The sequence below is a fragment of the Corynebacterium riegelii genome (assembly GCF_001263755.1).
Taxonomy (GTDB): Bacteria; Actinomycetota; Actinomycetes; order Mycobacteriales; family Mycobacteriaceae; genus Corynebacterium; species Corynebacterium riegelii.
Window position 1 is genome coordinate 1,402,210 of the sequence record NZ_CP012342.1, and the last position, 57,275, is coordinate 1,459,484.

Genomic DNA, 57,275 nt, shown 5'->3' on the forward strand with positions numbered 1-57,275 from the left:
GCGGCGACAAGCACGACGACGTGATAGCCCACCGACCCGATGAACCAGGGTCTGGAGCCGCGTTCACGGATGAGCGTCTTCACGTAGGGCACAGTGCCGACGAAGTACGCCAGGTACACGGCAAATGCGGCCCACGCCTCCGTATCCAGGCCTCCTCCGGCCCAGGCGGCCACCGGCAGGATGAGGCAGGCCGCTACGACAGTGGAGACGCCCGACAACAGCGATCTCGGACGCCGCTTCCATGCCTCGAACACGGCTATGGCCACCAATGGCGCAAACGCCGGGACCCACATGAGAAGCCGCCAGTCGAAGATCAGCGTTATCACGCCCGCGACGGCGGCGAGCGACCCGTAGACCAGGACTGGAGGCCGGTTGCGTTCGCGGAAGCGCGAGCGGATCCAGACGCTGCCGGCGAAAAACGTGAAATAGCCGAGCCACCAGGTCAGCAACAGGGGAATCGCAGTCCACGACGGCGCCAGGATGACACCAGTAATAGCGGGGACGGTGACCATGAACCAGGCGCCGTGTTGGTCGGGCACCCAACCGGGTGAGCGTCGGCGTGTGCGGGGGTTGCGCGGCACGCTACGCTGCGCCTGGCTCTTCGACATGGTTTCACCCTACTGATGCGAATCCGTGATGGGCAATTGGCGTGGTCTTTTCCGTGCCGCACGCGGAGATCCGCTTGCCTCGATCGTGGGGTTCGAATCCCTCCCGGATCCTGGCTACCGCTTCCTTCTGATGCGGAGGCAAGCCGTGACGCAGTTCTGGAGCAGATCAACACCTACAGCCCCGACGCCGTGGTGTGCATCGGCTTCCCGTTGGGACACACTCGAGCGCAGTGGATCATTCCGCACGGTGGCATGATGACCGTTGATAGCGTCAAACCAGCGCGTTCTTGCAGACTACTCCTGAGTCGCCGCTGCGCGATTCCTGTAGCTCGTGCGACCGGAGGACTAGGAACGCTACCGCCTGCCTGCGGCCCAACAGGCCACGCAGCCCCGATCCATCGTCGAGTCATGATCTCCTGACCGCTTCGGTCACTCGTTGCCGCCGAACTGCCGCAGAGCGCAAAACTCGTCGGCAGCCGGACAGTCCAACAGTCGTTCTCTCAACCCGTGGATGCCCACTTGTCACGGATGCGGCTATCGCGCCCACAGCCGGGCATACGCCTGCGACGAAGCCAGCAAATCCTCGTGTATCCCCGCCGCGGCCACGCGTCCGCCATCGAGCATGACGACCTGATCGGCAGCGGCCACCGTGTGTTCCTGATGTGCGATCACCAGCACTGTCGCCGACCCGGCAAGTTCGCGAATTGCCTCCTGCACAGCGACGGCGGCGGACGCGTCGAGCGATGAAGTCCCCTCATCCACCAGCAGCACCGGCGCCCGCTTCAACACGGCGCGGGCCACCGAAACGCGCTGCCGTTCGCCACCCGGTTCCGCAACCGAGGTCGAGGACCCGGGCCGGCGCATCCGGCCCGGGGTCCAGCGCACGGAGCTTCCGGTACACGGCGGCGGCGTCCATCGGTTCGCGCGCATAGCGGCTTAGGAACCTCGGCTGGACCTTGTCCTCGTAGGCCGCGAGGAGCCTGCGGTTGTTCTGGACGATCTGGGCGATCGACTTCATCTGGTTCTGTCTCCGGGTGTGTGGGCCGCGTCCACGCGGCGGTTTCGGGTTAGATGCTCGGATTCGCGGGCCGTCATGCAGACTCCCCCGGCCTCGTTTTCACGGCGATGCCCCACGCCGCGAGCACGGCGATGCCTAAGAACCAGGCCGCGCAGACCACCAGACCCGCAGCCCCGGTGCCGTTGACGGCCTCGCCGGCCGCGGATACGGGGGTGTGCCCGGCGATTCCGCGCAGGAGGGGACGGAAGTGGTCGGCGGGCATCAGCACCGTGTTGACGAACATCGCAACGATGATTAACGGGATGAGGGCCACGGAACCCTGGGGGCTGGTGATGGAGAACGCGATGTACGTGCCGGTGCATGCGGCCGCCGCGGCAACCATCGCGCCGGTCACCGCGATCCTCCACCACCAGGACACCTCCGGTGGGCCGTCGGAAAGCAAGGCGGCCACCGCCGCGACGACGGCCGTCATCGCCATGATCCGGATGAACTCGGCAATGATCCGTGCGGCCGGCACGGCCGCGTACGGCGCCGGCATGGTGATCAACCGCTCGTGGAAGCCATTGCTGCGTTCAACGAACACGGTGGATGATCCCGTGATGGCCAGGATGAACGCCCACGCCGTCACGACCAGGATGACCGCGTTCCGGAGTTCGAACTCTCCGGTGAGCTGCCTGACCAGGCCACCGAACATGCGGTTGACGATGAACAGGTACACGAGCGGAGCAATGAACGTCATGAACCAGAAGTCGGGGCGCCGCAGCCAAATGTGGGCGATGCGCCGCAGATGCACGAAGATGGCGCCAATCATGATTCGCTCCTCGAGGTGAACCGGCGGATGAACAGGACGATTCCGGCGACCGCCGCGACACCGAGCCACAGGGCGGCCTCTTCCCCGGCACTATCCGGGAAGGCATCCGGGGACGCCGCCCTAATCACCTCGATCACCGGCGAAAAAGGCATGTGACGTACGACGTCGCGAAGGGAGCCGTCCAAAGCGGTCGCCGGAATGAACGCAGTGGAGAACATGAGCAGCAGCATTTCCAGCGCCTGGATCGATGAGGCCGTCGACACCGGGGCGGGCACCATCAGGATCACCCCGTCCGTGACCAGGGACAGGACCGCCGCGGCGAGCAGCGACCACAGGACAGTCCACGCGACGTCACCGACAGCCATGTCGAGGCCGCAGGCCCACGCGACGACCAGCAGCGCCGCGATCGACGCGGACATCCGCAGCACATCGGTGGCGAGCCTGCCGGCGACATAGCCGCCTGTGGCCCCGGGCAACACGCGCACGCGGTCAACGAGCCCGGATTCGACGTCCTGTCCCACCGCCATCGCCGACGCCGCGGCAGTGAACATCGCCGCCTGGAACAGGCAGCCGCCGAGCACGAAACGCAGGTACCCGAAGCCGGATTGCCCCGCCGAGTACCCAAACACCGCGTACAGGCACAGCAGGAAGAGGGGCGGAACTACGAACATGGAGATCAGCGACGCGGTGTTGCGTCGCAACAGCAGCAGATCCCGACGGAGAAACGCCGCGACCGACGTCGCACTCATCGCGCCGCACCCCCTGCGTTCATCGATATGAACACCTCGTTGAGGGTGGGCGGCGACACGCTCAGCGAATCCGGCGACGCTTCCGAGGCCTCCATCGCCTGCGCCACCGCCTCGAGGACCCGCGGTCCGGGGTCGACGTCGAGGGACACCGACTTCCCCGCGACGCGGGCGCCGTCTAGGCACGTTCCCCCGAGGCAGCGGGCGAACGCCTCCGCCTCGGCGGCGGTGGCGAAGGACACGCGGAGCACGTGCGACCCGAAGGCGCGGCGCAATTCCTCCGGCGTTCCGCTGGCGACGATGCGGCGATCCTTGAGCAGATGGACGTGGTCTGCCAGCGCCTCCGCCTCTTCCAGGTACTGGGTGGTCAGCACCAGGGTCATTCCGTCGTCGCGCAGTTGCCGGATGAAGCCCCACAGCTCTTCGCGGCTGACCGGGTCCAGCCCCGTCGTGGGTTCGTCGAGGAACAGCAGCCTGGGCACGACGCACAGCGACGCGGCGATGTCGAGGCGGCGCCGCATGCCACCCGAATAGGCCGACGCCAGCGTCGAGGCACTGTCTGCGAGCGAGAATTGCGCGAGCAGTTCCGTCGCGCGGGCGGCCGCGGCGGCGCGGTCGAGTCCGCGCAGCCGCCCGAAGAACTCCAGGTTCTCCCGGCCGGTGAGGTTCTCGTCGATCGCCGCGAATTGGCCGGTGGTGGCAATGTCAGCGCGCACGCCCGCCGGGTCCTCTTTCACGTCGCGCGAGAAGATGCTCACCTCGCCGGAGTCGGCGGTGATGAGCGTCGACAGGATTCGGATGAGGGTGGTCTTGCCTGCACCGTTGTGGCCGAGGAATGACACGATCGCCCCGGTGGGCACGGTGAAACTCACGCCGTCGAGCACATGCTTGCGCATCCGGGCACCGCGCTTTCCCTTGCGCCCGCCGTCCGGCGGGGCACCTGCCCCGCCTTCGGGCGGGGTGCCCGCTTTGCCCGCAATCGGGTAGCTCTTCGTGAGGTCGCGGACGACGATCGCCGCACCTCGTTCAGCTTGATCCGTCATCGTTTCCCCTTTTCTTTGGTATCGCAGTGGGCCGCTGTCGGCAGCGGCCCCGTGGTCGGGTTGTCATGTGGCACCTCGATATGGATGCCCGCATCGCGGGCGAAGGCGAGGACCGGTTCGAGGAGCCGGGGGTGGCCGACGAGATCCCGGCACCCCGGCGCGACCGGCTTCCCCGCGACCGCCACAACGGTGGCGGCAGCAATCGCCGCGGTCATTTTGTAGGAACCCGGGCCGGTCGCCCGGACGACGGTCGTCTCGGCCGCCGGCCCCGCATCGCCCGCGCCGGCGGAGGACAGTGCGACGACCAGCTCGGCGGGTTGCGGAGTGCCCTTCGCCCGCGCCTTCCGCGATGTCACGGCCGCCCCGAGACGGGCGAGCAGACCGGAGACAACGGGCATCGAGTACAGTCTCGACGTGCGGATTTTCTCCACCGACTCATCGGGGAGGGCATCGAAGGCGACGTGGTAGGAATATCCACGGATCGAGGGGCACACCTCGCGTACGACGTCGATGTCCGGGCATTCGTAGCTGATTCCGCTTTGCGACGACACCGGGTTGCGCCGCACCTCGACGATGGTGCCGCCGAGCATCGTGCGGTATCCGCCGCGGATAGTCCGGAACATCGACTCGACCGACGCGGCCCCGGATTCCTGGTCGGCGCCAATTCGCAGATCGACCCGCACATCGCGGACCTCTTCGGCCCCCGCAGCGCGGGCCCCGAGCATCAACAGGGCCGTCGACAAGCCCGGGCACAGGCCGAACCCGGTGAGCACGGGAACCCCCTCCCGCCGAGCATCCCCGTCGAGGGCCATGATCGCGCGGCGGGCGTCGATCGAATCGTTGACGTCGATGTACCCGGTGCCTGAGTCGATGCAAGCACGGGCGAGTGAGTCTGCATGCACCTCGAACGGGCCGGTGCAGTTGACCACCCAATCGTGTTTGCGGAAGACCCTGCAGATCTCGTTGTGGCCGGCGGCGATCCTCAGCGGGAAGTGCCGCCCCGGGCCATCGTCCGGTTTCTGCCGGGAAGTGTAGGCCAGCTCAATCCCATCGACGACGCCGAGCATCCCCCGGACGAGCCGTCCGTTGACGCCGGTACCTCCGGCCACCAGCACTTTCACGGGTTCGCCCGCGTCGCGGTCCCGTGCTTCCCCGCCGTTTCGTCGGTCAGTCATGTTCCATTTCGTTTCCCCGGTCCCGCGACCGGTCGATTCCTTCGGACGACGGGTCCGCTGCCCTGTCGTCCGTTTCCGGCGCCTGGCGCCGGCGTTCGATGTACTCCCCGATGAGGGCCCCGGTCAGCGCGGCATCCTCTCCGAGGACGAACGAATAGTGGTTTCCCGCGACGCCGGCGACGCAGAGGTCATCGACGAGGTGGTCCCGCCACTGGTCGTGGTTGTGAGCCTCGCCGTCATCGGGGAGAACGAACAACGCCTCCCTCACCCGACCCTCGGGCCGGTACCGGGTGCGGGCATCGATGAGCGAGCGCAGCGAGTTGAACTCCGTCGCCGTCACCCGGTCGCCGGAAAGCCCAAGGTCCTCCAGGAGCGTCGGTGCGACTGCTGCGGCCAGGGCACGCAGACGGGCCCCCCGTTCCCCGTCGGTCTCATCGACCCCGTCGAACTCCGCCCAGAGGCGGGCAACCGGCGTTCCGTGCGGGAGATCGGCGATCGAGGGCGCCACCCGGGACAGCAGCCCCTTTTCGGATTCCGCGCCGAAATCCCCGACGTCGACCGCGATCCCCGGAGCCAGGCTGTCGAGAAACACCAGCGCGGGATCAAGATCGGCCCCCTTTTTCGTCTCATCGGCCTTGTCCCGAAGCACGTCGCTGATGGTCCGGATCGTGTTCATTGGTACCTCTTTCGGTTGTCGGCGCCATGCCGGTGCCGGGCGGACCGGGCCCGCATGGCGTGACCCGGAGGATGTGTCTGAAGGGTTGAAAGGGTGAAGCAACTGGGTGGGGCGCGTCTCCGCACAAGCTCGGAAACGCTCGCGGGCCCGAGACCCGCCGGTTCCGGGCGTCCGTCAAGTCACTGCGGACACCAGGGCGGCGACGAAGGCCGCGGCGGACGCTGCGGCCGCGAATCCGTCACGCACTCGCCAGGGGTGATCGGTGCGGAAGGTGCGCCGCGGATGGCGGCCGAAGTTGCGCATCGCCAGGGTCAAGGACAGCTTTTCGGCGCAGCGCACGGCGCTGACGAACAAGGGAAAGGCGATGCGCGCGGGCGTCGTCGCGCGAATGAAGCCGGAGCGGAAAGACTGCCCCGGTCGCATCGAGCGCAATCTAATCGCCCATGTCAGATGGGGGATTTCGCTGCGCAGGAACGCCGCGATGCTCACCCCGGAAATCGCTATGGTGCACCATGTGTAGGGCACCCGGAAGCGTTGCACCATGGCGTCGAAAAGCTCCTCGACGCGCATGCACGCGGAGACCAGGACCGTCCCCGCGAACACGGCCGTCAGCAGCAGTCCGTGATGGATGCCGTGGCGGACGGCCTCCGCCGGATCCCCACCGCCGTAGAACTCGGAGCGCCACCCGAGCAGGCCGAAGAACACCCCGATCAACAGGACGAGGAGGACCTTCCCTGCCGTCGCCCGAACGTCGCGCTCCGCGATTGCAGCGAGTGCGAGGAACGCGACCCCCGTCAGCGCGAGAACGGCGTCTCCGCCGGAGAGCAGCCCGGCGACGAGGACGAGCATCACCGCCGCGACGATCGTGATGGCGTTCAACCCCGCGCGCCTCCGAGCGGCGGATTCACCGGTCCAGGGGCTTTCGTCCCCGGACGTCCGTGCGCCGGCCGCGGGCAGTGCGCGATCCCGCCGGGACGACTCCGGGGCAGCCGGCACGTCGGCCGCGGGACCGGACCAGGCGACCTTCCCTTCGGCGACGATGCTCGCCCGATCCGCCCACGTTCGCGCGACACGGCGATCGTGGCACGTGAACACAACGGTTCCGTCGGCCCCGGCGTATTCCGCCAGCGCATCCAGCACGATGCGCGCGCTCGGCGAATCCAGGTGCGCCAACGGCTCGTCGAGAAGCAGCAAACGGCGATTGGCCGCCACCGCCAGGAAGATGCCCAACCGTCTTTTCTGTCCGCCCGACAGGACGAACGGCGAGACGGGGTCAAGTGCCCGGGGGAACAGGGCTTCCCGCAGTTTCCGCAGGTCATCGGTGCCGAGTGGCCCGTGCGGGTCCGTGCCGGCCAGCGCGGAGTCGATTTCCGCGGCGACGGTCGCGCGGGTGAACTGGTGCTCGGGGTTCTGGAACGCCCACGACGCGAAGGCGTCGGGGACGCGCCAGGCGGACGCGCCGTCGATCCGGAGGTCCGCTCCCGCCTTCATCTGGCCCGACAGCACCGCCAGCAAGGTGGACTTACCGGCTCCGTTGGCGCCGACTAGGGCATGAATCTCGCCCCGTTCCAGTGTCAGATCGGCCCCGTTCAGGATCTTCTCCCCGCCTCGGGCCACGTGGGTTCCGGTCAAGGCCAGCAGTGGAACGGCATCCGCCTCCGATTCCGGATCGGTGCCATTCCCGGCCCTCCGGGACTTTCGCCGCCGGTCCGGACCGGGACGGTCCGGTGCCCCCGTGCCCTGCGTACTGGCGTCCGGCGTTCCGGCGGTCGCGGCCGTCGTCGCAATGCCCTTCACCGCGATGCTATCCGGCGCTCCGTGGGCGGCGACGCTCCCGTCCGCATCGAGGATCGTCACCGTGTCGACCCACCCGTCGAACGGGCGGAGGTCGTGCTCGATGAGCAGGATGACGCGCCCCGGGGCCCGCAAGTCACGGATGGCGGCGAACAGCGACCGGCGACCGTCCTCGTCGACGTGGGCCGCGGGCTCGTCGAAGATCATGACCTCCGGCGCCCTGGCCACCGCACCGGCGATGGCCATCCGCTGGCGTTGCCCGCCCGACAAAGCCCACGGATCCTTCTCTGCGAGCTCTGACAGCCCGAGCTCCGCTAGGGCCTCGGCTGATCGCTTGGCGACGATGCCGGCTTCCACGAGGGAAAACTCGAGGGCCATGGACACGTCATCGACGACTCGGAGCGTGAGCACCTGCGTCGCCGGGTCTTGCCCGACGAAGGTGACCCGGTCCCGGTCCACGGGGCATTCGGTGCCGTCGGCATCGACGATGTGCACGGATCCGGCATGGTCGATGGGGATGTGCGAGGGTATCAGTCCAGCGATGAGGTGGGCCAGGCTCGTCTTTCCGCATCCCACGGGTCCCGTGATGGCGTTGATCGTGCCGAAATCGAAGGAGAGGTCCACCATGTCGGGTGCCCATCGCCCATCGGCGTGCCGCACTCCCGCGCCACTGACCCGCAACCGGGCCGGGGCCGTCCCGCGTGTCGCACCGGCGCACGCGGGTGCTCCGCCGGTCATCGGGTGACCCCGCGGCTGCGGAGCCCCTTTGCGACGGCAAAGCCCAGGACCAAAAACACCAGGCTCGATGCCAAGGCTACGGCGAAGCTGATCAGGGCCATGGGCGTGTTCGGCGAGTCGACGCCGACGGCACGCGGGGCCATCGTTCCCATCAGCGCGGAGAATAACATCGCCGACGCCACGAACTGGGGACGCGTCCACCGCCGGTACAGGGTGACCATGAATGGAAGCTCGATGAGCAATCCTTCCATGATCAGCGCCCCGATCGCGGCGACGCCGAACGGGGTGGTCGCCGCGGACACGACGCCCATGGCAAGGCACGCGATGAGGCTCGCGCCAGGCTTACGGACGACGATGAGGGGAACGACGCACGGCAGGAACCACAACCCGAGCGTCGCCGCGACGAGATAAACGTGGGCGATGCCGGCGAACACCTGCAGGTAGGTCAGGGGCACGACGATGAGAGACCCCGCGACGCCGATCGCGGCGGCGACGAGCATGTCGCGGGTGGATGGTCGGCCACCCACTGCGACCGGTGCGACGTGTACCAACCGCCCGTCGTCCGTCTGCGACGCCACCGCGTCGCCGTCGCCCGTCCCGTCCGGGCCCGCGTCCCCGACTCCCCCTCCGGAGAGGGGTTCTCTGGTCGATCCACGTTTTCTGTTCATCGTCGCCGCCTCGCTTCCGTTGCCGATTCCCGATCGGGACCATAACTTGAAACAGTATTAGGTTAGGCAATCCTTATCAACTTATGCCAGACTCGAATTATTGACTTTGCCCCCGTCCCATTACGTTGTTAGCAGTTCCACCCCAGGGCACCGAAGATTCATAGGCCGTCCACCCGATTGGGCGGGTTATGTTTATTTCCGTTCCCTCCGTTCGCAAGAACAGTGGAACTAGTCGCTGGCTTCGGTATGGCTTATTCCTGTCCCTGTCTGAAAATGATCCGGGGGGTGATGTCGCCGAAGACAGTGACATACTCAAACTGCTAATAGGAACCTGACCCAGCCCAGGCGGTATGAGGTCTCACAGTAATGTGGATGCCAGTGCAAGTATGTCCGACCAACCCCAGCGATGAAGCATAAATAATCCAACTTCTCATTCATCGCTAGGAGGCACACACCCATGGCCTATGACTTCGTCATTGGCGTGGACGTCGGCAAATACTTCCACCACGCCTGCGTCCTCGATCCCCAAGGCAGACGCGCGTCAAGGTCAGGCCGACGCGATGGGCGCGAGCCTCGACATCGTGATCAGCTCTGACATGGGCAAGGGCGGCGCCATGGTCAACGGCCAGCCAGCTCTCGACGACGGCATGGGGGCACAAGTGTGGGCAGTCATGGATGACGGCGCCATGGAATCGGCTGGAGTCATCGGCCAAGAACCCCACGACGACGTGTGGATGCCGCTGCCCGGTGGAACTGCTTCAGTCCTCGTCACCGAGGAAGTCGCCGCCGGCGCGGCGCAACCCACCGGCACGGTGCTGGCCAACGTGACGCTCTAGTGCCGGCTGCCTCCCTTGGCGCGCTTCAGGCCATTCGCGTTCTAAAAATCACAAAGCCCCGACCCAAAGTGGATGAGGCGAGGTGGCAGGCCTAGCGTTAGTCCTATGACGTTGCCAAAGTTCGGTCCCGCTTGGGCCGGTGCTTTAATGGGAACCTCGATTGCGTCGAGTTTGACTGGGTTACATGGATTTCATGTAGCCCAGCTCGTGTTTGCGCTCATCGCGGCGGGACTCCTTGTTGTGTTCACGGTCGGCGTGCGCAATGAGCCGCCGCGGCACCAGAACATGGCGGCGTGGGGCATGTACGCGATGGGGCTGCTCGCGTGCGGCTCGGCGTGGACGGCACTCACGGGCAACGATGCGTTTCAGCTGTTCAGCTGGTGGGTCGGTGCGCCACTGGCCATCATCGTGTGCTTGTGGCAACTCTGGGGTTTGCGGAAGCAGTCCGAGCACTACACCGAGCCCGCGTTCCCGTGGGGCTTGGCGCTCGTGTCCCCGATGGTCGCTGCGACATCCGGCGGGCAGCTGGCCACCCATCACGGCGAGTTTTATCACTACGCGGGTGAGCTGTGCTTCTTCCTCACGTTCTTCACCGCGATCCCACTCTTCCTCTACTGCTACTGGTCCCGCACGCGCCCACGTGGCGCCGCCGCGGGTACAGCGTGGATTCCCCTCGGTGTTGTCGGCCAGTCGACGGCAGCATCGACATTGCTTTTCGACGCCCACCTGTACGGCCTCATCATGTTCACCCTCGGCGCACCGTGTGTCCTCTACGCCATGTACTGCTTCTACGAGGCTGTCCTCCACTGGGCGCCCTACGGCCCTGGTTGGTGGAGCTCTACCTTCCCCGTGGGCACCCTGTGCTTGGGTGCTTGGGACGAAGGCTGGCACACACTTTCCTTGGCGCTCCTCGTGCTCTTGCTCCTCCACTGGGGTGTCTGCGCGGTGCGCTTTGGCTCCTGGGAACTAAGCCAATCTGGCGCTAGATGAACTAGCTATCCGCGCTTCTCCGATGCCGTCGTCGTGGCGGTCCACGACTCGGCATAGGGGCCGCCCTTCGCCAGCAATTCATCGTGCGTGCCCCGTTCTGCGACCGTCCCGTCCTCCGAAAGCACGACGATGAGGTCGGCATCGCGGATGGTGTGCAGGCGATGGGCGACGACGATCACAGTGTGATCGCCGCGCAACGCCTCAATCGTGCCGACGATCGCCCGCTCAGTGGCCGCATCCAGCGAGGACGTCGGCTCGTCGAGAAGCACCACCGGGGAATCCTTCAGAAGCGCCCGGGCGATGGCGAGGCGCTGCCGCTCACCTCCCGACAGCAGCGTCCCCTCCTCCCCCACCGGGGTATCCCACCCGGAAGGCAGCAGCTCCACGATGCGGTCCACCCCGGAACGCCGGGCAGCCTCGCGCAAGCGGTCCTCGTCACCGGGCCTGGAACCGAATCCGGGGTCGGCGAAGACCACGTTGTCCCGCACGGACGCGTCGAAAAGAAACGTCTCCTGGAACACCGGGGTCACCAGCGAGTTCACGCCGTCGGTGCCGATCCGAGGCAAGGGCACCCCGCCGATGAGGATCTCCCCCGAGTCCGGATCATGAAAACGCGACAGCAGCCGCATGACCGTCGTTTTGCCCGCCCCCGACGGTCCCACTACGGCAACCAGCGCTCCCTGAGGTGCACGGAAGCTGACGTCGTCGAGAACCTTCTTATCTCCGTACCCGAAGCTCACACCGCGGAACTCCACGTCATGCCCGTCGGGCAGCTCCGGTGCGGCAGGTTCAGGAAGGGCGGGGATTGCCCGCAGGTCACGCAACGCAGCCAACGTGTTGCGGCCCGCACCGAAACCGCCGGACAACGCTCCCGCCGTGGTGATCGGTCCGGTGAACTGGACGAGCACGATGAGCATCGGCGCCAAATGCGCCGGCGCCATCCCGCCCGTCGCGGCGACTGCCACGGCGACGATCACCGCCGCTGTGAACACCGCATGGACGACCGAACCCAACCGTCCGATGGCCGCCCCCTGCGTCGACGTCGCCTTCGCGAACGCATCGTGCTGGGCCTGGATAGCCTCATCCACCATCGCGTCCGCCGCCGAACCGTCGCCCGCGGCGCGAATCGCCTGCTGGCCACGGGTGAACTCGATCAGCCTGCTGGAGACGGCAGCGACGGCCTCAGCATGCGCTTCGTCCGACTCCCCGCCGACCCGGCCAATGGCCCGGTAGGCGAAGAAGAGCACCGGCGCCGACGCGACAAGAACCAAACCGACGCGCCAATCCACCGCCAGAATTCCGAAGGCGATGACGGTCGGCGTAACCACCGCGGCGATGACGGGCCGCAGGATCACGTGCGGCACGGACGCCGCGAACGCGATACCCGACGACGCCATCTCCGAAAAGCGGCCGGCCGTGGACTTGGTGACGTACCCGAGTGGCAACGTCAGCACGCGTTCGCCCAGGGAACGCAGCAGGGACGACAGCACCGCTGCGGAATTCGCTCTGCCGACTGTCCCCGCGGCGAGGGACAGCACCGCATGGGCGGCCGCGAGGCCGGCGATGACGCCGGTGAAACGCCACGCCGTCGCATCATCTCCCTCGGCCAGAGCCGACAGCAGCGGCAGCAGCGCGACGAACGCCGCTCCTTGGGCCAGCGCGGCAAGCGTGGCCAACGCAATGAGCCACACCAGCGTCATTCTCGAGCGCCGATCCGTCATCGACCACAAGTCTCGAATCATCGGTTCCCCGCCTTTTCATCGTCTGATTCAGCGCCCCGCGGGGCGGATGGTTCGTCGTCGAGCGTGAACGCGCGCCACAAATCCCGGTAGCGGCCACCGCTCGCGAGCAACTCGTCGTGAGTACCCGCCTCCGCGACCGCTCCCCCATCGAGAACGAGGATGCGGTCGGCGTTGCGGATCGTGCTCAACCTGTGCGCGATCACAATCACCGTCCGCGAACGGGCCAAACGCTCGATTGCGGACTGGATGAGGGCCTCGGAAGCCGGATCCGCGTAAGCGGTTGCCTCGTCGAAGATGAGCACCGGCGCGTCCGTGACGATCGACCTCGCGATGGCTACGCGCTGCGCCTCACCACCGGAAAAGGTCACATCGACGTTGACCACCGAATCCAGGCGCTTCGGCAGCGCCGCGATGACCGCATCGAGGTTCGCGAGCTTCGCGGCCGCCATGATTTCGTCGTCGGTGGCGTCTCTCCTGGCCAGCCGGATGTTCTCCCGCAACGGCAGCGTGAACAACTGCGGATCTTGGAACACCACCGACACCGAGCGGTGCACGTCGCGCACGGCGATGTCGCGAAGATCGACGCCGCCCAGCAGCACCGAGCCTTCAACAGGGTCGTGGAAACGCGCCAACAGCCGAGCGACGGTAGACTTTCCGGAACCGGAGGACCCCACCAGCGCAGTGAGGGTCCCTGGTTCGAACGTCGCGGACATCCCGTCGAGGACCCGCGGCCCATCACCGTAGGAGAAGACCAGGTTCCGGACCTCGAGCGCGCCTCCGCGCGCGGGCACCGGATCGGCGGGCTCGGCGATCGGCGGCGTGCTCAGCACCTCCGCGATGGACTTCAGGGCAGCGATCCCCGCGATGATGGGTTCGGAGTTCATGGCCACCCGCACGATCGCCGCGGAGAGTCCAAGGCTGAGAACCAGCCCGGCGACGAGACCCTCCGGTATGCCGCCCGCGGCGTCCCTCAGAGCGAGGCCGGCCCCGCACACTACTGCGAGAACTGTGGTCGGGGACGTCACCACGTCGATGAGCCCGAGATAAATGTTCGACTGCCGGGACCAGGCGGACCACGCGCGGACGAACGACAACGCCGCGGCATCGTAGCGACCCGCGCCCTGGTTAGCGCGCCCGAAGGACTTCATCACCGGGATACCGCGTACCAGCTCGATGACTGCGGCCGTCACTCCTTCGGAGGCTCGCTCGTAGTCGCGCTGAAGACCGGCTCCGCGCGAAATCATCACGCCCATCAGGGCGAAGGTGACCAGCACCGGGACGACCGCCACCACCGCGATCCGCCAATCCACCATGACGAGCGCGATGAGGGAAAGCAGGGGAACCAGCACCGCCACCACGGTCTCACCGACGGTGTGGCCCATGAGCTGGTGGACAGCCGCGACGTCCTTCTCAACTGACTCGATGATTCCCGACGAGCGCCGGGCATCCAGCCAGCCCAGCGGCAACTTCCGGATTTGGGCGACCAGCCGGCGCCGGAGGTGGAGCTGCAGGTCATTATCCGCCCGGTGCGAGAGCATGCCGGCGGCGCCGTCCGCGGCCATGCGCACCGTTGCGGCGACGACGATGACAGCCACGGCCAACCACGTCCGATGCTCCGGAGCCTCCGGGTACGTCATCGCGATGTCGATGATGCCGACCAGCGAAGCGACGGTAGCCACCGACGACAGGACGGATAACGCGACCACCGCACGCATCCGGGTCCGAATCGGGGCGAGCAGCGACCACGGGCCTACGGTCCCGTCCACGGCGCTCACTTGCCCGCCTCCCCGATCGCGCTTTTCTTCGTGAGAGTGCGGAAGTACACCATGCCGACGTGTGAGGCTCCGCCCAGTTTCAACCCGTTGGCTTCGGCGAACGTCTGCGCGTAAGCGATGCCGCTATCGGCGAGCAGCCCTTCGACGGCGGCGGCATCCATCGGTTCACTCGCATAGCGGCTGAGGAACCTCGGCTGGACGATCTGGGCAATCGACTTCATCTGGTTCTGTCTCCGGGTGTGTGGGCCGCGTCCACGCGGCGTTTTCGGGTTAGGTGCTCGGGGTTCGTCAGTCACAAGCGGCGCTGTGTTGCCCTCTCAGAAGATAGCAATCATTCTCAAGTTAGGTTAGCCTCACCTGTAATACGCATCAAGCCTCGTCTCGTGCATTTGATGGACATTGCTGAAACCGAGATCGCGCAAAACCAGGCTTAAGGGACATTTCGTGTGGATAAACCGATACGGATTCCCGGGTCAGCCTGGGATAATGCCGTGATCTTGATTTTGAATCGGTTCCAACAGCCCAATCGGTGAAATCAACACCGGATAGTCCTAGGTCTGTGATAGGGGGACTGCGGCTGGTGCGGTAAGGCCAATTCCTATGGCTAATAGGAATCGGCCGTCGTGTGACGTGTGCGGCCACGGACTGGTTAAGAACGGCAAAACCGCGGCAGGAACCCGGGCCCGGCCCCACAAACCTGTTGGAAGGCGGCATCAACAAGCAGCTCAAAGACCTAGCAGGAAACCATCGCGGCATGTTCGATGAGCATCAGCGCATCACCATGGACTGGTGGCTCTACGTCCATACCGAAGACCCGGTAGCGCCACTGGAGTTAGCAAAGCAACAAGACTTCGGACGCCAAGGATAAAAAGCAGCACGCACCGCCTGGGCGAAAGAACAACTCAAACGACGCGGCCACCCAGACTGACGACCAGCCACATACGACACCCACATCGACAACGAATGGAACCCCAGCTTAAGCATCAGAAAAGGCTGGGCAGGACGCCCCTAAATCCACACGAAATGTCCCTTAACCCCAAAACCAACACACCATTGGGCTCCGGGTTTAAGCAGAAGAAAAGACCCCTACCAGCGTTTCCACTGGTAGGGGTCTTATTTTAGTAGCGGGGGCAGGATTCGAACCTACGACCTCTGGGTTATGAGCCCAGCGAGCTACCGAGCTGCTCCACCCCGCGACGGGTGAGATATTCATTTCACCTGCTGCCGTAATCGGCAACGTGGACTACTATACGTCCACCGCCGCGGGGCACCAAATCCGCTGGCTAAGGCGCGATAAGGCGGGTCAGCCTTGACGCCTTAGCGGGTCAGGTCCTGGTACTCCTTGACCGCGCGATCCAGCTGGTCCAGTGCGCGGCCGTATTCCTCGAAGGAACCGTCGCGGGCACTCTCAAGCTGGCGCAGTGCGTTGTTGAGGTTGTTCATTGCCTCATCGACGTTCTCAGCGCCGCCGGCTGCCTGCTCAGCCGGACGCTCCTCGCCCTCATTCTCCGGGGTGGAAGGCGTGTTGGCTTCAGCGTTCTCATCCACAACCTCGATCTCCTGGGCGGCAGCCGAGTTGATGCCAACCTGGCTCAGCGCCTGGGAGATGGTCGGCGCGTAGCCAACCTGGCCACGGTAGAACACCAGCACGCGCAGCAACTTCGGGAACGCAGACTCTTGGTCCTTACGCTGCGAGTAGATCGGCTCAACGTAGAGGATCTCGCCGCCACCCACCGGCAAGGTGAGCAGGTTGCCGTTCTTCAGATCGTTGGAGCCCTCCCACAGGGTGCGGTCACGCGCCACCTGGTCAGAAGACATCAGCGCGTCCTGCGCCTGCTTCGGACCCTGGGTTTGCGTATTCGTTGGCAGGACGCGGACCGTGATCTTGCCGTAGTTCTCCGGGTCAGAAGACACCGACATGTGGGCCGAGAGGAACTCACGGTTCAGGCCACGGTACGGGGTGATCAGCTGGAAGGACGGCGCGCCTGTCTCAGGGTCAGATGCCACGATGTAGTACGGCGGCTGGTCCAGCTGGTCGCGGCCTTCCGGTGCGGTCGGGTCATTAGGTACGGACCAGAACGCGTCGTTGTTAAAGAACACGCCCGGGTCATCCACGTGGTAGCGCGCCAAGAGCTGGCGCTGCACCTTGAACAGATCCTCTGGGTAACGCAGGTGATCACGCAGCGTGTCAGTGATCTCGCTAGCCGGGTTCACCGTGTTCGGGAAGACACCCATCCAGGCCTGCAGCACCGGATCAGACTCGTCGAACGCGTAGAGCTCAACCGTACCGTCGTAGGCATCCACCGTCGCCTTGACGGAGTTGCGGATGTAGCCCAAGTCATTGTTAATCACACGCTGCGTGGTGCCGTCCGGGTTCAGCGCATCCACCGTCGCACCGGTCAGCGATTGACGCGTGGAGTACGGCAGGCGGCTCAGCGTGGTGTAGCCGTCCACGATCCACTTCACGCGGCCATCAATAACCGCAGGGTACGTCTTGGAATCCGTGGTCAGCCACGGTGCGACCTTCTCCACACGCTGGCGCGGATCACGGTCGTACAGAATCTTGGACTGGCCGCCAACACGGTCAGACAGCAGCAGGTTCAGCTCCTGGTACTTCACCGCATACGCGACACGGTTGATCCAGTTACCAACATTCACGCCACCCTCACCGGTGTAGGTGTAGGTGGTGGTATCGGTGTCATACTCCACCGGGCCCTGGCCGTTGTCGCCCACAATGGCGTAATCCAGGCCGTCCTGCGCAGAAGCGATCACCGGACCGTAGTAAATACGCGGCTCATCTACGCGAATACCCAGCTCCTCAGCCTCGTCGTTTTCGCGAGCCTTCTCATTGGTCTGCAGATCAGACACCGTGAAGATGGGCAGGCCACCACGGGTGGAACCTGCGTCCTGTGCAGCCTCATCAACCGTGTTCGCCTGCGCGGCAATAAAGCCGTTGCCGTGGGTGTACACGGTGTGGCGGTTAATCCAGTCACGCTGGTTTTCAGAAAGCGAGTTCGGGTTGAGCTCGCGCGCAGCGACCACGAAGTCGCGCATCTCGCCGTCCATCTCATAGCGGTCCATGGCCAGCTGCTCCGGGAAGCCGTAGAAGTTACGCAGCTGCTGGTTCTGGGTAAACGTCGGCGAAATGATGTCCGGGTCAAGCAGACGGATGTTAGAAATCGTCGCCGCATCACTTGCCACCTCAGCATTCGAGGTAGTGGACTGGCCCCAGTTTTCCTCGTACGTCACCGTCTCATCAGTAAGCCCGTACGCGAAGCGGGTGGCCTCAATATTGCGGCCGATGTACTCGTACTCCTTGGCCTGGCGGTTCGGCTTCACGCTGAACTGCTCAAGCAGTGCCGGCCACACGTTGCCCACAACCAGGGAGCTCACCAGCATCAGCACCGTGCCAAGCACCGGGATGCGCAGGTCCTTGTACACAACGGAGGCGAAGAACGCCACGGCAACCAGCACCGCGATAATCGTCAGGATGATCTTGGCCGGCAGCATCGCGTTGACGGAGGTATAGGACGCACCCGTGAAAATGTCGTTGCGTGCGTACAGCAGCTGGTAGCGCTCAAGCCAGTAGCTGGCCGCCTTCAGCAGCATCCACAGTCCGGCGGTCACCGCCAGCTGGATGCGTGCAGCCTTGGACACACCACCGGTAGCGCCGGTGAGGTTGCTGGCAATGCGGATACCACCCAACAGGTAGTGGGTTACAGCACCGATCAAAAACGCCACGACAAGCAGCATGGACAGGATGTCCACCAGCGCAGTTATTGCCGGCAGCTGGAATGCGTAGAAGCCAAGGTCACGCCCAAACTGTGCGTCATTGACCCCGAAACTTTCACCGTTGAGCGCCAGAAGCAGCGTGCGCCACAGGCCCTGGCCAGCAAGACCGGCAAACAGTGCGACGACCAGCGGCACCCACACCAGGATGGAGCGGATACCCTGCTCAAGCTGTGCGCGGTACTTCGCGTTCGGCGCAAACGGGTCACTGTCCAGACCAGGCCGGCCCTTCCACGCAATGCGCGCGGCGAAGAAGGCTATTGCCCCACCGATGGCCGCGAAGACTACGAAGAGGACCACCCTGGCCAGGACCATCTTGTTAAAGACGGAGCGGAAGTCCAGTTCACCGAACCATAAAAAGTCGGTGTACAGGCCTACCAGCATTGGTAGGACAATGAGGATGACGCCAAGGACGCTTACCGCGGTCCATAACCCCCGGTTCGGCTTATTGGCGCTTGGTCTTGGCGGGTTGACGCGGGTAGTCAATCCTTCTCCTTTTATCGCGGCTGCAAACTTCTAAGTAGGCTTCTAGCCTAAATAGTCCAACGCAAAAAACGTTAGAAGGGTTCCCAAGGCATGCAACAGCAGGCGCTGAATAAGGCGATGATGGAGGCCGTCGAGTTCGTCCACGCGGAAGGATGGGACGCGCCGCCAACCCTGTTTGGCCTGGTACCTAGTGAACTTTTGGTTGATCAGCTGGAGGAACTCGACCGGGCAGATAACTCACCACTGACGCTTGTTGTGCAAACCCTGCCGGATCACATCCAGCCGGGTTCTGAGGAACTCGCCGACTACGTTGCCCGCGTTGCCTGGCCGCATGAGGTTGAAGGTGTGATCCTGGCCCAGGAGATCATCTTCCGCGATTCTTCCTCCGAGGACCCCTCCCCGCGCCCGGCACGGCTGTTTTCGGGGGCTCTGCGTGATAGAGATATCGTGCAAACGCTCCTCCAGCTTCGCCCCACCGAGGAGGAGTTGGAAGCGGGCGGATTGTTCGCGCAAGACAAGATTGAGCTGCGCGGGGGGCCGGATGTGGCGCCGACGGTGATTGCCGCGCTGCAATATAGCCTGACGCATGACCCGGATGAGCTGGCATAAAATGAGCCGTAACATGAGAACTGTGCTGAAACGACACCTGACCATTCCCGCTACCGCGGCTGCTGTTGCATTGACGCTGAGCGCCTGTGGCAACGACGCCGAGGACCCGGAGCCTGCTTCTTCGACGACGAGCGCTGCCTCATCTTCGGCATCTACGACGACCACGGCGCCGACAACAACGTCTCCAACGGAATCTGCAACGTCGTCCGCAACAACCTCGGCAACAGCGTCGGCTTCGGCGTCGGCGTCTTCGTCGACAAGCAAGAGCACTGCAACCAGTGCCACTTCGACGGCGAAGGAAGAAAACTCCACCTTGGATGAGGTTGCGGAGCATTTTGCAACCCTGGCGCCGGCGTCATTTTTCGCCCAGCTGGATGAGTGCACCGAAGGCGGCTTCGACGGTGCGTATAACTGCAGCGGCCGTGAAATTGGCCAGTTCCAGTTCTTTGACTCTGAGTCGAAGGCTGCTTCCACCACCCAGCTGCTGACGCAGTTGCGCTCCTCACGTGTGGTGGAGGACGAAAATGACCGCATTGTTGGCTGGTCGGTGCTGGCTAACTCCGCGATTATCACCGTGGTGGACAACAACACCGGCCAGGTGATGCAGCAGCTGATCTCCACCGACGATGTGGATCCGCGCACCCGCATCTACGAGCTTGGGCTTGCGCAGCAGACCGGGGAAGTCTCCACTCCGGGCACGACTACCGCAACCAAGTCAGCAGAGGCTGAGACTGAAGCCGAGGCCGAGGAGACGGCCTCGAACTAGCGGCTAGTTCGCCTCGCAGGTAGGCACGTCGCGGCCAGCGGCGAAATCATCAAGCGCCTTCACCGCATCATCAAGCGTGGCCACCTTGGCCACCACCATCTCGCCGGAATCGACCCGGCTGGCTTCTGCGCAGTTACCCGCGGGAGCCAGGAAGAGTTCCACTCCCCCATCGCGCGCACCGGCGAGCTTGTGCGTAATGCCACCGATCGGGCCGACCTGGCCTTCCTCGTTGATCGTGCCAGTGCCCGCCACGGTGCGGCCGTGTGTGAGCTCACCCGGGGAAAGCTTGTCAATTACGGCAAGCGCAAAAATCATCCCGGCGCTCGGGCCGCCAACGTCGTTGAGGTTGTAGGTCACTTCCACACCGTCGCCTGGCTCAGAGGTCATCAAAATCCCCAGCATGGCCACGTCTTTTTCATGCGGGTTTTCACCCAGCGTGACATCTACGGTGTGCTCTTCGGCGCCAGCTCCTTCACCGCGCATCACGGTTACCGCAACATCGTCGCCAGGTTTGAGCGCGCGCACCAGCTCCTGGACCTCGCCCGGCTTGGTTACGGCCTGGCCGTTGATGGCAGTAATGGTGTCTTCGGCCTCCAACTTGCCGTGGGCTGCGGCACCGTCGACCACCTCATGGATAACCACGCGCGTGGGCCTGCCCAAGTAGTTCATCGCCGCAACCGTGGCGGAGGCCTCAGAGGCCACAAACGCCCGAGTGTTGTACTCCTTGACTTCCTCCGGGCTTAAATCACGCGGCATGACCTGCTCTACGGGCACAATCGTGTCATCCGTAGTAATCCACCGGTTCAGGGTCTGCAGCAGCGTCATGTTCGTACGCACAGACACCGTGGTCATGTTTAAGGTGCCGGAGGTTTGGTCGGTCTCGGCACCGTCGATACGCACGACAGGCTCCCCTGCAACCTCCCCGAGTGTGTCAAACATCGGGCCCGGGCCCTGGGCAGCAAACGGCACGGTAAGGGAAATATCGGTGCCCGGGATGTGGTCAACCGTTAATAAACCCATCAGCACCGCAACCGGCACCGCACCCCATGCGATGGCGGCGCGGCGAGTATTGCGCGGATCCGGCGATTCGGGCTTACGCGCAGGCGGCTGCTGAGAAGGCTCCGGCGAGGGATGTACAACAGTTGTCACGGCCGATAAGCATAGACCAAAGCCGAAGCTAGAAAATTTTTCTGCATATGACCTGCGTCGTAACAACGTGTGGCACATGTCGGTAGTGTGGGCGGGTATGAGTAACGGATTTGGTTTCTCCTTCCCCAACGACAACAACGGTGATGACCACAGTGGTGATAACCGCAACGGGGACAACGACCGCGGCGCAGGCGGCGGCAACTCCGACCCGTTCGCATCATTCGGCTTTAGTTTCCAACCCGGCGCAGGCTTCGGCGGTGCCGGCGGCGCTGGCGGTTTAGGCGACATTTTGAACCAGTTCGGCCAGATGCTTTCCGGCATGGGCAGCTCCATGAACGCCCAAAACGATGCCGACGCAGTGAACTTTGAGCTGGCAGGCCGCATGGCGCGCCAGCGCCTGGGCAGCGCCAAGGACGCTTCGGCAGGTGATGCGAAGGCGGTAGAGGAATCCGTCAAGCTTGCAGATCTCTGGCTGGATGAGGCCACCACCCTTCCCGCCTCCGGCGCACAGGCGCAGGCGTGGAACGCGCAAACCTGGATTGCGGAGACCATGCCGATGTGGAAGCGCCTGGTTAACCCGGTGGCCGACCATATGAACCGCGCCCAGCTGGCAACCATGCCGGAAGAGGTCCGCGAGATGATGGGCCCGATGTCTGCCATGATGCGCCAGATGAACTCCATGCAGATGGGCATGAAGCTGGGCCACGCACTCGGTGACTTGGCGCAGCAGGCGCTCACCGGCACTGACTTCGGTCTGCCGGTAGCTCCCAGCAACGTCGCGGCGATCTTGCCGGGCAACGTGAGCGAGATTGCCAAGGGCCTTGAGGTACCTGGCCAGGAGGTCATTGTCTACATCGCCGCACGTGAGGCAGCGCGCCAGCGCCTGTTCAAGCACGTGCCGTGGCTGGTTGAGCGCATTGTATCCGCCGTTGAGGAGTACGCCGCAGGCCTAGAGATTGACACTTCCCACCTTGAAGAGGTCGCACGCGGGCTGAACTTGGAGTCTGGCGACCCGCAGTCTATCCAGGAAGCCCTGCAGAACCTTGAGGGCGAAGACCTAGCGCCGCGTGTGGGCTCGCGCAACGCCGCGGCCACTTCGCGCCTAGAGACCCTGCTGGCGCTGGTTGAGGGCTGGGTGGACGTTGTGGTCAACGAGGCACTGGAGGGTCGTATCCCTTCCGCCCCGCAGCTTGCAGAGGCCTGGGCGCGCCGCCGCGCAACCGGCGGTTCTGCGGAGCAGGCGTTTGCCAACGTTGTGGGTATTGAGCTGGCTGCGCCGAAGGTCCGTGAGGCTGCTGAGCTGTGGCGTCGTGCGGAAAACGCGGTTGGTGTTCAGCGCCGTGACGCTGTGTGGGACCACCCGGACTTCCTGCCCACCGCCGAGCACCTGGACAACCCCGCAGCGTTCATTGACATGCTTCTGGACGATCAACCGGACACCGACTTCGACGCCGAGTTTGCCAAGATGGAAGAAGAACTGCGCAAGCAGGGCTCCGAAGATCCGGAGGATCCGGAAAAGGGCGAAGAGGACTAGACGAAGCGCTGCAGCGCTTCCAAGTAGCCTTTCGCACGCTCGGCGTGCGGCGCACGATTCGCCCACGCCCAGAACTCTTTCGTGTGCCCGCTGATGAAAGTGTGCGTGAGTTCGTGGATGATGACGGCGTCGATGACGTACGTTGGGGCGTCGATTAGCCTACTGCTCAACCGGATATCCCCCGTGGACACGGTGCAGGAGCCCCAGCGCGTGGTCTGATTATCCACCCACCTAATGGAGCCGATCCGCGCGCGGCCCTCCAGGACCTGCTGGTTGAGCTCTTCCGCCCGGCGCGCCAGCTGCTCATCCGAGCGCGGGTTGCGGGCGGATTTTCGCTGGAGTTTTGCCAGCATCTCTGCAACAACCTCGGACTCTTGCGCCTTGCTCATGCGTGCCGGGATGCGGATGACCGCCACCCCGTTTTCCATCCGGGCTTGCACCGTGCGGGTGCGTTTGGCGGAGCGAATCACGGTGTACGGGATGTCTGCCATGACTTCGCATTGTAGGATGGTGCGAAATACACATCGGGGGGTGTCTTTCATGGTGTCAACGAGCCAGCGTGTTGGCAGGTTTTCAAATGTGCGGCTTGCGCCGGGGGTTAGTGTGTTTCTACGTGCGCAAAACCTCATCCAGTTCGGGCTGGACGCCACGCGCACGGGTGTGATTGAAACACCCTTTGCCAAGGAGCTTTCCTTGCTTATCGACGCTGCGGTCACCCCCACCCCACTGCACCACCTGACGCGTGCGTTTACGGCCTATGTGGGCGCGAATGCTGCGGAGAGCATGGTGGCGGATCTGGTGTCCTTTCGTATTTTGGTACCGGCAGATCCGGTGCCGGTGATCCTGCTGGGCAACTCGCCGCTGGCGAAGCAGCTATCGCGGGTGCTGCGCGGGTGTGGTGTTGAGGTGCGCTCGCCGATGCGCAACACCACCGAGCAGCGGTTTGTGGGGCGGGCGGATCCGTGGGTGCCGGTGGTTGCCGTGGACAAGCTGGCAGAAGCTGAGGCGGTAGCGCGGATGACCAAGCGCCGCGTGGGTGCCACCGTGCCGGTGAACCTGGTGGACTCGCAGGTGTTTGTCGGCCCCTTGTTTGACGGCGAGGACTCGGCCTGTCTTGCGTGTACCGCCCGGCACTTTTCGGATGTGGACGACGGGTGGGCCATTGCATTACGGCACTTCCCCACCGGACCACACTCCCCCGACCATGTTGTCTTAAGCGCTGGCGCTGCGGCGGCTGCGGCCTATATCCGCCGCGTGGCAGGTGTTGCGCAGCCCCCTGGTGTTTCCATGGCTGCGCCGGTGGCTGGTGAGCTGCACGTGGTTGACCCTTTTGCCACAACGTTTTTGAAGCGCAAAACGGTGCTGCCGCACCCGCGGTGTGAAGTGTGCGGTTAGGGTTTGACCCAGTTTTGTTCCGCGAAGGCAAGCGCTGCCTCGATGTTCTTTTTGCGCAGGCCGTTTTCCAGTTCTGGCTTTGGAATGCCGGTGTCCACGCGGTAGCCCACCACGCCCCAGCCGTTGTTGAGGTTCAGATCAACAATGGCCCGGTACCCAACTCCCGCAAGCTTGCGACCGCGGATTTGCAGCCAGTTCGGATCCGGCAAACGGAACTCCTCAGTCACGGCCTCTGTCAGCGTGCCGTCCGGCTGCAGGATGAGCACCGGGGCTGTGTAGTAGTGATCATCCGAGCCCTCGCTGAAGCGCACGACGCGCTTGTGCATCAGCTCCCCAATGAGCGCTGGCCGGTACTCAACCCACCCGTTTTCCCACGCGGTACGCAGCCGCGTTGTTCGCCCCAAGTTTCCTCGCAGGACCAAAATCCCGACAACGATGAACACCACCGCAGCTGCGCCGTTGATCAGGCTGGCAATGGGAATCCCGTCGATGGTGCCCTCCGCACCGGGGAACAAAATGGTGATAAACAGCGTGTGCACCACAGCGAAAAACAACGCCATCACGCCCATGGCGGTGAGGATGCCGCCTACCATCATCATGCTGAAACTCGATCGGCCAATGGGTGGCCCGGAGCTGTTGATGGCCTCGCGCATGCCGCTGCGATCCATATGCGTATTGCGCTGCTGATCGTTTTCCTTCATGGACTTCGGCGCTAGGGCTTCATCACTTTCGGAGGAAAACTTCAACGGCGTTCGCGGCAGTGGCACTGGCAGTGACGGCGGCGTTGGCAGTGACGGCGGCATTGGCGGTGGTGCGTGCGTCATGGCCGCCAGCATAAAAGGTTCTAGCTGTACTCGCTCAAGATCTCCAACACCTGAGGCCCGTACGCCTCCACCTTGACAGGGCCCACACCTGGCACATCCAGCAGGCTGGACACGTCCTGCGGCATGGCTTCCGCGATGGCAATCAACGTGGCGTCTGAAAACACCATGTAGGCCGGGTGGCCGGCTTCACGCGAGACGTCTAAACGCCAGCTCTTCAGCGCGGTGAAAAGGTCTTCGTTGTAGGAAGGTTCGCAGTCCACGTGGCGCCCCAACGCCTTATCCGCCGGGGTGTCCAAGAAGTTGTTGCACACCCGGCAACGACGGTTGCGCTTCAGCCGCTGCGGGGAGCGCTCCACCTCAAGCTCAGGCACAAGACCGTCCAAGAAGCGTGAGCGGGTGCGTGACTTCCTTCCGCCCTCCTGACGCGAGAGGGACCACGACATGTGCAGGTGCTCACGCGCACGCGTAATGCCCACGTAGAACAGCCGGCGTTCCTCTTCAATCTGCTCATCGCCCGCCTTAATCGCGTGAGAGATAGGCAAGGTGTTTTCCACCAGGCCGACGAGGAAGACCGCGTCCCACTCCAGGCCCTTCGCGGCGTGCAGGCTGGCAAGGGTCACACCATCCACGGCCGGTGGCTGCTTCGCCTCGGCGCGCTGGCGCAAAGAGCGCAGCACACCAGCCAGGTCATCGGCCTCCTTAGAGTTCACAATCTCTTCGATCAGGTCCACCAGCGCACGCAGTGCTTGCCAACGCTCACGCGCCTGCGCACCCTCCGGCTCCTTCGGGGTCAGACCAAGCGGGGCGAACGCCGCACGCGCCACCTGCACCGGGTCATCAGGCAGGTCGCTGCGGTTTGCGGCGCGCGCCAACTGGTGGATGGCCTCGCGGACCTCACCGCGGTTAAAGAAGCCTTCACCACCACGGACCTGGTACAAAATGCCCACGTCAGCCAATGCCGCTTCAAAGGCCGCGGACTGGGAGTTGATGCGATACAGCACCGCGATTTCGCGGGCCGGCACACCGTCATCCAGCAGGCGGCGGATTGCGGCGGCTACCTCGCGGGCCTCCGTCGGCTCATCATCAAACGCCGAATACGTCGGCTCAGGGCCAGGCTCGCGCATACCAATCAGCTCAAGACGAGTACCCGCTGCGCGTCCTGTGGCCTTGCCAATCACCGTGTTCGCCAGATCCGTGATCTGCGGGGTGGAACGATAGTCACGCTGCAACTTCACCACCGTGGCGTGCTCATAGGTACGCGAGAAATTCAGCAGAAAATCCGGAGTCGCGCCGGTAAAGGAGTAGATGGTCTGGTTGGCATCGCCCACCACCGTCAGATCATCGCGCTGGCCCAGCCAGCCCTCCAGCACACGCTGCTGCAACGGGGTCACGTCCTGGTACTCATCCACCACAAAAGACTGGTACTGGGCGCGGAACTGCTCCGCCACCGCAGGCGCGTTCTCTAGCGCTGCGGCGACGTGCAACAGCAGGTCATCGAAATCCAACAGCATGCCCTCAGGGCTGGTCTTCTGCTCCTCATAGTGGCGATACACATCCGCCACCTTCTGCGCCTCCGTCGGCGCCGTGCGGCCCAAGGAACCAATGCGCTGGACATAATCCTCATGCCCAATCACATTCGCCTTGGCCCACTCGATCTCCCCCATCAGATCGCGCACCATTTCCTTGCCGGTATCCAAGCCCACGGCACGCGCCGCGCGCGCCACAAGCGGGTACTTGTTATCCAGCACTTTCCACGGAAGATCGGCCGCAATCTGCGGCCAGAAATACGCCAGTTGCCGCAGTGCCGCGGAGTGAAAGGTTCGCGCCTGCACCCCGCCAATCCCCATCTGGCGAAGGCGGTCACGCATCTCACCTGCCGCGCGCTGCGTAAACGTCACCGCCAGCACCCGCTGCGGGCTGACCATGCCCTGATCAATCAGATTGGCAATGCGATACGTAATCGTGCGCGTCTTACCCGTACCCGCACCCGCCAGGATGCACACCGGCCCGCGTGGGGCGGTTGCCGCCACCCGCTGGTCCTCATCCAACAAGCTCAAATCAATAGCCACTAGAAATCACTTCCCCCAACATCCCCAAACACAACATCATCAAAACCTTTATCCACCCAGCGCGTGATCAGCGTGCGCGAAATGCTGCCCTGCGGAGGCATCGGCAAATCACTCACCTCGTTCCGGCTCGCCCACACCATGCGGCGCAGCTCCCCGTCCGTTTCACCTGGTGTTACCGTTTCATCAACCCGGCTGACAAAACCCAACATCAGCGCTCCTGACAGCGGCCACGGCTGGGAACCAACGTACGCCACCTGGTTTACCGTGTAGCCGGTCTCCTCACGAACCTCGCGCACCCAGGCCGCCTCGATCGTCTCACCCGGATCCACATAGCCCGCCACACTGGTGAAGTAGCCAGGGCGGCGTGCGTTTTCCACCATCAGGATCTTCTGATCATCGGCGCTGGTGACAATGCCGATCACGCTCGGGTCAATACGCGGAAACACTACGTTGCCGTGCTCGCTTTCCGCCTGCGTACCTTGAGGGTTCCACGTCAACGGCGTGCCGTCCGTGGGGTGCACACGCATGCGCTCCTGGGCATTCAGCAGCGCGATCGCACGAGCAATCAGCGGGTCATCAGCGTGCGTGCGCGCGTCACCGGCAAGCTGGGCGTCTTGGGCGAGCTCTTTCAGCTCACTCACGCTTGTGCCATGAATACGCGTGGCAACAATGTCCTGGGAAAGCCGGATCGTGGGACCGGTGGTGGGGGCGCTGGGGAGGGGCGCCGTTTGGGCGTCGACAAGCAGAAAAGCCCTGCTGTCATCCACCAACAAGTACTTAGTCATCAGCCTGCTCAACAGGCTTGGTCATGCGCACATACAGGATGCGATCGCCCGGCTCCACCGCCTCCGCCTCAGGCGCATCAATACGGTACAGCTCACCCGAGCGCACCACGCCAAGCACAATGTCAGCCAAGTGACGCGGGTTCGCACCCACCTCATCATCCGCCGTAGGACGCTCAGCCACCGCAAACCCCTCATCCGGGCTCAGCAGATCCTCCATCATCTCCACCACCGGCGGAGTCACCGTAGCCAACCCAAGCAACCGCCCCGTAGTTTCCGCAGAAACCACCACAGAATCCGCACCCGACTGCATCAGCAGATGCTGGTTCTCACTCTCACGGGCACTAGCCACAATCATCGCGCTCGGCGCAAGCTCACGCACCGACAACGTCACCAACACCGCCGTGTCATCCGAACTCGGCGCAACCACCACGGAACGCGCACGGCTCACACCAGCAATCCGCAGCACACCCGACTTCGTCGCGTCCCCATGCACCGTGACCAGGCCGCGGTTTTCCGCCTGCGACAAACTCACCGCATCCGTATCCACCACCACAATGCTGGAAGGGGCAGCGCCACCTGCCAGCAACGCATCAATCGCGGAACGGCCCTTCGTGCCGTAGCCAATGACAATGGTGTGATTGCGCACGGATTGCCTCCACTGTTGAATCTGAAGCGTCTTGCGGGAATCCTCCGTCAGCACCGACAACGTGGTACCGACCAGAAGCATAAGAAACGCCACTCTCGCCGGGGTGATCAGGAAAATATTGACCAGACGCGCCCCCTGCGTCACCGGCGTAATGTCACCATATCCGGTGGTAGACAGCGACACCGCCGAGTAGTACAACGCGTCAATGTACGTTAAGGGCTCGGAGTACCCATCCCGGTCAATGTAAACCAGCGTTGCCACCAACACCATGAGCAGCATCGCGTAGGCGAAACGCCGCGCGATCAAAGACCACGGCGTGATCGGCGTGGAGCGCGGAATAGTGATGATCTCAGTGAGCGTATGCACCGGCATGTCACTGACATCAGTGCCCGAGCGGAAACGATCGCCCCACGCGCTCATATACGGCAGTCTCACTCGCGCCTCCCTTCCGCTGTGCTGGTTCTGGTTAATTCACCGCAAGACACTGTAGTCCACTCCTCGGCTTCCTCCGGCGCGATCAGCGCTGCCAGTTCGTCCGCGCCCGGAAGGTCGCGTGGAGCGAAGTCCTCGCCGGTGCGCACGTAGAAGAACATTGCGCGTACCGGCTTGTCATCACCGGCGATCCTGCGCCACGCTTCCGTGTACACCGCCAACTGCAGCTTCGCCGCCTCCATGTCCGCGTGCGTGGGCTTCATGCCGGTCTTCCAGTCCACGACGGTCCAGCCTTCATCGTCTTCAAAGACGGCGTCGATACGCCCGCGCACCACCACATCACCCAAGGCGAGCTCGAAGGCGCGCTCCACAAACGCCGGGGTGCGGCTGGCCCAATGGCTCTGCTCAAAGGAGCTCTTGAGCTGCTCAAGCACGGCGGCGTCGACCTCCTCTTGCTCACTGCCCGGCAGCTCATTTTCATCCAGCAGTGGGCGTGCCCCGAAGAACTCCTCCAGCCACTCGTGGAACGCCGTGCCGCGCTTAGCGTACGTGTTCGGCTTAAACGGCACCGGCCTGCGCGCACGGCGAGCAAACTGGGCGGGGTCAGCGCGAAGCGCCACCACATCAGACGCCGTCAGCTCACCGGGCAACACCACCGGGACCTCGGCGCGCTGCAGCGCCTCGTGCTCTTCAATCAGCGCGGTGACGTCGCGCTCCCACTGTGTGAAGCGGGGATCTGCGCAGCTCACTTCCGGCATGGATTCGCGTGCGTCTGCCACCGCTTGGCCTGCCGCGATGGTCTCTGGCGAAGGCACGAAATCCGGCCACTGGCCCACACGTTCATCGCTGTTCGTGTTGCCTGTGCTGCCTGTACTGTCAGTGTCCTCGGCTTCCGCGCCGTCCCACCAGGTGACCACGCACTGCTCATCCACCTGCTCACGCATCTGCGCAAAATACTCATAGGGCGCGGAGCGCGACGCGGTGACATACAGGTTGCGGGCGGAACGGGTCACGGCAACATAAAACAGTCGCGCCGCTTCCTCGGCTTCGCGCCCGCGGACAAACTTCACCCACTGCTTGGCGGCCTTCTCAAACTGGGAGCGGGTTTCCACCTCCGCAAACTCCGGAGTGATCTCAGCATCTGCAAACGTGTCGTCTTGCAGGAGTTTGATCTGGCCCAAAAACGTGCCGGCTTTTGCGCCGTAGGTGCCGGCATCCGCGTGCAGTACCGCCACGGTGTCCCACTCCAGGCCTTTCGCCTTATGGGCGGTGAGCAGCTGCACACGGTCGGTCTTCACACTCACGTTGCCGGGTTCCAGCCCGTCTTCCAACGAACGTGCCAGCTCAAAGTAGTCCAGCAGTCCGTCCAGACTAGAACCCGGGTACTTCGCCACCTCATCCAGCAAGCGATCCAGGTGGGCAGCACGGGTGACGCTGTCACGGGCAAGAACTTCGGTGCGGATGTTAAAGACACTCATGATGTCTGCAAACAGGTCCGCCAAACGCTTGCCCAAACTGTGCGTGCGCAGCCAGCGCAGCTTCGTGCTGAGGTCCTTCAGGCGCGCCAAGCCTTCTTCCGAGTAGCGTTCCGGCTCACCCAGATCAGCCACCGCGTCCGCCAACCCGGCAGAGCGCTCAGAGCGCGCCATGACTTCGGCGGCACGATCCACGAGGTCTTCCAGTTCGCGCTGCAGGCGCTCCTCTGCAGTCATCTCGCCGGCGGGTTCTTCGGCACGCTCGGTGGTATCGGGGTCTTGGCCCCGCTCGCGTGCCCGAAGATTCTCAGCACGAGCGGCAAGCGCGTGAAGATCCGCCAGGCCAAGGCCCACGGCGCGCCCGCCAAGTACCCGCAGCGCGGCCGCCGAATCCCCGGGCCGCACCAGCATGGTGGCAATGGCCACGGTGTCCGCTACCTCGGGTACGGCCAGCAGACCCGCAACGCCCACAATTTCGTAGGGCACGCCACGCGCTTCCAGCGCCTCTGCCATGGCTGCGGTGTGGCGGTTTTTACGCACCAGCACGGCCACCTTGAACGCTTCACCCGTTGATTGCGATGTTTGCCACAGCTGCTGCAGCTCATCAGCAACGTAGGTGACCTCTTCATCCTCAGTGTTGAAGTAGCCCAGCTGCACCCGGCCCGCGTCAGCGCCCTCGCGCGGTTGCAACGGTTCCACGGCGCGGTCTTTACCAGTACCCAAAATCTCATCAGAGACCCCATTGGCCAGCTCCAACACCTCAGGTGGGTTGCGCCAGGAGGTGGTCAGCTGCTTCTTCGGTGCAGGCGAGCCGTCAGCCTGCGGGAAGTCTGCAACAAACGCCGCCAGGTTCGCCGCGGTTGCGCCACGCCAGGTGTAGATCGCCTGCATGGGATCGCCCACCGCGGTCACGGTCAGCCCTGGATCCTGGTTCTTACCAAACAGGCTGGTCAGCAACACGCGTTGGGCGTGCGAGGTGTCCTGGTACTCATCCAGCATGACCACCCTGAAACGCCTACGCTGACTCTCGCCCACCTGCGCGTGATCACGCGCCATGGCGGCCGCCACAGACATTTGCTCATTAAACGTCACCAGACCGCGACGGCGTAGTTCCGCCTGCAGCTCAGCAGCCAGCGGCAAATATGCTGCGCGCTCCTGCTGGATGGCGCGCCACTTGGTCATATCCGCCGAGTACTCACCCTTGGTGCGCTTGCTGCCGGTGAGTTCTTCGGTTTCCTTCAAGAAAATTGACGCGTTTTCCGCAACGTCTTTGGGATCCGCCAGCTCATTGCCCATGGAGGTAACCAGCCCCAGCAGGTTTTCCACAACGGAGTTGATTTTGCGGTTTGACCCGTTTTCAGCCAAAAGCCTGCCGGAATAGTTCGCCACCACGTCTGTGGCCACGGCGTGCAGCTCCGCATCTGTAATCAGGCGCGCGTCCGGCTCCACCGGCACCAAAAGTCCGTACTCCCGGATCAGGTCCCCTGCGTACGAGTCATATGTGGACACCGTCGGCGCGATCACCTCAAGCGCCTTGCCCAGCTCCCCGGTAGGGTCCAGGCGCGCAACCAGCGCGCTGTCTTCAGCCAGGGTGGCCAGCCGGTCACGGATACGCTTGTCCAGCTCGCGCGCCGCCTTACGCGTAAACGTCAGGCCCAGCACCTGATCAGGGCGCACAAACCCGTTGGCCACCAGCCACACCACGCGTGCAGCCATGGTCTCCGTCTTGCCGGCACCCGCACCGGCCACCACGAGCAGCGGCCCCGGGGCCGCGCCAATCACGTCCGCCTGCTGCGGCGTGGGCGGGAACTTCTGCTTCAGCGCTGCCGACAGCGTCTTTGGCGGCATCACAATCTTTGGATACGTCACATTAGACATCTGCAATCACCATTCCTTCCGGCTGCACCGGGCACAGCGAACGCACCTGGCAGTACTCACACCCCGATCCAGTAGTAGCAGTCAGTACCGGGCCCGCCATCGCCTCCGGCAACGGGCGAATACACTGCGCAAACTCCGCCAGTTCCTCAGGCGATTTCGCTGACTGTTCACGAGTACCAACGGCTTTTGTTGTAGACCCCGGGTAGACCAGTACAGCACTGCCAATCTGCATGCCGTCACCGCGCGCGTCCCGGATCTCTTCACCGCGCAACTCACCTTGAGTGAGCGCCAGCTGATACGCCAGCAGCTGCTTGTTGTCTTCCGTCTCTTTTTGGCTAGGCATGTTGGCCCCGCTCTTCAGATCCACGATGCGGACCAAGCCGCCTTCATCAGCCTCAAGCCGGTCTACGCGCCCGCGAATCCGCAGCCCGGTTTCCGCGTCCACGGTCACATCCACATTGGCCTCCACCGCCAGCAGCTCATGGCGGGCTTGCGCGGCCACCACCCACGTATCAATACGGTCCAGCAGGCGGGCAAAATCTGCCAGGTCACGTTCGTTTTTCCACGCAGGTCCGTCCTGCATTTCTTCCCTTGCCGCCATCACCGCCGCGCGCGCTTTCGCCGCTTCCATCCCGCGGCCCAGCGCCTCAAAATAGGCGTGGGCAAGGGAGCCGTGAATCATGCTCATCGTCTCGTCCAACCCCACCATGCGCTCCAGCACCTCACGCATGGGGCATTCCAGGAGTTTCTCAATCCTCGACGGCGACAGCGCCGTTCGTTGCTGCAGGGCTTCGCTTGTCGACGCCCCACGCAACCCCCACCACTGCCCCTCCCCAGCCCCACTCACGCCAGCGTTATCCAGGCGCGCCAACTGCCGCGCCGCCTGCTCGCGGGAAACCGCATCAACTTCCAGGTCTGTCAGCACACGCCGAAGCTGCGCAATGACTTCGTCTTTGGCCAGCACCTGCACCGTATCCGAGTCAGCCTCGATGGGGTCCACGTTGAAGGTGGTGCAGAACTCTTCAATAAAGCGCGAGGGGGTGACCACCTCGTCGCTGTCCTGGTCATCCACCGCGGTGACCAAAAGGTGGTTCGTTGCACGCGTGGTGGCCACGTGGAACAGCCGACGCTCCTCCACCAACCGCTCCGAGGCATGCGAAACCGGCACCGCTGGGTCCACGCCCGCATCCAGCAGGTCAATCAAGTCTTCCTGGCGAAACATCGTGCCGGTCTCACCCAGCGAGGGCCAGGAATGCTCGTGCACACCTGCCACGATCACGCGCCCAAACTCTCTGCCCGCCGCACCGTGGGCGGTAACCAAATGGACCGCGTCAGGTTTAGCGGTCCGCCTATCACGCACGCCGGTGGGGAGTTCCTGCTGCGCGATGTATTCAATGAAAGACGCAACCCCTGCGGTTGGGCGCCGCTCCGTGAAGTCACCGGCCGCGTCAAAGAGCGCCATCGCCGCATCCAGGTCACGGTCTGCCTGCGAACCGGTTGCACCACCGCGCAAGGCTGCTGCCATCAGGCGATCCGACAAACCCGTTGCCGCCCAGAGTGCCCACAGCACTTCCTCCACGCTGCCGTTGACTGCAAGTGCCGCACGGCCGGCCTCCAGCACGGAGCGCATACGCGTCAAAATCGCTACCTCGCGCGTTGTCAGCACGCCCTCAAAGTCCGGCAGTTCCTCATCCGTAGCCAGAAGGCGGTGCAGCACCGCCTCCGCATGTTCCTCCGGCGCAAAACGACGCAAACCACGCAGCAGCCTGCGCAGCGTCACCGGGTCCGCACCGCCAACCGGGCCAAGCAGAAGGTCGCGCCACTGCGTAGCTTGAAGCTCACTCTCCAGCGCCTCCAAGCCAAGCAGGAGTGAGACAACAATGCGTTGCTCCGACAGCACCACATCTGTGGGATCCAGCATCACCGGCACGCCCGCCGCCAGCATGCTGCGGCGAATCGGCTCAATCATTGGCGTGGAGCGCACCACCACCGCCATGGAGGAAAACGGCTCACCCTGTTCAAAGTGCGCGCGCCGAATCGTGTCCACCAAGGTGGCGTGGTGCGTTTGCTCCTCCGGTGCAATCACCACCTGGCGCTGCGGGTTGCGCCGCGTCGCACCTAAGTCAATCACCTGGTGATCCAACCCGCTCATGGTGGCAAAGAAGCGTGGGGATGCACCGCGGAACCGAAAGACCGCCTGCTCCCCATCACCACCAACCACGCCAAGTGTGGCGCGCTGCAACAGGTGCGAAATCAACTCGGCGGAGGCCGGGGCGAGATGCTGCGCGTCATCCACAATCACCGCATCCCACGTCTCCGTGATCTCGCCTGCCCTCATGCCCGCCAGCACCTCAGCCACCAGCTCTGAGGCCGAGTAACGCAGCGCACCGGTAAGTCGCATCACCTGCTGGTACTCAAGTAAGAACTCCCCGGAAGCAGACCAGATCGGAATGTTGTGATCCCTACCCAAACGCCGCAGATCATCCGGACCCAAACCGCGCTCAACGGCACGCAGCAAGAAGTCGCGCAGCTGCCGGGCAAAGCCCACCATCGGCAACGCAGGGCGCAGCTCCTCCGGCCAAGACCCCGTACCGTCTTGCGCATTACCAATCAACAGCTGGCGGATCATCGCATCCTGCTCAGCACCAGAGATCAGCCGGATCTCTTTTTCCGTCCGCTGGCGAAGCAGCGCAAACGCCAAGGAGTGCACGGAGCGCACCAGCGGCTCATCCACCACAAAACCTGTAGCCGCGAGGCGCTCCGAGAGCTCTGCACGCAGACGAGCACCGGACTCCTTCGAAGAAGCAATCACCAACACCCGTCCGCGGGCCACGGCCTCCACAGCGGTATCTACAAGAAAACTAGAAACGCCTGCACCCGCGTCTCCCGTGACCTTCCACAGACCTTCCTTGGGCAGATCAACTGGCCACGTACGTGGCGTGGTGTCAGTTGGGCGCGATACAAGGTATGCGCGGGGTGTAACCGGTGAGCTCATAGCCACCATCGTTACACACTAGGGACACACGATTTGCCCAACTCTTCGAAAATCAGGACCTATGTTCGAATGCGGGGTGGTGAGCTGGCGAAACTCCCACGCCTTTGCAAGCAGCTGACGCAGGTTTGGAATGTGCGCCCAACGATCAATCACGCGCGCATCAACCGCATTCGCAATCAAACCATCCACCATCACAATCGCCGCCGTATACCCACGCGGACGCAGCTCAGCCGACGGCGTCAACGCCGCAACCGCCGGCGGGGCGTAACCATCAAACAAGCAGCGGCGCAGCAGGTCCAGATCCGCCACAACGTACTCGCCGCCAAAATCCTGCTCTTCGCCCGCCCACACAGCGCGGTCAATCTCACGCCAAGAGCCTTCCACAGGTTCGGTGGTGGGTGCGGGGGTGGTGGACAACGCAGCGTCGATAAGCAGGGAAGCCCCCACGACCTCATCAACGCGCGCGGCGGGCTGGCCCTCAACAAACTCCGAAGCTACGAAACCTCCAACCACAAAGCGGCCATCAGTTGCCCGCACAGCACGCGAAAACCGCAAGCCCAGACTGGATTCGGCCCGCTCACGGACCTTGGCAGACCACACGGCAGCATCCTGCGCAGGAGCAACCACAACCCGGCCAAAACGCACGCCACCATCCCACACGTCAGAGGTGGCTACGCCTTCCTCGTCGTCAAGCTGGAAAGCGCGCAACACATGCTCAGGAATCCGCATCACGCCCCCTTAGAGCACCGCCGGGCGCGGGTACGGCCACGGGTTATACCGGCACGTATCGTTGTTATCTTCGTAGACCTCACCCGGGTCAAAGCTGCGCAACTGCGAATTGTTCAGGCTCAAGGTCTGCTGCATCATGATCGGCGCCAACGCCCCATCAGCCGGGCACTGCTCATGGCGCGCAAAGCCCAACGCGTGGCCAACCTCATGGTTGATCACGTACTGGCGGTACGAACCAAGATCGCCCTCAAACGGAGCCGCGCCGCGCACCCAACGCGACTCATTGATCACCACCGTGTCCTCACCAGTAATGCGGGTGCGGCAGCTGGTCTCCAAACCAAGCTCACCACCACACAGCTCACGCGTGGTGTTCACAGAAGCTAGGCGGATACGCAGCGTCGGGTTATCCTCCGGCGCAACGTGCTCAAGCCTGAAACGCGGGTCATTCGTCCAACTACGCGGGTCAAGCAGCGTGGAATCCACCATCGCAGACACCGCATCCGGCCCGCCGTAAAGCGCAGTGTCAATGCCCTCTTCAACCTCAACCACATAGCGCACCGTCAGCTCCTCACCAACGCCGCCAGCGGCACCCGGCTGACCAATGACAAAGAAGTTGCCAGTGCCAGACTCCGTAAACGGCCCACCCGGCGGCAAGTGATTGACGTCTAGTACGGCCTCCGGCATCTCCGCCGGCTCTCGCTGCGCCCAGCCGTCATGTTCGTGGGCGCCGTGCTCCCCGTTTGTGGCATCACCGTCTTGTGCCGCAACCTCATCAGTACCCGCGGCAGTGACCACACCAGCATCCGGGTTCTGCACCATGTTGATCAGCACAAACACCGTAATCACAGACAGCACAGGGATGGCGTACGCACGCCATCCGTACTCACGGGCAAAACGCACCCACCAGCCCTCAGCAGCCTGGTCGCGCTCCGGACGCTCATGGCGTGCGCGACGCTTGGCGCGCTCTTTTGGCTCGGGCTCCCACTCGTCGAGTTCATCAAAAATGAAGTCGTCAAAATCGTCCCAGGCGTCATCATTATCCATGCCGCCCTCGTGGGTTCCTCGCTGGTGCCGTGTGGTCATATGCAGTTAATTTAGCGCATGAACCCCACGGTATGAGTTGCCGCCGAGCCCCGCTCGACGTACGCAATGCGATCAGTACGAATCAGGTAGCTACGCCCCTTCTCATCCTCCACCGTGATAGTCGGCGTGCCCGCCTCAATAGCGCTCTGAATCTTCGCAACAACTTCCTCGCCGCCTTCCGGCAGGCGGATGGTCAGTTCACGGGAAATGTCTGCAAGACCAATCTTGATATCCATAGCGGCCATTGTAACGGCCCGCCACACACCGCCTGCTTGCTGATACCAGCGCGGGCTAGACTAAGGCGCGTGGCTACAGACGCGTCTTTACAAAACAGTCCTGTCAAACAACCACCCACCTTTACGGAACTAGGGGTGGCCGCCGAAATTATTGACGCACTGGCAGAGCTGGGCATCACCTCTTCCTTCTCCATCCAGGAGCTGGCAATCCCCATTGCCCTGGATGGCCGTGACATCATCGGCCAGGCCCGCACCGGCATGGGCAAAACCTACGGCTTTGGCATCCCGCTGTTGGACAGGGTCTTTGACGACGCTGACGTGGCCGAACTCGACGGCACCCCACGCGCGCTCGTTGTAGTTCCCACCCGTGAGCTTGCCGTGCAGGTAGGCGAAGACTTGGAGCGTGCCGCTAAATACACGCCGGTGCGCATTGCCACGATCTACGGCGGGCGCCCCTACGAGGAACAGATTGAGGCGCTGCAGCGCGGCGTTGACGTGATCGTAGGTACCCCGGGCCGCCTGATTGACCTGCACCAGCGCGGGGATCTCCGCCTGGACCAAGTGGCGATCCTGGTGCTCGATGAGGCCGACGAGATGCTGGACATGGGCTTCCTTCCCGACATTGAGAAGCTCTGGGCGGCGGTGCCCGCCAAACTGCAGACCATGCTGTTCTCCGCCACCATGCCAGGCCCGATCTTGGCGCTAGCACGCTCCAAAATGAACAACCCGCTGCACATCCGCGCCGAAGCGGAAGACGCCTCTGCCACCCACGCCAGCACCAACCAAGTGGTGTTTTTCTCCCACCGCATGGACAAGCCCGAGGTGGTCGCCCGCATCCTGCAGGCCAACGGCCGCGGCCGTACCATCATCTTCGCCCGCACCAAGCGCAGCGCCGCCGAGGTGGCCGAAGACCTGGCCAAGCGCGGCTTTTCCGCCGGCGCCGTCCACGGTGACCTTGGGCAATCAGCCCGCCAACGCTCCTTGGACGCGTTTCGTGCAGGCGACGTGGACATCCTGGTGGCAACTGACGTGGCGGCTCGCGGCATTGACGTTGATGACGTCACGCATGTGATCAACTACCAAACCCCGGATGACCCGATGACGTATGTCCACCGCATTGGCCGCACGGGCCGCGCCGGTAACTCCGGCACCGCAGTGACCTTGGTTGGTTTTGATGAGGCGCACAAGTGGGAGCTGATCAACACCGAGCTGGACTTGGATAACCCCACCCCACCAGAGTGGTTTTCCACCTCCCCGGAGCTTGCGCAGGCGCTGGATATCCCGGACTCAGCTTCGGCCACGGTGGGGCCTCCGCGTAAAGTGCACGGGGCACGTCCGGCACGCCTGGATCGCAGCGCTCATGCACGATCCCGTTCCGGCAGCCGATCACGTTCTAGTTCCCGTTCTAGTTCCCGTTCCCGAGGAGGCCGACGCCGGTGACAAAGCCACTGCGCCGCACACGCGGAGATTTAATCGCTACTGCGGTCATTGCCGCGATTGCTGTGGTGCTGCTTGCCATCGCGTATTTCACGGCCCCGATCCGTGCGGCTGATTTGCAGTCTGCGCCGGAGGAGCTGGAAAACGAGGGCCGTTTAGCCACCGCTCCCACCAAGCTTGAGGAGCTGTTTCGGCTGCCTGATCACTCCCCTGAGCTGCAGCCGGTTGTGGTCAACGGGTTGATCATTACGTATTACAACGGCACGGTGACGGCAACAACGTCTTCGGGTGAGACGGCGTGGACGTACCACCGTCCGAATGAGCTCTGCGTGCTGGGTCAGGCGTGGGGCAAGGTTGTTGCCGCTTACAAGGACAACGCTGGCTGCGGCGACGTGGTGGCTATTGAGGCCCTGACCGGTAAGTACGCCGGTACGCGTTCTGCGATCGCGCCGACGGATGTGACGTCCGTTGTGTCGAATGACCGTGTTGGTTACGTCAGTTCCACGCGTGCGGAGCTGTGGCGTTCAGACATGGTGCGCACGGTGGAGTATGGCGCGGTTGAGGCGCCGCAGGAGCCGGATATGCAGCCGAATCAGTGCCAGATCACCTCGGCGTTGACTCGCACGGAGCTGTTTGCGGTGACTGAGATTTGCGCTGATGGCGCCTACTTGCGTTTGCAGAACGCTACTCCGGAGGATTCCCGTAAGCCGGAGATTTACTCCAGCCAGGAGATTGCAGAAAACGCCTATTTGGTCGCTGTTTCCCAGGACGCGGCGGCGGTGTATGACCCGGATACGCACGAGATCCGCGCCTATGACAAGGAGGGCAACCAGCTCAGCGCATCAACGGTGCCGGCGTTGGAGAGCCCTTTGACTATCGACGGCAGCACGCACATGCTTCCCGTCGCCGACCTGCCCCACCACATGACCTATTTTGAGGACGATTACCTGGTGTTGATGGAGCCGGCGAAGCTGACCGCTACTGGTGTGTTCCAGGGCGCGTTGGGCACCGGTTTCGCCGCGGGTGATCGCCTGCTGTACGCCTCTTCAGGCGGGGTTGCCGTGGTGGATTGGGACAGTAACACGGTTGAAGACATCATCCCCGTTGACCGCGGTGATTACTTCGGCCCCGTCTTCATTAACTCTGCCGGGGCAACGGTGGTGGAAAAGCGCGGCGATGAGGTCGTGGTGCTGGCCGCGAGCTAGTTTGCTTACTAGTTTGCTTGCCTGCGCTCCGTTTTCCCTGCATACCGCTCCTCCAGCATCTGCCTAGTCGTTGGATGCCACAGGCTTGCCAAGACAAACACCGCGGTAGCTAAGGTGGCCACGGCCATGCCCGGTACGCCCCCGCGGAACATGTAGATGGCCACGCCCACCAGGATGCACTCCACCAGCATCAGCGCGCCCATGGCGCGCGGGGTGCCGCGCAGCGTAGAGATAGCAATCCACGCGATGTAGCCAAACACAATGGCAAGAAACAGTGCAGTGCCAAGGTTGACGTAGTTGGCGGCTGCGGTCTCTGACTCCAAGACGGTCTGGTGGTCATCAAACTGATCAATCAGCAGCGTGATGATGTAGGCAAACACGGCAACACATTGCACAAGTGCTACTACCGCGCCATAACGCAAAAAGGAAGGAACTGGTCTATTCACAGCCATGCAGTGTATCCCGCCTGTGGCACAACACTGTGACACAACATGTTGCACACGCTGACCGATTTGACCCGCAACATCGTTATGTGCAGCCCATAACGGCGCCATTTCCCCATGTCACAGAGGTAACGATAATGAGCTAGCTCACAAAATTGGGGGTGGGACCTACACGAAAACTGCACAGTGAATATGACTTCTGTCACTTTTTCGCATTTACCTCTAGCGAGAATTTGGCAATCGTGTCATTATTCTCAAGTAGCAAAAACAACGGGCTGGTTACACAGCCCTTAACCCTCAGCCACCACAGGGTTAACGCCAGGTTAAGCCGGTAGACGGGTCTCGGATCATCCGAGTAACACCGCCCGGATCCCTGGAATCAAACTTCGTTTGCAACATCCCAAGCAATTGGGGTTGAAGTGGTGCGCACTAAATGAAGTACAACGACGACACGAATTGGAGTTTTCATCATGGATTGGCGCCACGAAGCAATCTGCCGCGACGAGGATCCGGAACTGTTCTTCCCGGTTGGCAACTCTGGCCCGGCATTGGCCCAGATCGCCGAAGCAAAGATGGTCTGCAACCGCTGCCCGGTTACCTCTCAGTGCCTGAAGTGGGCACTTGAGACTGGCCAGGATGCTGGCGTGTGGGGCGGCCTGAGCGAGGAGGAGCGCCGTGCGCTCAAGCGTCGCAACAAGGCTCGTGCCCGCAAGCGCGCAGCCGTAGCTGTCTAAGACACAGCCGACCAAGCTCGCCGGGGTCAATTTCTTTCCCCTCTATACAAGGCGATACAGTTACACCTGAATTTCCCGTATTGACACATAAGGAGGCCCCACATGAGCAAGCGTGGTCGTAAGCGCAAGGACCGTCGCAAGAAGGGCGCAAACCACGGCAAGCGCCCCAACGCATAAGTTGACGCCTGCGTAGTAACGCAAAACAACACCGCCCCGCTCCCCTGGTTTCAAGGGATGCGGGGCGGTGTTTCATCTCCCCCGGGAACTAAATGCAGCTACCTACATGCAGCTACTTAGCGATTTTTCGCTTGGTAGCCGGGTGTAGGTAGCTGCAAACGCGTTTGGGAGCACGCAGGTTAAGCCCGCCACCCGCTCCTACCGGTAGCGCACCTCGGTCACGCGCACCGTCGTAACAGAGGTAATAGACGTAATAATGCGCTGGCGCAGCGGTTCGGGTGCTTGGGCGTGCCCACAGCATTCCCGAAGCCGCCCGCGTACTGCCTGCTCGGATTCGAGGCGGCTAAAGCACTCAGGGCAGGACTCGATGGTGGCGCGGATTTCGTCGGCGCGGGCACGAGACGTCGAAGGATCGAAAAGCTCACACAGAAGCGATGTCAGCCGTGCGTCGCTGCAATCACCGCAGGTGCAGTTGCTGTCGGTAGCCATTTACTTCTCCTCCAGTCCGATGCCTTGCTCGTGTGCTACATCCTTCAACATCTCACGCAGCTGTTTTCTTCCACGGTGAAGGCGGCTCATCACCGTTCCCAGTGGGATTTCCATCACTTCGGCGATTTCCTTGTACGCCAAACCTTCAACGTCGGCGTAGTACACCACCATCCGGTAGTCCTCATTCAACGAATTCAAGGCGTCCGAGATCCGGGAGTTCGGCATCATTTTTAGCGCCTCAACCTCGGCGGATTCCAAGCCCGTGGAGTCGTGGGAGGAGGAGGTGTACAGCTGCGAATCCGTGACGTCTTCGGCAGAGGTCTCCAGCGGGCGGCGCTTCATTTTCCGGTAGTTGTTGATGTACGTGTTTGTCATGATGCGGTACAGCCACGCCTTGAGGTTGGTGCCCGGTTTGAAGCTGTCGAAAGCGCTGTAGGCCTTCAGGTAGGTTTCCTGCACTAGGTCTTCGGCGTCTTGGGGGTTGCGCGTCATGCGCAGCGCGCCGCCGTAAAGCTGGTCCAGCAGGGGCATCGCTTCTTCGGTGAAGCGCGCCTTAAGATCAGTCGCAAGCTCGGTTTCGGGCATAGTGGCCATTGTAGGGCCCTTGGCAAACCACGTTTCCACACACGTGCTCACACGGCGTTACGCTTACGCCATGGCTGAGAAAACCCGCGCGTTGACCGCGCTGAAGAACACCCCGCATGAGGTGCTCACCTACTCCCCTAGCCAGGATCACTTCGGTGAGCATTCGGTGCATGAGCTCAACTTGGACCCGAAGGCAACGCTAAAAACGCTGGTGATCCACCACGATCGCGATATGGCTATCTGCTGCGTGCCGGTCGCGGGTCACCTGTCGCTCAAGGCCGCGGCGAAGGCGCTGGGGTGGAAGCGCGCGGAGATGGCGGATCCAGCCAAGGCGCAGCGCGCCACCGGATACGTGGTTGGGGGTATCTCACCGCTTGGCACGCTGCAGACGCTGCCCACGCTTATAGATGCCTCCGTGGCCAACCTGCCCACCATCACCGTCTCCGCAGGCCAGCGTGGCCTGTCGGCCCAGCTCAGCCCGCAGGATCTGGCCAAGCTGACAAAAGCTCAGTTCGCGGATATCAGCTCCGCGTAGTCGTTTCGCACGTTGCCCACTTCCTGTGCCGCCTCGCTCCACTCAAGGCGATCCGCCACCCGCGAGGGGTGGACCAGCGCCAAGGCTTCTTCGGGACTGCCGGAAACCCAGGTACGGATTTCGTCTTCACGCAGAAAAAGCGGCAGCCGGTGGTGCAGCCACGCCATGTTTTCGGTGGCGTCCGTGGTCACCATGGTCACAGACAGTTTGTCTAGGCCGGTTTCCCACAGCGCCGCCGCGTACAGCATGCCCTCGGCCGGGCGCACATAAAACGGTTGTTTCACACCGTCGCGTTGGAGCCATTCGTAGTAGCCGTTAAGAACCATCAGCCCCCTGCGGGACTTGAACGCAGAGCGGAAGGAGGGCTTTTCGGCAATGGTTTCGCCGCGTGCGTTGAATAGCGGCGGGCCGGTTTCGTCTTTCTTCCAGGAGGGCAGAAGCCCCCAGCGGGCGGGGTTGAGGTGGGCGGTGGGGCCGTCGATACGCACGAGCGGCACTGGTTGGGTGGGGGCGATGTTGTAGCGCGGCGGCGGGGTGCCATCGGGTGCTTCGACGATGGTGATGCCGTCTAAACCCGCTACTTCATCGATGAGGTCCTGGCCGGAGGTGAAAAGCACAAAGCGTCCGCACATGCCTCCATTATGATGATCCGCATGACTAACCTGTGGCCTGCTCCTGTTGCTGCGTCTCCGATCATCCACACTGTGGCCATCCCGGGGTCTAAATCCATGACCAACCGGGCGTACATCCTTGCAAGTCTTGCAGAGGGTGAATCCACCATCACGGGTGCGTTGCGCTCGCGTGATACGGATTTGATGGAGGGGGCGCTGGCCGCCATGGGGGTGAAGTTCGCACATGAGGGCGACAGCATCCGCGTGACCCCGGGTGAGCTCAGCGGCGCGGAGGTTGATTGCGGCCTAGCCGGCACGGTCATGCGGTTCGTGCCGCCGGTTGCGGCGTTTGCACAGGGGCCTGTGCTTTTCGACGGTGACGCCTACGCCCGCAAACGCCCCATGTCCACCATCCTGGACGCACTTCGCCAGCTGGGCGTTGCCGTTGCGGGCGAGACTTTGCCGTTTACCGTGCATGGCAGGGGGCATGCAGAAGGTGGCGAGGTAGCCATTGACGCGTCTGGTTCCTCCCAGTTCGTCTCTGGCCTGCTGCTGGCGGCGGCGCGGTTTGATCGCGGCGTGACCGTGGTCAACACCGCGGGCATCTTGCCGTCCATGCCGCATATTGAGATGACGCTTGCCATGTTGAAGGACGCCGGCGTGCACGTGGAGGCCATCGGCCAGCGTTGGCGTGTGGATCCGCAGCCGATTAAGGCGACGCACTTTGCCATTGAGCCGGATTTGTCGAACGCCACGCCGTTCTTGGCTGCCGCAGCGGTCACCGGTGGCCGGGTGCGGGTGCCGCACTGGCCGCTGAACACCACCCAGCCGGGCGATGTCATCCGCATGATTTTGGAGCGCATGGGCTGCCACGTGGAGCTGTACGCGGATGGCAAGGACTACACCCTTGAGGTCCAGGGCCCGGAGCCCGGCGGCTTGCGCGGCCTGCGGTTGGACATGAGCGATATTGGTGAGCTCACCCCCACTGTTGCAGCTTTGGCTGCCCTTGCCACCACGGAGACCGAGCTGACCGGCATTGCGCACCTGCGCGGCCATGAGACGGACCGCCTGGCGGCGCTGACGCGTGAGATCAACAACCTGGGCGGCGACTGCGAGGAGTTGCCAGACGGCCTGCGCATCCGGCCTGCCACCCTGCACGGCGGGACTTGGGCGAGTTATGACGACCACCGGATGGCCACCGCCGGCGCCATCTTAGGTCTGGTTGTTGAGGGCGTTGAGGTGGAAAACATTGGCACCACCGCGAAGACGTTGCCCGGCTTTGAGGTGATGTGGGACGAAATGGTGCGCTCCTAATGGCACGTCGCTTCCACGATTACGACGAATCTGACGTTCGCGTGCGCCGCGGCCGCGGCTCGCGCCCCCGCACCAAGGACCGCCCCACGCATGACGACGCCGAGTTTGGCATGGTGGTGACCAAAGACCGCGGCCGCTGGGGCGTGCAGCTAGATAGCGGCACGCTGGTGGCCTGCATGCGCGCTCGTGAGCTGAAGCGCACCTCTATTGAGGTGGGTGATCGCGTGGGCGTGGTGGGCGATACTTCCGGACAAAAGGACACGCTTGCGCGCATGGTCAAGCGCGAGGAGCGCAGTTCGGTGCTGCGCCGCACGGCGGACGATACGGATCCGTATGAGCGCATCATCGTGGCCAACGCGGAGCTGATGCTGATTGTGGTTGCGGCTGCCGATCCCCCGCCGCGCACCGGGTTTGTGGAGCGCGCCCTGGTCGCCGCCTTCGACGGCGGCGTGACCCCGATTGTGTGCATGACCAAGTCCGACATCGCTGATCCCAGCGAGTTCATCCGGGAAATCGAAGACTTAAACGTTGCCGTGTATGAGGTGGGCATTGAAGAGCCCATCGACGCGCTTTTGGCGCGCATCACCGGCAAAGTCTCTGCCCTCATTGGGCATTCCGGTGTGGGTAAATCCACCCTGGTCAACCGCATCGTGCCGGATGCGGACCGCGCAACTGGCGAGGTCTCCGGCGTTGGCAAAGGCCGCCACACCTCCACCCAATCCGTGGCGTTTGCGTTGGCCGAAGGCGGATGGATCATTGACACCCCCGGCATCCGCTCCTTCGGCCTGGCCCACATTGCGCCGGAGGCCATCATTGACGTCTTCCCCGAGCTTGCAGACGTCGCCGATGCCTGCCCCCGCGGCTGCACCCACCTAGGTCCCCCAACGGACCCGGAGTGCGCGTGGGACACCGTCGAGGCTGACTCCCCGCTTGGCCGCCGCGTGCAGGCAGTTCGCCGCCTGCTCACCGCGCTTTACTCCAACAAAGAGTGGGAGCTAAAACAGCTCGATGAGAACCGGTAGCTCACTCGGGTCATAAAACGCCATGTAATTGTCCTGGGCGTCGCCCACGGCAAGCTCCGCGTCCTCATCCCCAAGATCAGCGGCGTCAATGCACGCGATGGCCTTCTTCGTGGCTTCCTCGGCGTCCTGCACGTCCACGTGGATCGCAGCAACGTCCTCCAACGCCACCGGCGCGGACAGCTTGACCACGGACTCACCCATGTCAGGATGCCCGGTCGCCTCCACGTCCGCGGAAATCACCACACGGCGGTGCGGGAAGCGCTCTTCGTCCCCAATGGCGAGCAGGCGTATGGACGCCAACGCTGCGTCATCAAACGCCACCGCCTCAATCTCCTCCATATCCCCGGAGGTGAAGAACTCCTGCAGCTCCTTCGTGGCAGCAAACGCCCACCCACTGCGTGCGTGGATCAGGCCGTTTTCACTCAGGGAGGCCAACATGCCAAACGTGGCCGGAATGTAGACGCGCACCTTAGAACTCGCCCTCTACGCCAAACAGAGTCTGCACCTCAACAGCCGTGCGCTCAAACGCAGTGTGCAGCAGACCGATCATGCCGTACTCAACAGCGGCGCGGACGATCAGAATGTCATTGTCCACCATCACCGCATCATTGATCACCACATCGAGTGCGTCCACGGCAGCCTGGAAGGCGGCACGCTCCGGCTTTTCCACCCCGATCTCACCGGAGAGAATCACAGCATCAACATCACCGCGGAACTCCCACTCACGGATCTTCTCAGCCATCTCGCTGCCAGCTTCCTCATTGGACAAAATCGCAGTAGGCACGCCCTTTGCGCGCACCGCGGCGATCAGCTCACGCCAACGACGCTGCTCCTCCGCATCCCCGTCAAGCACCCCCGCGTAGTCCAAGATCAACGCCTGCATTCCAACTCTCTTTCTTACATCCACGTTTTGCTCGCCCCGCGGTTCCACGCCGCGTGCACACTTTAATGAACACGACACTCTAGATAAAAGCGCGTGCGACTGGGCACAATAGTACCTATCCGGTACACACAACGTTTCACACCATTTCACCGCAAAAACGAACTGCAAAAGGAGCAGCCTGCAACATGTACTTCCCGGCGCCTGGGTACCAGCACATGAAAGTACTCATCCCCCGTGCCACGCTTCCAGACGTCCCGCGCGCCCCCGGCGCCCTGCGCGGCTCCGGCATGCGAGCCGTGCCCGCCGACCCAATTTCACCGCTGGTGCGCCAAGCCCTTGACGCAGCCTTCGGTCATCGCGACCCCGCAACCCTTACCGGCGCCCTATTTGACCTCGGCGTTCGCAGCCATATCCGCGCACGCAGGCGCACCGCACCAAACGTGCACAAGTTCCAGATCATCTCCAGCCACGCGCGTGACAACGGCGAATTCTTCGGCAGCGTCTCCGTCGGCGAGCGCAGGTATGCGTATGCCGCCCGCATTCAAGACGGGCGGCTGGTGTCCTTCAAAGTGCTCTAAGCCTCTACCGGGGCCTCTTCCGGCTGCTCAAACTGCTTGCGCATCATAAACAGCTGGCGGACGGTCTCCTCCTGGACGGCCTCATTCATAGCGTTGAACATGTCGCCGCCTTCCTTCTGGTACTCCACCAGCGGGTCACGCTGCGCCATCGCACGCAGGCCAATGCCCTCCTTGAGGTAATCCATCTCGTAGAGGTGCTCACGCCACTTCGTATCAATGATCGGCAGAATCACCATGCGCTCAATGTTGCGCATCTGGGACTCACCACCAATAGCGGAGACGTTTTCCTCCAGCTTGTCGTACTGCGCAAGCGCATCGTCCACAAGCGCCTGGCGCAGCTGCTGGGAAGTGATTTCGCCGGCGCGGCCGTACTCGGTGCCGTCGATAAGCTGCTGTGCCGAAACCGTCGGACCGTACAGGGACTCCAGAGCATGCCACAGCTCATCCAGATCCCAGTCCTCCACATACCCCTCATGGGTAGCGCCATCAACGTAAGCGCTGACGGTCTCTTCAATCATGCGACGAACCTGACCCGCGATGTCCTTGGAATCCAAGATCTCCTGACGCTCACGGTAAACAACCTTGCGCTGCTCATTGAGCACCTCGTCATACTTCAAGACGTTCTTACGCATCTCAAAGTTCTGATTCTCCACACGAGACTGCGCACTCTTAATGGCGTTAGAAACCATCTTCGCCTCAATCGGCACATCATCCGGCACATTGAGACGGTTCATCATGTTCTCCATGGTGTTGCCCATGAAGCGAACCATCAGCTCATCACGCATGGACAAGTAGAAACGCGTCTCACCCGGATCCCCCTGACGGCCAGAACGGCCACGCAGCTGGTTATCAATACGACGCGACTCATGGCGCTCCGTACCAATCACGTACAGGCCGCCGGCCTCACGCACCTCATCACCAAGCTGCTTCGAACGCTCCTTCGCCGCCGGCAACTGCGCGTTCCACGCCTCTTGGTAGCGCTCCTCATCCTCAAACGGATCAAGACCCTGCGCCTGCAGCTTCGCATCCAGCAGAATTTCCGGGTTGCCGCCAAGCACGATATCCGTACCACGACCAGCCATGTTGGTAGACACAGTCACCTTGCCCGGAAGACCAGCCTCCGCAATAATGCGGCCCTCTTCCTCATGGTGCTTCGCGTTGAGCACGTTGTGCTTAATGCCCTTACGCGTCAGCAACTGCGACAGGTACTCAGAACGCTCCACGGACGTGGTACCAACCAGGACCGGCTGGCCCTTCTCCACATGCTCCGCAATATCCTCAGCCACGGCGGCGAACTTCGCCTCCTGTGTCTTGTAGATCAGGTCATCACGGTCCACACGCTGGTTTGGCTTGTTCGGCGGAATGGGCACCACATCAATCTTGTAAATCTGGTGCAGCTCCGCAGCCTCAGTCTCTGCAGTACCCGTCATGCCAGCAAGCTTGTTGTACAAACGGAAGTAGTTCTGCAGCGTGACCGTGGCCAACGTCTGGTTCTCATTTTTGATCTCGACGTTTTCCTTCGCCTCGATCGCCTGGTGCATGCCCTCGTTGTAACGACGACCCGCAAGCACACGGCCCGTAAAGGAGTCCACGATCATGACCTCACCCTGACGGATGATGTAATCCTTGTCGCGCTCAAACAGCTCCTTCGCCTTCAGCGCGTTATTCAGGTAGCTCACCAGCTGCGAATGCTCTGGGGCATACAGGTTGTCAATGCCCAGCTGGTCCTCAACGAACTCAACGCCCTCTTCAGACACGCCAATCGTGCGCTTACGCTGATCCACCTCATAGTGGATACCCTCGCGCATACGTGGGGCAAGCTGCGCAAACACGGTGTAGAACTGGCTTGAACCATCCGCCGGGCCGGAAATGATCAGCGGGGTACGCGCCTCATCGATCAGGATGGAGTCAACCTCATCCACAATCGCGTAATTGTGGCCACGCTGCACCATCTCAGACACAGAGCGCGTCATGTTGTCACGCAGGTAGTCAAAGCCAAGCTCATTGTTGGTGCCGTACGTAATATCCGCGTCATACGCAGCCTTACGCTCCGGCGGGCGCAGCTCAGACAAAATCACGCCAACGCTCAAGCCCAGGAAGTGGTGCACGCGGCCCATCATCTCCGCGTCACGCTTAGCCAGGTAGTCATTCACCGTGACAATGTGCACGCCCTTGCCCTCAAGACCGTTGAGGTACGCCGGCAGCACGGACGTCAGCGTCTTACCCTCACCGGTCTTCATCTCGGCCACCGAGCCGAAGTGCAGCGCAGCGCCGCCCATGATCTGCACCTTGTAGTGCTTCTGGCCCAGCACGCGCCACGACGCCTCACGCGCCGTCGCAAACGCATCCAGCAGGATGTCGTCCAACGACGCCCCGTCTGCCAGCTGCTGCTTAAACTCGTCAGTCTTGGCCTTCAGCTCCTCATCCGTAAGGGCCGAATACTGCTCATCCAGCTCCATAACCTGGTCAGCGATCTTTGAAAGACGCTTAACGGTGCGCCCTTCACCGGCGCGGAGCAGTTTTGAAAGTCCACCAAACACGTTACGACGAATCCTTTTGTAGGTTTTGGGGGTATACCAACAGAACATTGTACCCACACCGGCGTTGAGATCACTATGTGGCTGGCAGGGTGGCTGGCTTGGGTGGGTTGGGTGGCTGGCTTGGGTGCGGGTAGAGCTTTTTGGAATTGCGGCAGCATGTTGCCAAACCGGGGATAGTTGCCGCAATTGCCAGGTGATTGCCAGGTTTCGAGTGCGCCGGAGTGCGGCGAGGTGCGGCTGTGGCGTGGTTGCAGTGTGGTCGCGGTCCGCGGAGCCTGTGCCACTAGCAGACAAAGATTTTGAACATGCGTTTCCCCAGGTCAGTTGTGTTTACTCATCGCGGTTTCTACGTTGTGTGCTAGTGGGCCCGTGTTAGCGGGCCCGACCGGGAGGGGTCCGCAGGGCGAAACGGGGAGTGGCACCGCCCCACTGCTAGACGACTTTGAAAAACCGCCCCCAAAACCCCAGGTCACGTGTGCAGACATTTCACAAATTTTGCAATGTCGTCTAGCAGCGCACCGCAATGTCGTCTAGCAGCGCACAGCAGCAGAGGCGCTGCAGGCGTGCGCTGCAACAAAATGCACACAAAAACGCAGGCCGCAACAACAGCAAAATGCCCGCACCCCGTGCAGTACAGGGTGCGGGCCAATAACAGCCGAAGCGCTACTTACTCAGCGGCCTCAACTTCGCCTTCCGGCGCAAGCGCGATCAGACCGTAGTCGAACGCGTGGCGGCGGTAGACCACAGACGGGCGCTGGGTCTCCTCATCGATGAAGAGGTAGAAGTCGTGGCCAACGAGCTCCATCTCGCTGAGCGCGTCATCCACGCTCATCGGGGTGTTCGGGTGCAGCTTGCTGCGAACAACCTGGCCCGGCTCAAAGTCGTCGAACTGGCCCTCGTACGGGTCAACGTCGTACTTACCCGGCGCTGCTTCACGAGCCTCAGCTGCCTCAGTTGCCAGCTCAGCTGCAACCTGGCCGGTGGACTTCGGTGCGCGGTGGCCGGAGCGGGAAATCTCGCGGCGGACCTTCACCTTGCGCAGGGAACGCTCCAGCTTGTCCACTGCAGCCTCCAGCGCAGCGTAGAAGCTGTCTTCCTTGGCCTCAGCGCGGGCGAGGTGGCCCTTGCCGGTTGCGGTGATCTGGATGCTCTCTGCGTGAGCCTCACGGCGCGGGTTGCGCTCGTGCTTGAGCTCCACGTTAAAGAAGGTCAGCGTTGGGTCAAGCTTCTCAATCTTTGCCAGCTTGGAGTTCACACGTTCCTGAAAGTGCTCGGGAACCTCGACGTTTCGGCCGGTGATGGTCACCTGGGCGGCGGGGCTCAGGCCGGCATTGTTGTCGTGTTCAGCAGCAGTCATGTCTGCTTTCCTCCTCAAAAGGTTGTAGGAACGGGGTCACTTCCCATCATACAAGTGGCATTCGTCTCTCAGCCGTTGCTATGCCTCACAGATGGTCAGGCAGGCAGCAACATTGACGCCATGGGCCAGTAGCTTTTCGACGCTCGCCTGCAACGTCGCCCCCGTAGTCACCACATCATCAACCACAATGCACGGTGTAGCGGGGCCAAGAAACGGGGGTAGCGCGGTGAGTCGGACCGCTTTGGCAAGGTTCGCGCGGCGCGCTGTGGCGTCAAGTTCAGACTGGTCGGCCGCATGCGAATCAAGGTGCAACACGGGCGCAACGTTGCGCGAAGTTGCCACGCAGCACGCCTTGACCGGATCCCCACCGCGGGCACGCGCTGAGGACGCACGCGTAGGTGCGGGGACAAGCGCACAGCCGTACGGGATCTCGCCGCGTGCCTCCAGGAAGTCCAATGCGGATTCCACAACGGCTCCGACGTACGTGCGCACTGCGAGGTTGTTGCGCTCCTTCATGGCAATGATGACGCGGCGGTGCGCCCCGTCATACGGCCCCAGTGCAAACACCGGCACGTGCGGCGAGGTTGGCGGAAACACACGCTGAGGTGGTGCGGCCAGATCACGCTTGCACGTGGGGCACAGCAGATGGCCCGGCGCGCCACAGCCTGCGCAGTGTCGCGGCAAGACAAGCTCTGCAAGCTCAGTGAACAGTGTCATTTAACGTGCCACGATCGGGATGGCGCGCACGCCCTGCAGGCCCGGGACTTCGCGCCACAGCGGGTTGTCCTCGCCTGCGTTGGGCAGTTGCAGGATGGCGTTTGCGTCGGTGACGTAGAGCATGTTGGGCGAGGCCGCCACGGCAACCACGGGCGCGGAGATGTTGCCCACGCTCAGTGTGGTGGCGGAGGATCCGTCCTGTTCCACGCGCAGCACCGGCGAGATGGAGCTTGAGGTGCCCACGATCAGTGAGCCGTCTGGCTGCCAGTCCGCAGCAACCACTGACCCGCCGAGTTCGGTGGCGTACTCCATGACGTTGACAATGGCGCGCTCGCCTGGTGATCGCCTGTCCACAATGCCGGTAAACAGCCTGCCGTCTACTACTAAGGCGACGCGCGCGCCGGAGCGCGACAGCCGCAGCACGGAGATGTTGCCGGAAATGCCTTCTGGCATCTGGATGGCAATCTGCTCAGTGGTGAACTCATTGGTTGCCGCGGAGCGCACCGTGCGTTGGATGTGCTGGCCGTCTGCCACCGTCCACACCGCATTGGCTTTCGATTCAAACGACGGACGCGTAAACGTCTCCGCCTCCATCAACTCAGTGTCGGCGCCGTCGAAGGAGCCAACGCGCAGCTTCGCTGGCTGACCGGAGGCAGCAAACACGGCCGCCCACTTGCCAGCGGCGTTGATGTCTACGCTTTGAACAGTGCCTTCGCTGGATAGGGGGGAATCGATGAGGGAGGTCGACGCGGCGTCGACAAGCGAAATGCTCCCACCGGTCAACGAGTAAAGCCGCGATTCCCCTGCAGCCTGCACCACCGGGCTGAGTTCACTGAAATCATCCGTAGTCAGGTCCGTGGCCCCGCTGATCAACGGAGCACCGTCCGCGGTGATGCGGAAGGGGCCATTGATGCCTGCCGACGCCAACGTCCACACCACACCCGCCGCAAACCGCGCCCGGTCCTGATCATTCACCCCACCGAAACCGGAGAACCCGTACGCGCCGTCCTCCATGCCAAGGTAGGACGCGCCCGTGGGCGAAACAGTGGACACCGCAGGCTCAAGGCGTGTGGACGGGCCCTGCATCAACAACGAAATCAACGCGCTGGCCAGGGTCTCGCGCCGGGAGAACACCCACCGGCGATCAGTGACAAGTTCGCCACTGCGCTCATCAAAAAAGTACAGGTTAAACGGCTGGTACTGGTTTCGCAGCTCGGTGCGCTCCAACACCACACCCGCAGGCAGCGACGCCACACGCCACTCACCACTGACCTGCTGCAGCTCAATCGTCGCCTCATAGGAGCCGCGCTCCGGGCGATACATGCCGCCAGCACCAAGCACACCGACCACGTTGCCGTGGACCGAAAAACTCCGACGATTCGGCGTGCTACCAGGCATGGTGGTCACACCGATGCGATCCACCACCAGCGTCTCCTCCGTGGGGTCCCACGCTGCGGACGCCTGCGACGTCATAAACGCACGCGCCGCCTCATAATCCGATGTAGGAATAGCAGACGCCGCGTAGAAGTCACGCAACAGCAAGTCAGGCTCGCGGCCCTCCTCCGGGGCAATCACGGGCGCTGCAGGCGCTTGCGGGTTGAAGGAGCGAAGCACGTGCGGACTTGACGTGGAAGGCAAACTTGCGCAGCTTGTCAGGCTCACCACCAAGGCTGCGGCAGTAAGGAGGGCTGGCAGCGGCTTGTGCAGGCGTTTACTCATGCGTTTACTCATGGTCCTCCACCTCCTCAGGTGCGGGCAGTTCAGCCACCGCACCCGGCGGGTTCAGCTCCACCGGCGCGTGCCGAAAACCTTCGTCCGGATGCCGCGGCAGCACCAGACGGAACTGAGAGCCAACGCCGGAAACGCCTGCGGCGTCGAGGATGCCGTGGTGCAACTGTGCGTCCTCACGCGCAATGGCAAGGCCTAAGCCCGTACCACCAGAGTGGCGCTTGCGGGACTTATCCGCACGCCAGAAGCGGTTAAACACCAACTCCTCCTGGCCAGGCTTCAACCCCACGCCCCTATCAGTCACCGTCACCGCCACGGCCTCATCATTCTGCGCAAGCGCCACGTGCACCGGATTGCCCTCAGAATGATCAATGGCATTAGCAATCAGGTTGCGCACAATGCGCTCAATCCGGCGCGGATCACCCTCAATCTGCACCGGCGCATCCGGCAGATCAAAGCTCACCTCCACATCCAGCTCTTCTGCCAAGTGCTGCGTTTGCGCCCACGCCGACTCAATCGGGGCACGCACATCCATCATCGCGCTGGCCAAATCAGCCACGCCTGCGTCATGGCGCGAAATCTCCAACAAGTCCGTCAACAAGGCCTCAAAACGATCCAACTCACGGATCATCAACTCACTGGCACGACGCTGCGCCGGCTCCAACGCATCCTGATCAGAAGCAATCATGTCCGCAGCCATACGCACCGTAGTCAACGGCGTGCGCAGCTCATGCGACACGTCGGAGGTGAACTGACGCTGCAGGTCACCGTACTCCTCCAGCTGATTAATCTGCCGGGAAAGCTTGTCCGCCATGTTGTTGAAGGACAAGGCCAACACCGCCATCTCGTCCTCCCCCTCAATCGGCATACGCTCACGCAAATGGCCTGCTGCGAACCGCTCCGCCGTCCTTGACGCCGAACGCACCGGCGCGACAATCTGCTGGGAAGCCAACCACGCAATACCCACCAACAACACAATGACAATCAGCGCGGCAGAGGCGAGCAAACCACGCATCAAGGCAAGCGTGGACGTTTCATTATCAATGTTGGTAACCAAATACAGCTGCAAGTTAGGCACATCCGCATCCGTTGGCGTGCCAATGATCAGCGCGTTGTACTGGCTTGAATCGGGCCGCTCAACCACCGCGAACTGGTACGCTACATTGCCCTGCTTGACGTACTCCACCAGCTGATCGGGCACCCGGTAGTTCTCCGGCGAAGACGTCACCACTCCCAGCGAGGACTCTACAAGCAGCACCGGCTCATACACGTTGGCTACATCCGTGCTTTGCTGCGTACGCTGCGTCAAACTGGCACGCGCCGTATTCAACCGCGACTGCAACGACGCATTCGCACCGGTTGTTTCCAGTTGCTCCTCCACCAGCACGCGAGCGCGGTCAATCTCCACATCCGCAGCATCAATCTTTGACTGCGCAATGCGCTGGGTCATCACCGTGGCCAAGGTGAACCCCAACACCAGCATCACCACGGTGGACACTAAAAGCACGGTGCCCACAAAGCGCACTTGCAGGGAAGTGCGCCACGAATCGGCAACGTTCTCCCCTATCCGGCGCAACGGCCCTGGTAACGGCCCTAGTGCTTTAGGCACCCTCAGTCTTACCCGTCTTGTAGCCCACGCCACGCACCGTCAAAATGATCTCCGGGTTCTCCGGATCATGCTCAATCTTGGAACGCAGACGCTGCACGTGCACATTCACCAAACGCGTATCAGACGCATTGTGGTAGCCCCACACGTTTTCCAACAGCTCTTCACGCGTATGCACCTGGTTCGGACGACGCGCCATCTCCAACAGCAGGTCAAACTCCAGCGGCGTGAGGTTAATCTCCTCGCCACCACGGGTGACCATGTGCTGCGGCACATCAATAGTCAGATCCCCAATGCTCAAGGTCTCACTCGGCTCATCATCCGTGCGACGCAGACGCGCCCGGATACGGGCGACCAGCTCTTTCGGCTTAAACGGCTTCGTAATGTAATCATCCGCCCCGGACTCCAAGCCCAACACCACATCAACCGTGTCCGTCTTCGCGGTCAGCATGACAATCGGCACCGCGGATTCCTTGCGGATCTCACGGCAAATATCAATGCCATTAACCCCCGGCAACATCAGATCCAGCAGAATCAGGTCCGGGTTAGTGGAGCGGAACGTGGGCACCGCTGCAGCACCATCGGTTACTGATTCAGTGGCAAAGCCCTCCGCTTCCAACACGATAGTGAGCATTTCATTGATCGCGGGATCATCATCTACAACCAGGATCTTTGGCGGCATGGTGGCTCCTTAACTGCTTGGACGACAGGCCTCAATAATACTGTTCGCGTCACTGGTAACCAGCCAGGGGCTTGCCCACTCACGCTTCGCCATCTCGGTATACGCCGTATAGGTGGCCACCTGCAGCAACCGGTCACGCTCATAACGATCACGCGTGCGGGAGTCATCTTCCGCCTCCCGCTTCTGGGCGCGCTGACCAGCAAGCTCCGGCTCCGTGGGCACTAGCACCTGCAAGTCCGGGCGCGGCAAGCCAAGGCGCTCAAACTCCAGCGCCTCAACCCAGCCAAGCGCGGTCTCATCACCGGTACGCGCCCAGGTGTACGCCGCGTTGGACGCCGCATACCTATCTAAAAGCAGTACCTTGTCCGGGTTGCCTGCATACTCTTGCAGCACATCCATCGCACCATGCCTGTCTAAGGCAAACATGGCAGCCATGGCGTAGGCGGAGTCCGTCATGTCCCCCATCTTGCCGTGCAGGGCTGCCTGCGCCAGCTGGGCTGCAGCGGAATCTTCATAGCGCGGAAACGCCAGCGTTGCAGCGTCAACTTCCTTCAACACGGCGCTGACCAAGGTGTTCTTGCCCGCGCCGTCAATACCTTCAACTGCGATGATCATTGAGTATCAGTTACGTGTTTCCCTCTTATGACAGTGCTTCGACGAACTGGTCCACGTCCGCCTCAGTGTCACCATCTTCAGCTGCTGCCTCAAGCAGTGCCGCGGCGGCTTCAGCGATCTGCTCACTGATCTCACCCGGGTTGGAACGGATAAACGGGTACGACTCCGCGATATCGCCCGCGGAAAACGGTGCGCCCGACCAAATGGCAGCAATGGTTGCAGCTGCGCGACCATTGGCAATCTCTTCGTCCGAAGCCCCAGCGCCATTCGCCAGCAAAACGGCGTCCGAGACAGCCTCAAGAATTTCTTCCGGCTCGAGTTCTACAAGTTCATCGAGAAATTCCGCGTTCGTCTCATCGGAAAAAATCTCGCGATCCCAGGTGCTCATCTGCATGTCCTTTCTGTTTGCCGCCTGTATGCCGCCTCTACGCCACAGTGCTGCGTTCTTGCTGCGTTCTTCTCGCCACGGTAGTGCATGTTGTCCACTGATTATGTTATAAACAGGTCACACAGTCGC

General features: G+C 62.7%; 53 protein-coding genes, 1 tRNA gene and 1 pseudogene (1 of these 55 running past the window's edge). 15 read left to right on the forward strand and 40 right to left on the reverse strand.

The features are described 5' to 3' along the window. The 10 genes from AK829_RS06840 to AK829_RS06885 form a co-directional block, all read right to left on the reverse strand. Nucleotides 1-608: the 5' portion of a YwiC-like family protein gene (locus AK829_RS06840; protein WP_052205192.1), read on the reverse strand. Its footprint begins 193 nt before the window's first position; the window shows 608 of its 801 coding nt (coding positions 1-608); it begins with the start codon at nt 606-608; its stop codon lies beyond the left edge, outside the window. Nucleotides 609-1,142: 534 nt separating this feature from the next. Beyond that, nucleotides 1,143-1,379 (reverse strand): hypothetical protein, encoded by a 237-nt coding sequence (locus tag AK829_RS06845; RefSeq protein ID WP_052205193.1) that lies wholly within the window; start codon nt 1,377-1,379, stop codon nt 1,143-1,145. After that, the gene (locus AK829_RS06850) at nt 1,363-1,626 is read right to left on the reverse strand and encodes a protein-L-isoaspartate O-methyltransferase family protein (RefSeq protein ID WP_052205194.1); all 264 of its coding nucleotides are present in this window, start codon (nt 1,624-1,626) and stop codon (nt 1,363-1,365) included. The genes AK829_RS06845 and AK829_RS06850 overlap by 17 nt, the downstream gene beginning before the upstream one ends. Nucleotides 1,627-1,699: 73 nt before the next feature. Further along, nucleotides 1,700-2,437, reverse strand: coding sequence for an ABC transporter permease (locus tag AK829_RS06855; RefSeq protein WP_052205195.1), 738 nt, complete (start codon nt 2,435-2,437; stop codon nt 1,700-1,702). Beyond that, a complete protein-coding gene (locus AK829_RS06860; protein ID WP_052205196.1) occupies nt 2,434-3,186 on the reverse strand; it encodes an ABC transporter permease in 753 nt (250 codons plus the stop codon). The genes AK829_RS06855 and AK829_RS06860 overlap by 4 nt, the downstream gene beginning before the upstream one ends. Continuing rightward, a complete protein-coding gene (locus AK829_RS06865; protein ID WP_052205197.1) occupies nt 3,183-4,226 on the reverse strand; it encodes an ABC transporter ATP-binding protein in 1,044 nt (347 codons plus the stop codon). Before AK829_RS06865 ends, AK829_RS06860 begins: the two co-directional genes overlap by 4 nt. Beyond that, nucleotides 4,223-5,401 carry a saccharopine dehydrogenase family protein gene (locus AK829_RS06870; RefSeq protein WP_052205198.1) on the reverse strand — a complete coding sequence of 393 codons (1,179 nt, stop codon included), beginning with the start codon at nt 5,399-5,401 and terminating at the stop codon, nt 4,223-4,225. The genes AK829_RS06865 and AK829_RS06870 overlap by 4 nt, the downstream gene beginning before the upstream one ends. Beyond that, complete coding sequence (locus tag AK829_RS06875) at nt 5,394-6,077, reverse strand: hypothetical protein (RefSeq protein ID WP_052205199.1); 684 nt, start codon at nt 6,075-6,077, stop codon at nt 5,394-5,396. Before AK829_RS06875 ends, AK829_RS06870 begins: the two co-directional genes overlap by 8 nt. A gap of 174 nt (nt 6,078-6,251) precedes the next feature. Next, entirely contained in the window at nt 6,252-8,498 is a 2,247-nt protein-coding gene (locus AK829_RS06880) for an ATP-binding cassette domain-containing protein (RefSeq protein WP_232305675.1), read from the reverse strand. Between the two features lie 107 nt (nt 8,499-8,605). Beyond that, entirely contained in the window at nt 8,606-9,277 is a 672-nt protein-coding gene (locus AK829_RS06885; protein ID WP_157045316.1) for an ECF transporter S component, read from the reverse strand. Nucleotides 9,278-9,837: 560 nt separating this feature from the next. Between AK829_RS06885 and AK829_RS06890 the strand changes: the two genes are divergently transcribed. Together AK829_RS06890 and AK829_RS06895 are read left to right on the forward strand one after the other, a co-directional pair. Further along, nucleotides 9,838-10,113 (forward strand): anti-sigma factor, encoded by a 276-nt coding sequence (locus tag AK829_RS06890; RefSeq protein ID WP_369822045.1) that lies wholly within the window; start codon nt 9,838-9,840, stop codon nt 10,111-10,113. A gap of 105 nt (nt 10,114-10,218) precedes the next feature. Then, the gene (locus AK829_RS06895; protein ID WP_083439775.1) at nt 10,219-11,103 is read left to right on the forward strand and encodes an SLAC1 family transporter; all 885 of its coding nucleotides are present in this window, start codon (nt 10,219-10,221) and stop codon (nt 11,101-11,103) included. 5 nt (nt 11,104-11,108) lie between these two features. Here the strand turns inward: AK829_RS06895 and AK829_RS06900 are convergent, their stop codons facing one another. From AK829_RS06900 to AK829_RS06910, 3 genes are read right to left on the reverse strand one after another with little or no spacing between them, the layout of a single operon-like run. Beyond that, nucleotides 11,109-12,824, reverse strand: a complete 1,716-nt coding sequence (locus AK829_RS06900) for an ABC transporter ATP-binding protein (protein ID WP_232305676.1) — start codon at nt 12,822-12,824, stop codon at nt 11,109-11,111. Between the two features lie 17 nt (nt 12,825-12,841). Beyond that, the gene (locus AK829_RS06905; RefSeq protein ID WP_052205203.1) at nt 12,842-14,620 is read right to left on the reverse strand and encodes an ABC transporter ATP-binding protein; all 1,779 of its coding nucleotides are present in this window, start codon (nt 14,618-14,620) and stop codon (nt 12,842-12,844) included. Beyond that, nucleotides 14,617-14,841 carry a hypothetical protein gene (locus tag AK829_RS06910; protein ID WP_052205204.1) on the reverse strand — a complete coding sequence of 75 codons (225 nt, stop codon included), beginning with the start codon at nt 14,839-14,841 and terminating at the stop codon, nt 14,617-14,619. Before AK829_RS06910 ends, AK829_RS06905 begins: the two co-directional genes overlap by 4 nt. Nucleotides 14,842-15,311: 470 nt before the next feature. Here AK829_RS06910 and AK829_RS12475 point away from each other — a divergent pair. Further along, nucleotides 15,312-15,632: pseudogene (locus AK829_RS12475) on the forward strand (IS256-like element ISCau1 family transposase); the annotation flags it as partial. Nucleotides 15,633-15,742: 110 nt separating this feature from the next. Here the strand turns inward: AK829_RS12475 and AK829_RS06920 are convergent. Both AK829_RS06920 and AK829_RS06925 read right to left on the reverse strand, forming a co-directional pair. Continuing rightward, nucleotides 15,743-15,816 (reverse strand) — tRNA-Met (locus AK829_RS06920). A 121-nt stretch (nt 15,817-15,937) separates the two neighbouring features. Then, a complete protein-coding gene (locus AK829_RS06925; RefSeq protein ID WP_052205205.1) occupies nt 15,938-18,895 on the reverse strand; it encodes a UPF0182 family protein in 2,958 nt (985 codons plus the stop codon). A 90-nt stretch (nt 18,896-18,985) separates the two neighbouring features. On the opposite strand from AK829_RS06925, the gene AK829_RS06930 reads away from it, so the two are divergent. Further along, complete coding sequence (locus AK829_RS06930; RefSeq protein WP_052205206.1) at nt 18,986-19,504, forward strand: PPA1309 family protein; 519 nt, start codon at nt 18,986-18,988, stop codon at nt 19,502-19,504. A 13-nt stretch (nt 19,505-19,517) separates the two neighbouring features. Next, nucleotides 19,518-20,270 (forward strand): hypothetical protein, encoded by a 753-nt coding sequence (locus AK829_RS06935; protein WP_083439909.1) that lies wholly within the window; start codon nt 19,518-19,520, stop codon nt 20,268-20,270. A gap of 3 nt (nt 20,271-20,273) precedes the next feature. Here the strand turns inward: AK829_RS06935 and AK829_RS06940 are convergent, their stop codons facing one another. After that, entirely contained in the window at nt 20,274-21,290 is a 1,017-nt protein-coding gene (locus AK829_RS06940) for a YlbL family protein (protein WP_198147806.1), read from the reverse strand. 226 nt (nt 21,291-21,516) lie between these two features. On the opposite strand from AK829_RS06940, the gene AK829_RS06945 reads away from it, so the two are divergent. Further along, nucleotides 21,517-22,953 (forward strand): zinc-dependent metalloprotease, encoded by a 1,437-nt coding sequence (locus AK829_RS06945; protein WP_052206426.1) that lies wholly within the window; start codon nt 21,517-21,519, stop codon nt 22,951-22,953. On the opposite strand, the gene AK829_RS06950 is transcribed toward AK829_RS06945, so the two are convergent. Next, nucleotides 22,950-23,444: a M48 metallopeptidase family protein gene (locus AK829_RS06950; protein WP_052205208.1), complete on the reverse strand. Its 495-nt coding sequence runs from the start codon at nt 23,442-23,444 to the stop codon at nt 22,950-22,952. The two genes, AK829_RS06945 and AK829_RS06950, sit on opposite strands and share 4 nt — an antisense overlap. Before the next feature lie 112 nt (nt 23,445-23,556). Between AK829_RS06950 and AK829_RS06955 the strand changes: the two genes are divergently transcribed. Next, nucleotides 23,557-24,348, forward strand: a complete 792-nt coding sequence (locus AK829_RS06955) for a TOMM precursor leader peptide-binding protein (RefSeq protein ID WP_198147753.1) — start codon at nt 23,557-23,559, stop codon at nt 24,346-24,348. Here the strand turns inward: AK829_RS06955 and AK829_RS06960 are convergent. The 9 genes from AK829_RS06960 to AK829_RS07000 are packed head-to-tail and all read right to left on the reverse strand — an operon-like array spanning nt 24,345 to nt 37,500. Next, nucleotides 24,345-25,172, reverse strand: a complete 828-nt coding sequence (locus tag AK829_RS06960) for a hypothetical protein (protein WP_232305677.1) — start codon at nt 25,170-25,172, stop codon at nt 24,345-24,347. The genes AK829_RS06955 and AK829_RS06960 overlap by 4 nt on opposite strands. A gap of 20 nt (nt 25,173-25,192) precedes the next feature. After that, the gene (locus AK829_RS06965; RefSeq protein ID WP_052205210.1) at nt 25,193-27,241 is read right to left on the reverse strand and encodes an ATP-dependent DNA helicase UvrD2; all 2,049 of its coding nucleotides are present in this window, start codon (nt 27,239-27,241) and stop codon (nt 25,193-25,195) included. Beyond that, a complete protein-coding gene (locus AK829_RS06970) occupies nt 27,241-28,026 on the reverse strand; it encodes an NAD(+) diphosphatase (RefSeq protein ID WP_052205211.1) in 786 nt (261 codons plus the stop codon). Before AK829_RS06970 ends, AK829_RS06965 begins: the two co-directional genes overlap by 1 nt. Then, the gene (locus AK829_RS06975) at nt 28,019-29,092 is read right to left on the reverse strand and encodes a potassium channel family protein (protein ID WP_052205212.1); all 1,074 of its coding nucleotides are present in this window, start codon (nt 29,090-29,092) and stop codon (nt 28,019-28,021) included. The genes AK829_RS06970 and AK829_RS06975 overlap by 8 nt, the downstream gene beginning before the upstream one ends. Nucleotides 29,093-29,103: 11 nt before the next feature. Further along, complete coding sequence (locus AK829_RS06980) at nt 29,104-32,457, reverse strand: ATP-dependent helicase (protein WP_232305678.1); 3,354 nt, start codon at nt 32,455-32,457, stop codon at nt 29,104-29,106. Continuing rightward, on the reverse strand, nt 32,450-35,452 hold the full coding sequence (locus AK829_RS06985; protein ID WP_052205213.1) for an ATP-dependent DNA helicase: 3,003 nt from the start codon (nt 35,450-35,452) through the stop codon (nt 32,450-32,452). Before AK829_RS06985 ends, AK829_RS06980 begins: the two co-directional genes overlap by 8 nt. A gap of 18 nt (nt 35,453-35,470) precedes the next feature. After that, nucleotides 35,471-36,181, reverse strand: a complete 711-nt coding sequence (locus tag AK829_RS06990; RefSeq protein ID WP_052205214.1) for a hypothetical protein — start codon at nt 36,179-36,181, stop codon at nt 35,471-35,473. Nucleotides 36,182-36,190: 9 nt separating this feature from the next. Then, nucleotides 36,191-37,264, reverse strand: coding sequence for a DUF3152 domain-containing protein (locus AK829_RS06995; RefSeq protein ID WP_232305679.1), 1,074 nt, complete (start codon nt 37,262-37,264; stop codon nt 36,191-36,193). Nucleotides 37,265-37,275: 11 nt separating this feature from the next. After that, nucleotides 37,276-37,500, reverse strand: a complete 225-nt coding sequence (locus AK829_RS07000; RefSeq protein WP_052205215.1) for a DUF3107 domain-containing protein — start codon at nt 37,498-37,500, stop codon at nt 37,276-37,278. Between the two features lie 69 nt (nt 37,501-37,569). Between AK829_RS07000 and AK829_RS07005 the strand changes: the two genes are divergently transcribed. Both AK829_RS07005 and AK829_RS07010 read left to right on the forward strand, forming a co-directional pair. Next, nucleotides 37,570-38,940, forward strand: coding sequence for a DEAD/DEAH box helicase (locus AK829_RS07005; RefSeq protein ID WP_052205216.1), 1,371 nt, complete (start codon nt 37,570-37,572; stop codon nt 38,938-38,940). Further along, entirely contained in the window at nt 38,937-40,142 is a 1,206-nt protein-coding gene (locus AK829_RS07010; RefSeq protein WP_052205217.1) for an Rv3212 family protein, read from the forward strand. Before AK829_RS07005 ends, AK829_RS07010 begins: the two co-directional genes overlap by 4 nt. A gap of 8 nt (nt 40,143-40,150) precedes the next feature. On the opposite strand, the gene AK829_RS07015 is transcribed toward AK829_RS07010, so the two are convergent. Beyond that, on the reverse strand, nt 40,151-40,588 hold the full coding sequence (locus tag AK829_RS07015; RefSeq protein ID WP_157045319.1) for a hypothetical protein: 438 nt from the start codon (nt 40,586-40,588) through the stop codon (nt 40,151-40,153). Nucleotides 40,589-41,055: 467 nt separating this feature from the next. Between AK829_RS07015 and AK829_RS07020 the strand changes: the two genes are divergently transcribed. Both AK829_RS07020 and AK829_RS12915 read left to right on the forward strand, forming a co-directional pair. Further along, the gene (locus AK829_RS07020) at nt 41,056-41,319 is read left to right on the forward strand and encodes a WhiB family transcriptional regulator (protein ID WP_052205219.1); all 264 of its coding nucleotides are present in this window, start codon (nt 41,056-41,058) and stop codon (nt 41,317-41,319) included. A 102-nt stretch (nt 41,320-41,421) separates the two neighbouring features. Further along, entirely contained in the window at nt 41,422-41,496 is a 75-nt protein-coding gene (locus tag AK829_RS12915; RefSeq protein ID WP_370513275.1) for a 50S ribosomal protein bL37, read from the forward strand. Between the two features lie 198 nt (nt 41,497-41,694). On the opposite strand, the gene AK829_RS12200 is transcribed toward AK829_RS12915, so the two are convergent. Both AK829_RS12200 and AK829_RS07025 read right to left on the reverse strand, forming a co-directional pair. After that, nucleotides 41,695-41,985: a mycothiol system anti-sigma-R factor gene (locus AK829_RS12200; protein ID WP_083278829.1), complete on the reverse strand. Its 291-nt coding sequence runs from the start codon at nt 41,983-41,985 to the stop codon at nt 41,695-41,697. Further along, the gene (locus tag AK829_RS07025) at nt 41,986-42,570 is read right to left on the reverse strand and encodes a sigma-70 family RNA polymerase sigma factor (RefSeq protein WP_157045320.1); all 585 of its coding nucleotides are present in this window, start codon (nt 42,568-42,570) and stop codon (nt 41,986-41,988) included. Nucleotides 42,571-42,640: 70 nt separating this feature from the next. Between AK829_RS07025 and AK829_RS07030 the strand changes: the two genes are divergently transcribed. Then, on the forward strand, nt 42,641-43,105 hold the full coding sequence (locus AK829_RS07030; protein WP_052205221.1) for an aminoacyl-tRNA deacylase: 465 nt from the start codon (nt 42,641-42,643) through the stop codon (nt 43,103-43,105). On the opposite strand, the gene AK829_RS07035 is transcribed toward AK829_RS07030, so the two are convergent. Further along, nucleotides 43,078-43,737 carry an SOS response-associated peptidase gene (locus AK829_RS07035; RefSeq protein ID WP_052205222.1) on the reverse strand — a complete coding sequence of 220 codons (660 nt, stop codon included), beginning with the start codon at nt 43,735-43,737 and terminating at the stop codon, nt 43,078-43,080. The two genes, AK829_RS07030 and AK829_RS07035, sit on opposite strands and share 28 nt — an antisense overlap. A gap of 12 nt (nt 43,738-43,749) precedes the next feature. Between AK829_RS07035 and aroA the strand changes: the two genes are divergently transcribed. After that, the gene (gene aroA / locus AK829_RS07040; RefSeq protein WP_052206430.1) at nt 43,750-45,030 is read left to right on the forward strand and encodes a 3-phosphoshikimate 1-carboxyvinyltransferase; all 1,281 of its coding nucleotides are present in this window, start codon (nt 43,750-43,752) and stop codon (nt 45,028-45,030) included. Continuing rightward, a complete protein-coding gene (rsgA, locus tag AK829_RS07045; RefSeq protein ID WP_052205223.1) occupies nt 45,030-46,052 on the forward strand; it encodes a ribosome small subunit-dependent GTPase A in 1,023 nt (340 codons plus the stop codon). The genes aroA and rsgA overlap by 1 nt, the downstream gene beginning before the upstream one ends. Here rsgA and AK829_RS07050 read toward each other — a convergent pair. Next, nucleotides 46,026-46,520, reverse strand: a complete 495-nt coding sequence (locus AK829_RS07050) for a DUF6912 family protein (RefSeq protein WP_052205224.1) — start codon at nt 46,518-46,520, stop codon at nt 46,026-46,028. The genes rsgA and AK829_RS07050 overlap by 27 nt on opposite strands. Nucleotide 46,521: 1 nt before the next feature. Beyond that, nucleotides 46,522-46,935, reverse strand: a complete 414-nt coding sequence (locus AK829_RS07055) for an HAD family hydrolase (RefSeq protein ID WP_052205225.1) — start codon at nt 46,933-46,935, stop codon at nt 46,522-46,524. 215 nt (nt 46,936-47,150) lie between these two features. On the opposite strand from AK829_RS07055, the gene AK829_RS07060 reads away from it, so the two are divergent. Then, nucleotides 47,151-47,513 carry a hypothetical protein gene (locus AK829_RS07060; RefSeq protein ID WP_232305680.1) on the forward strand — a complete coding sequence of 121 codons (363 nt, stop codon included), beginning with the start codon at nt 47,151-47,153 and terminating at the stop codon, nt 47,511-47,513. Here the strand turns inward: AK829_RS07060 and secA are convergent. The 8 genes from secA to AK829_RS07100 all read right to left on the reverse strand — a co-directional run bounded on the left by secA (nt 47,510) and on the right by AK829_RS07100 (nt 57,146). Then, entirely contained in the window at nt 47,510-50,053 is a 2,544-nt protein-coding gene (gene secA / locus AK829_RS07065) for a preprotein translocase subunit SecA (RefSeq protein ID WP_232305681.1), read from the reverse strand. The genes AK829_RS07060 and secA overlap by 4 nt on opposite strands. A 667-nt stretch (nt 50,054-50,720) precedes the next feature. Beyond that, a complete protein-coding gene (hpf, locus tag AK829_RS07070) occupies nt 50,721-51,410 on the reverse strand; it encodes a ribosome hibernation-promoting factor, HPF/YfiA family (protein ID WP_052205228.1) in 690 nt (229 codons plus the stop codon). 78 nt (nt 51,411-51,488) lie between these two features. After that, nucleotides 51,489-52,127 carry a ComF family protein gene (locus AK829_RS07075; protein WP_052205229.1) on the reverse strand — a complete coding sequence of 213 codons (639 nt, stop codon included), beginning with the start codon at nt 52,125-52,127 and terminating at the stop codon, nt 51,489-51,491. Further along, nucleotides 52,128-53,858, reverse strand: coding sequence for an MtrAB system accessory lipoprotein LpqB (lpqB, locus tag AK829_RS07080; protein ID WP_232305682.1), 1,731 nt, complete (start codon nt 53,856-53,858; stop codon nt 52,128-52,130). Continuing rightward, nucleotides 53,851-55,422, reverse strand: coding sequence for an MtrAB system histidine kinase MtrB (gene mtrB / locus AK829_RS07085; protein WP_232305811.1), 1,572 nt, complete (start codon nt 55,420-55,422; stop codon nt 53,851-53,853). Before mtrB ends, lpqB begins: the two co-directional genes overlap by 8 nt. 34 nt (nt 55,423-55,456) lie before the next feature. Next, complete coding sequence (gene mtrA / locus AK829_RS07090; protein ID WP_052205231.1) at nt 55,457-56,143, reverse strand: MtrAB system response regulator MtrA; 687 nt, start codon at nt 56,141-56,143, stop codon at nt 55,457-55,459. A gap of 9 nt (nt 56,144-56,152) precedes the next feature. Next, a complete protein-coding gene (locus tag AK829_RS07095; RefSeq protein WP_052205232.1) occupies nt 56,153-56,758 on the reverse strand; it encodes a dTMP kinase in 606 nt (201 codons plus the stop codon). Nucleotides 56,759-56,783: 25 nt separating this feature from the next. Continuing rightward, nucleotides 56,784-57,146 (reverse strand): hypothetical protein, encoded by a 363-nt coding sequence (locus AK829_RS07100; protein ID WP_052205233.1) that lies wholly within the window; start codon nt 57,144-57,146, stop codon nt 56,784-56,786. Nucleotides 57,147-57,275 lie beyond the last annotated feature (129 nt).

Bases quoted from the DNA above. Each gene is read 5' to 3' on its own strand.
- AK829_RS06850 (WP_052205194.1), bottom strand. From the start codon at position 1,626: ATGAAGTCGATCGCCCAGATCGTCCAGAACAACCGCAGGCTCCTCGCG.
- AK829_RS06855 (WP_052205195.1), bottom strand. From the start codon at position 2,437: ATGATTGGCGCCATCTTCGTGCATCTGCGGCGCATCGCCCACATTTGG.
- AK829_RS06860 (WP_052205196.1), bottom strand. From the start codon at position 3,186: ATGAGTGCGACGTCGGTCGCGGCGTTTCTCCGTCGGGATCTGCTGCTG.
- AK829_RS06865 (WP_052205197.1), bottom strand. From the start codon at position 4,226: ATGACGGATCAAGCTGAACGAGGTGCGGCGATCGTCGTCCGCGACCTC.
- AK829_RS06870 (WP_052205198.1), bottom strand. From the start codon at position 5,401: ATGACTGACCGACGAAACGGCGGGGAAGCACGGGACCGCGACGCGGGC.
- AK829_RS06875 (WP_052205199.1), bottom strand. From the start codon at position 6,077: ATGAACACGATCCGGACCATCAGCGACGTGCTTCGGGACAAGGCCGAT.
- AK829_RS06880 (WP_232305675.1), bottom strand. From the start codon at position 8,498: ATGGTGGACCTCTCCTTCGATTTCGGCACGATCAACGCCATCACGGGA.
- AK829_RS06885 (WP_157045316.1), bottom strand. From the start codon at position 9,277: ATGAACAGAAAACGTGGATCGACCAGAGAACCCCTCTCCGGAGGGGGA.
- AK829_RS06890 (WP_369822045.1), top strand. From the start codon at position 9,838: ATGGGCGCGAGCCTCGACATCGTGATCAGCTCTGACATGGGCAAGGGC.
- AK829_RS06895 (WP_083439775.1), top strand. From the start codon at position 10,219: ATGACGTTGCCAAAGTTCGGTCCCGCTTGGGCCGGTGCTTTAATGGGA.
- AK829_RS06900 (WP_232305676.1), bottom strand. From the start codon at position 12,824: ATGACGGATCGGCGCTCGAGAATGACGCTGGTGTGGCTCATTGCGTTG.
- AK829_RS06910 (WP_052205204.1), bottom strand. From the start codon at position 14,841: ATGAAGTCGATTGCCCAGATCGTCCAGCCGAGGTTCCTCAGCCGCTAT.
- AK829_RS06930 (WP_052205206.1), top strand. From the start codon at position 18,986: ATGCAACAGCAGGCGCTGAATAAGGCGATGATGGAGGCCGTCGAGTTC.
- AK829_RS06935 (WP_083439909.1), top strand. From the start codon at position 19,518: ATGAGAACTGTGCTGAAACGACACCTGACCATTCCCGCTACCGCGGCT.
- AK829_RS06940 (WP_198147806.1), bottom strand. From the start codon at position 21,290: ATGGGTTTATTAACGGTTGACCACATCCCGGGCACCGATATTTCCCTT.
- AK829_RS06945 (WP_052206426.1), top strand. From the start codon at position 21,517: ATGAGTAACGGATTTGGTTTCTCCTTCCCCAACGACAACAACGGTGAT.
- AK829_RS06950 (WP_052205208.1), bottom strand. From the start codon at position 23,444: ATGGCAGACATCCCGTACACCGTGATTCGCTCCGCCAAACGCACCCGC.
- AK829_RS06960 (WP_232305677.1), bottom strand. From the start codon at position 25,172: ATGACGCACGCACCACCGCCAATGCCGCCGTCACTGCCAACGCCGCCG.
- AK829_RS06970 (WP_052205211.1), bottom strand. From the start codon at position 28,026: ATGACTAAGTACTTGTTGGTGGATGACAGCAGGGCTTTTCTGCTTGTC.
- AK829_RS06975 (WP_052205212.1), bottom strand. From the start codon at position 29,092: ATGAGCGCGTGGGGCGATCGTTTCCGCTCGGGCACTGATGTCAGTGAC.
- AK829_RS06980 (WP_232305678.1), bottom strand. From the start codon at position 32,457: ATGTCTAATGTGACGTATCCAAAGATTGTGATGCCGCCAAAGACGCTG.
- AK829_RS06985 (WP_052205213.1), bottom strand. From the start codon at position 35,452: ATGAGCTCACCGGTTACACCCCGCGCATACCTTGTATCGCGCCCAACT.
- AK829_RS06990 (WP_052205214.1), bottom strand. From the start codon at position 36,181: ATGCGGATTCCTGAGCATGTGTTGCGCGCTTTCCAGCTTGACGACGAG.
- AK829_RS06995 (WP_232305679.1), bottom strand. From the start codon at position 37,264: ATGACCACACGGCACCAGCGAGGAACCCACGAGGGCGGCATGGATAAT.
- AK829_RS07000 (WP_052205215.1), bottom strand. From the start codon at position 37,500: ATGGATATCAAGATTGGTCTTGCAGACATTTCCCGTGAACTGACCATC.
- AK829_RS07020 (WP_052205219.1), top strand. From the start codon at position 41,056: ATGGATTGGCGCCACGAAGCAATCTGCCGCGACGAGGATCCGGAACTG.
- AK829_RS12200 (WP_083278829.1), bottom strand. From the start codon at position 41,985: ATGGCTACCGACAGCAACTGCACCTGCGGTGATTGCAGCGACGCACGG.
- AK829_RS07025 (WP_157045320.1), bottom strand. From the start codon at position 42,570: ATGCCCGAAACCGAGCTTGCGACTGATCTTAAGGCGCGCTTCACCGAA.
- AK829_RS07030 (WP_052205221.1), top strand. From the start codon at position 42,641: ATGGCTGAGAAAACCCGCGCGTTGACCGCGCTGAAGAACACCCCGCAT.
- AK829_RS07035 (WP_052205222.1), bottom strand. From the start codon at position 43,737: ATGTGCGGACGCTTTGTGCTTTTCACCTCCGGCCAGGACCTCATCGAT.
- aroA (WP_052206430.1), top strand. From the start codon at position 43,750: ATGATCCGCATGACTAACCTGTGGCCTGCTCCTGTTGCTGCGTCTCCG.
- rsgA (WP_052205223.1), top strand. From the start codon at position 45,030: ATGGCACGTCGCTTCCACGATTACGACGAATCTGACGTTCGCGTGCGC.
- AK829_RS07055 (WP_052205225.1), bottom strand. From the start codon at position 46,935: ATGCAGGCGTTGATCTTGGACTACGCGGGGGTGCTTGACGGGGATGCG.
- AK829_RS07060 (WP_232305680.1), top strand. From the start codon at position 47,151: ATGAAAGTACTCATCCCCCGTGCCACGCTTCCAGACGTCCCGCGCGCC.
- hpf (WP_052205228.1), bottom strand. From the start codon at position 51,410: ATGACTGCTGCTGAACACGACAACAATGCCGGCCTGAGCCCCGCCGCC.
- AK829_RS07075 (WP_052205229.1), bottom strand. From the start codon at position 52,127: ATGACACTGTTCACTGAGCTTGCAGAGCTTGTCTTGCCGCGACACTGC.
- lpqB (WP_232305682.1), bottom strand. From the start codon at position 53,858: ATGAGTAAACGCATGAGTAAACGCCTGCACAAGCCGCTGCCAGCCCTC.
- mtrA (WP_052205231.1), bottom strand. From the start codon at position 56,143: ATGCCGCCAAAGATCCTGGTTGTAGATGATGATCCCGCGATCAATGAA.
- AK829_RS07095 (WP_052205232.1), bottom strand. From the start codon at position 56,758: ATGATCATCGCAGTTGAAGGTATTGACGGCGCGGGCAAGAACACCTTG.
- AK829_RS07100 (WP_052205233.1), bottom strand. From the start codon at position 57,146: ATGAGCACCTGGGATCGCGAGATTTTTTCCGATGAGACGAACGCGGAA.